This is a genomic window from Ruegeria sp. AB5 (assembly GCF_056542645.1).
Map to the genome: position 1 here is coordinate 1 of NZ_JBQGAE010000010.1, position 57,671 is coordinate 57,671.

General features: G+C 57.0%; 47 protein-coding genes and 3 pseudogenes (1 of these 50 running past the window's edge). 17 read left to right on the forward strand and 33 right to left on the reverse strand.

Annotated features, from left to right (window positions below):
* A pseudogene (locus ACR0L4_RS16115) lies at positions 1-187 on the reverse strand (glutamate synthase-related protein); the annotation flags it as partial.
* On the opposite strand from ACR0L4_RS16115, the pseudogene ACR0L4_RS16120 reads away from it, so the two are divergent.
* Positions 185-442 (forward strand): annotated as a pseudogene (locus ACR0L4_RS16120) (IS3 family transposase); the annotation flags it as partial. The pseudogenes ACR0L4_RS16115 and ACR0L4_RS16120 sit on opposite strands and share 3 nt — an antisense overlap.
* Before the next feature lie 162 nt (positions 443-604).
* On the opposite strand, the gene ACR0L4_RS16125 reads toward ACR0L4_RS16120, so the two are convergent.
* The 7 genes from ACR0L4_RS16125 to ACR0L4_RS16155 all read right to left on the reverse strand — a co-directional run bounded on the left by ACR0L4_RS16125 (position 605) and on the right by ACR0L4_RS16155 (position 8,710).
* A complete protein-coding gene (locus ACR0L4_RS16125; protein ID WP_480514176.1) occupies positions 605-2,053 on the reverse strand; it encodes an NAD-dependent succinate-semialdehyde dehydrogenase in 1,449 nt (482 codons plus the stop codon).
* A gap of 68 nt (positions 2,054-2,121) precedes the next feature.
* A complete protein-coding gene (locus ACR0L4_RS16130; protein WP_480514177.1) occupies positions 2,122-3,789 on the reverse strand; it encodes a BCCT family transporter in 1,668 nt (555 codons plus the stop codon).
* Positions 3,790-3,855: 66 nt separating this feature from the next.
* Positions 3,856-5,319, reverse strand: coding sequence for an aldehyde dehydrogenase (locus ACR0L4_RS16135; RefSeq protein WP_480514178.1), 1,464 nt, complete (start codon positions 5,317-5,319; stop codon positions 3,856-3,858).
* A gap of 13 nt (positions 5,320-5,332) precedes the next feature.
* Complete coding sequence (locus tag ACR0L4_RS16140; RefSeq protein ID WP_480514179.1) at positions 5,333-6,370, reverse strand: LLM class flavin-dependent oxidoreductase; 1,038 nt, start codon at positions 6,368-6,370, stop codon at positions 5,333-5,335.
* Between the two features lie 6 nt (positions 6,371-6,376).
* Positions 6,377-7,312, reverse strand: a complete 936-nt coding sequence (locus tag ACR0L4_RS16145) for a flavin reductase family protein (protein WP_480514180.1) — start codon at positions 7,310-7,312, stop codon at positions 6,377-6,379.
* Positions 7,309-8,136 (reverse strand): alpha/beta fold hydrolase, encoded by an 828-nt coding sequence (locus ACR0L4_RS16150; protein ID WP_480514181.1) that lies wholly within the window; start codon positions 8,134-8,136, stop codon positions 7,309-7,311. The genes ACR0L4_RS16145 and ACR0L4_RS16150 overlap by 4 nt, the downstream gene beginning before the upstream one ends.
* Positions 8,108-8,710: an amino acid synthesis family protein gene (locus ACR0L4_RS16155; protein ID WP_480514182.1), complete on the reverse strand. Its 603-nt coding sequence runs from the start codon at positions 8,708-8,710 to the stop codon at positions 8,108-8,110. The genes ACR0L4_RS16150 and ACR0L4_RS16155 overlap by 29 nt, the downstream gene beginning before the upstream one ends.
* Positions 8,711-8,812: 102 nt before the next feature.
* On the opposite strand from ACR0L4_RS16155, the gene ACR0L4_RS16160 reads away from it, so the two are divergent.
* Together ACR0L4_RS16160 and ACR0L4_RS16165 are read left to right on the forward strand one after the other, a co-directional pair.
* Entirely contained in the window at positions 8,813-9,505 is a 693-nt protein-coding gene (locus ACR0L4_RS16160; protein WP_480514183.1) for a GntR family transcriptional regulator, read from the forward strand.
* Positions 9,498-9,791 carry a DUF1330 domain-containing protein gene (locus tag ACR0L4_RS16165; RefSeq protein WP_480514184.1) on the forward strand — a complete coding sequence of 98 codons (294 nt, stop codon included), beginning with the start codon at positions 9,498-9,500 and terminating at the stop codon, positions 9,789-9,791. The genes ACR0L4_RS16160 and ACR0L4_RS16165 overlap by 8 nt, the downstream gene beginning before the upstream one ends.
* Positions 9,792-9,886: 95 nt before the next feature.
* Here ACR0L4_RS16165 and ACR0L4_RS16170 read toward each other — a convergent pair whose 3' ends face one another.
* The 5 genes from ACR0L4_RS16170 to ACR0L4_RS16190 all read right to left on the reverse strand — a co-directional run bounded on the left by ACR0L4_RS16170 (position 9,887) and on the right by ACR0L4_RS16190 (position 15,120).
* Complete coding sequence (locus tag ACR0L4_RS16170) at positions 9,887-10,903, reverse strand: endonuclease/exonuclease/phosphatase family protein (protein ID WP_480514185.1); 1,017 nt, start codon at positions 10,901-10,903, stop codon at positions 9,887-9,889.
* A complete protein-coding gene (locus ACR0L4_RS16175) occupies positions 10,900-11,946 on the reverse strand; it encodes an ABC transporter ATP-binding protein (RefSeq protein WP_480514186.1) in 1,047 nt (348 codons plus the stop codon). The genes ACR0L4_RS16170 and ACR0L4_RS16175 overlap by 4 nt, the downstream gene beginning before the upstream one ends.
* Positions 11,947-11,957: 11 nt before the next feature.
* On the reverse strand, positions 11,958-12,851 hold the full coding sequence (locus ACR0L4_RS16180; protein WP_480514187.1) for an ABC transporter permease subunit: 894 nt from the start codon (positions 12,849-12,851) through the stop codon (positions 11,958-11,960).
* 11 nt (positions 12,852-12,862) lie between these two features.
* On the reverse strand, positions 12,863-13,744 hold the full coding sequence (locus ACR0L4_RS16185) for an ABC transporter permease subunit (RefSeq protein ID WP_170754181.1): 882 nt from the start codon (positions 13,742-13,744) through the stop codon (positions 12,863-12,865).
* Positions 13,745-13,815: 71 nt separating this feature from the next.
* Positions 13,816-15,120, reverse strand: coding sequence for an extracellular solute-binding protein (locus ACR0L4_RS16190; protein ID WP_170754183.1), 1,305 nt, complete (start codon positions 15,118-15,120; stop codon positions 13,816-13,818).
* A 255-nt stretch (positions 15,121-15,375) separates the two neighbouring features.
* Between ACR0L4_RS16190 and ACR0L4_RS16195 the strand changes: the two genes are divergently transcribed.
* Positions 15,376-16,365, forward strand: a complete 990-nt coding sequence (locus ACR0L4_RS16195) for a LacI family DNA-binding transcriptional regulator (RefSeq protein WP_480514188.1) — start codon at positions 15,376-15,378, stop codon at positions 16,363-16,365.
* A 179-nt stretch (positions 16,366-16,544) separates the two neighbouring features.
* Here ACR0L4_RS16195 and ACR0L4_RS16200 read toward each other — a convergent pair whose 3' ends face one another.
* Positions 16,545-17,360: an IclR family transcriptional regulator gene (locus tag ACR0L4_RS16200; RefSeq protein ID WP_170754187.1), complete on the reverse strand. Its 816-nt coding sequence runs from the start codon at positions 17,358-17,360 to the stop codon at positions 16,545-16,547.
* Positions 17,361-17,570: 210 nt separating this feature from the next.
* On the opposite strand from ACR0L4_RS16200, the gene bhcA reads away from it, so the two are divergent.
* The 9 genes from bhcA (at position 17,571) to ACR0L4_RS16245 (ending at position 29,267) form a co-directional block, all read left to right on the forward strand.
* Positions 17,571-18,761, forward strand: a complete 1,191-nt coding sequence (bhcA, locus tag ACR0L4_RS16205) for an L-aspartate--glyoxylate aminotransferase BhcA (RefSeq protein WP_170754189.1) — start codon at positions 17,571-17,573, stop codon at positions 18,759-18,761.
* Positions 18,762-18,771: 10 nt separating this feature from the next.
* Entirely contained in the window at positions 18,772-19,746 is a 975-nt protein-coding gene (gene bhcB / locus ACR0L4_RS16210) for a beta-hydroxyaspartate dehydratase BhcB (protein ID WP_480514189.1), read from the forward strand.
* Between the two features lie 11 nt (positions 19,747-19,757).
* Positions 19,758-20,921, forward strand: coding sequence for a 3-hydroxy-D-aspartate aldolase BhcC (gene bhcC, locus ACR0L4_RS16215; RefSeq protein WP_480514190.1), 1,164 nt, complete (start codon positions 19,758-19,760; stop codon positions 20,919-20,921).
* A gap of 80 nt (positions 20,922-21,001) precedes the next feature.
* Entirely contained in the window at positions 21,002-21,991 is a 990-nt protein-coding gene (gene bhcD, locus ACR0L4_RS16220; protein WP_170754195.1) for an iminosuccinate reductase BhcD, read from the forward strand.
* A gap of 31 nt (positions 21,992-22,022) precedes the next feature.
* Positions 22,023-23,462, forward strand: a complete 1,440-nt coding sequence (locus ACR0L4_RS16225) for an FAD-linked oxidase C-terminal domain-containing protein (protein ID WP_480514262.1) — start codon at positions 22,023-22,025, stop codon at positions 23,460-23,462.
* Positions 23,463-23,511: 49 nt separating this feature from the next.
* Positions 23,512-24,663 carry a glycolate oxidase subunit GlcE gene (gene glcE, locus ACR0L4_RS16230; RefSeq protein ID WP_480514191.1) on the forward strand — a complete coding sequence of 384 codons (1,152 nt, stop codon included), beginning with the start codon at positions 23,512-23,514 and terminating at the stop codon, positions 24,661-24,663.
* Positions 24,664-24,676: 13 nt separating this feature from the next.
* The gene (gene glcF / locus ACR0L4_RS16235) at positions 24,677-26,038 is read left to right on the forward strand and encodes a glycolate oxidase subunit GlcF (RefSeq protein ID WP_480514192.1); all 1,362 of its coding nucleotides are present in this window, start codon (positions 24,677-24,679) and stop codon (positions 26,036-26,038) included.
* A 30-nt stretch (positions 26,039-26,068) separates the two neighbouring features.
* Positions 26,069-27,115, forward strand: a complete 1,047-nt coding sequence (locus ACR0L4_RS16240) for a TRAP transporter substrate-binding protein (RefSeq protein ID WP_170754200.1) — start codon at positions 26,069-26,071, stop codon at positions 27,113-27,115.
* 82 nt (positions 27,116-27,197) lie between these two features.
* Entirely contained in the window at positions 27,198-29,267 is a 2,070-nt protein-coding gene (locus ACR0L4_RS16245) for a TRAP transporter large permease subunit (protein WP_480514193.1), read from the forward strand.
* 127 nt (positions 29,268-29,394) lie between these two features.
* On the opposite strand, the gene ACR0L4_RS16250 is transcribed toward ACR0L4_RS16245, so the two are convergent.
* From ACR0L4_RS16250 to ACR0L4_RS16280, 7 genes are all read right to left on the reverse strand, one after another.
* On the reverse strand, positions 29,395-30,084 hold the full coding sequence (locus tag ACR0L4_RS16250; protein WP_480514194.1) for a class II aldolase/adducin family protein: 690 nt from the start codon (positions 30,082-30,084) through the stop codon (positions 29,395-29,397).
* Between the two features lie 231 nt (positions 30,085-30,315).
* Positions 30,316-31,371: an ABC transporter ATP-binding protein gene (locus ACR0L4_RS16255; protein WP_480514195.1), complete on the reverse strand. Its 1,056-nt coding sequence runs from the start codon at positions 31,369-31,371 to the stop codon at positions 30,316-30,318.
* Positions 31,371-32,618: an MGH1-like glycoside hydrolase domain-containing protein gene (locus ACR0L4_RS16260; RefSeq protein ID WP_480514196.1), complete on the reverse strand. Its 1,248-nt coding sequence runs from the start codon at positions 32,616-32,618 to the stop codon at positions 31,371-31,373. Before ACR0L4_RS16260 ends, ACR0L4_RS16255 begins: the two co-directional genes overlap by 1 nt.
* Positions 32,619-32,623: 5 nt before the next feature.
* On the reverse strand, positions 32,624-33,832 hold the full coding sequence (locus ACR0L4_RS16265) for a carbohydrate ABC transporter permease (RefSeq protein ID WP_170754208.1): 1,209 nt from the start codon (positions 33,830-33,832) through the stop codon (positions 32,624-32,626).
* Positions 33,832-35,064, reverse strand: coding sequence for a carbohydrate ABC transporter permease (locus ACR0L4_RS16270; protein WP_480514197.1), 1,233 nt, complete (start codon positions 35,062-35,064; stop codon positions 33,832-33,834). Before ACR0L4_RS16270 ends, ACR0L4_RS16265 begins: the two co-directional genes overlap by 1 nt.
* A 65-nt stretch (positions 35,065-35,129) precedes the next feature.
* A complete protein-coding gene (locus tag ACR0L4_RS16275; protein ID WP_480514198.1) occupies positions 35,130-36,485 on the reverse strand; it encodes an ABC transporter substrate-binding protein in 1,356 nt (451 codons plus the stop codon).
* Between the two features lie 27 nt (positions 36,486-36,512).
* Positions 36,513-37,643, reverse strand: coding sequence for a LacI family DNA-binding transcriptional regulator (locus ACR0L4_RS16280; RefSeq protein WP_480514199.1), 1,131 nt, complete (start codon positions 37,641-37,643; stop codon positions 36,513-36,515).
* Between the two features lie 104 nt (positions 37,644-37,747).
* Between ACR0L4_RS16280 and ACR0L4_RS16285 the strand changes: the two genes are divergently transcribed.
* Both ACR0L4_RS16285 and speB read left to right on the forward strand, forming a co-directional pair.
* The gene (locus tag ACR0L4_RS16285) at positions 37,748-37,969 is read left to right on the forward strand and encodes a hypothetical protein (protein WP_480514200.1); all 222 of its coding nucleotides are present in this window, start codon (positions 37,748-37,750) and stop codon (positions 37,967-37,969) included.
* Between the two features lie 579 nt (positions 37,970-38,548).
* Complete coding sequence (gene speB, locus ACR0L4_RS16290) at positions 38,549-39,523, forward strand: agmatinase (protein WP_170754258.1); 975 nt, start codon at positions 38,549-38,551, stop codon at positions 39,521-39,523.
* Between the two features lie 36 nt (positions 39,524-39,559).
* On the opposite strand, the gene ACR0L4_RS16295 is transcribed toward speB, so the two are convergent.
* The 6 genes from ACR0L4_RS16295 to ACR0L4_RS16320 all read right to left on the reverse strand — a co-directional run bounded on the left by ACR0L4_RS16295 (position 39,560) and on the right by ACR0L4_RS16320 (position 47,321).
* Positions 39,560-40,777 (reverse strand): aminopeptidase P family protein, encoded by a 1,218-nt coding sequence (locus ACR0L4_RS16295; RefSeq protein WP_480514201.1) that lies wholly within the window; start codon positions 40,775-40,777, stop codon positions 39,560-39,562.
* Positions 40,778-40,938: 161 nt separating this feature from the next.
* Positions 40,939-42,150 (reverse strand): ABC transporter permease, encoded by a 1,212-nt coding sequence (locus tag ACR0L4_RS16300; protein WP_480514202.1) that lies wholly within the window; start codon positions 42,148-42,150, stop codon positions 40,939-40,941.
* Positions 42,151-42,155: 5 nt separating this feature from the next.
* A complete protein-coding gene (locus tag ACR0L4_RS16305; protein WP_480514203.1) occupies positions 42,156-43,430 on the reverse strand; it encodes an ABC transporter permease in 1,275 nt (424 codons plus the stop codon).
* A 72-nt stretch (positions 43,431-43,502) separates the two neighbouring features.
* Positions 43,503-44,594, reverse strand: a complete 1,092-nt coding sequence (locus tag ACR0L4_RS16310; RefSeq protein WP_170754221.1) for an extracellular solute-binding protein — start codon at positions 44,592-44,594, stop codon at positions 43,503-43,505.
* Between the two features lie 102 nt (positions 44,595-44,696).
* On the reverse strand, positions 44,697-45,797 hold the full coding sequence (locus tag ACR0L4_RS16315) for an ABC transporter ATP-binding protein (RefSeq protein WP_170754223.1): 1,101 nt from the start codon (positions 45,795-45,797) through the stop codon (positions 44,697-44,699).
* 480 nt (positions 45,798-46,277) lie between these two features.
* The gene (locus ACR0L4_RS16320) at positions 46,278-47,321 is read right to left on the reverse strand and encodes a pyridoxal-phosphate dependent enzyme (protein WP_480514204.1); all 1,044 of its coding nucleotides are present in this window, start codon (positions 47,319-47,321) and stop codon (positions 46,278-46,280) included.
* An 83-nt stretch (positions 47,322-47,404) separates the two neighbouring features.
* Here ACR0L4_RS16320 and ACR0L4_RS16325 point away from each other — a divergent pair, with 83 nt between their 5' ends.
* Positions 47,405-48,589, forward strand: coding sequence for a M24 family metallopeptidase (locus ACR0L4_RS16325; protein WP_480514205.1), 1,185 nt, complete (start codon positions 47,405-47,407; stop codon positions 48,587-48,589).
* Between the two features lie 49 nt (positions 48,590-48,638).
* On the opposite strand, the pseudogene ACR0L4_RS16330 reads toward ACR0L4_RS16325, so the two are convergent.
* The 3 genes and pseudogenes from ACR0L4_RS16330 to ACR0L4_RS16340 all read right to left on the reverse strand — a co-directional run.
* Positions 48,639-48,778: pseudogene (locus ACR0L4_RS16330) on the reverse strand (IS481 family transposase); the annotation flags it as partial.
* Positions 48,779-50,194: 1,416 nt separating this feature from the next.
* Entirely contained in the window at positions 50,195-51,739 is a 1,545-nt protein-coding gene (locus ACR0L4_RS16335; protein ID WP_480514206.1) for a ShlB/FhaC/HecB family hemolysin secretion/activation protein, read from the reverse strand.
* 219 nt (positions 51,740-51,958) lie between these two features.
* Positions 51,959-52,876, reverse strand: coding sequence for an SdiA-regulated domain-containing protein (locus tag ACR0L4_RS16340; protein ID WP_480514207.1), 918 nt, complete (start codon positions 52,874-52,876; stop codon positions 51,959-51,961).
* Positions 52,877-53,132: 256 nt separating this feature from the next.
* Between ACR0L4_RS16340 and ACR0L4_RS16345 the strand changes: the two genes are divergently transcribed.
* A complete protein-coding gene (locus ACR0L4_RS16345) occupies positions 53,133-53,828 on the forward strand; it encodes a DUF4956 domain-containing protein (RefSeq protein WP_480514208.1) in 696 nt (231 codons plus the stop codon).
* Positions 53,829-55,071: 1,243 nt separating this feature from the next.
* On the opposite strand, the gene ACR0L4_RS16350 is transcribed toward ACR0L4_RS16345, so the two are convergent.
* From ACR0L4_RS16350 to ACR0L4_RS16360, 3 genes are all read right to left on the reverse strand, one after another.
* A complete protein-coding gene (locus ACR0L4_RS16350) occupies positions 55,072-55,596 on the reverse strand; it encodes a hypothetical protein (protein WP_480514209.1) in 525 nt (174 codons plus the stop codon).
* 221 nt (positions 55,597-55,817) lie between these two features.
* A complete protein-coding gene (locus tag ACR0L4_RS16355) occupies positions 55,818-56,564 on the reverse strand; it encodes a hypothetical protein (protein WP_170754237.1) in 747 nt (248 codons plus the stop codon).
* Positions 56,565-56,630: 66 nt separating this feature from the next.
* Positions 56,631-57,671, reverse strand: partial view of a sulfatase-like hydrolase/transferase gene (locus ACR0L4_RS16360; RefSeq protein WP_480514210.1) — the 3' portion only. 600 nt of this gene lie beyond the right edge of the window; only the last 1,041 of its 1,641 coding nucleotides appear in the window; its start codon lies off the right edge, out of view; the stop codon is at positions 56,631-56,633.

Below are 57,671 nucleotides of genomic sequence, written 5' to 3' on the forward strand. Positions count from 1 at the left end.
CCTTGCGCAGGTCATTGGGGTTCATCCCATAGCGCGACGGCAGGTACTGATAGACCAGTTTGGAGGAATGGCCGCGTTCCTCGGGCGTCATCCCGCCATCCCCGGTCGTGGTGGATGTCCCGGCCATCGAGGCACCGCGCCCCAGCGCTTCTTTCGCGGGGCCCGACAAAGCGCCGAAACTCATGCCCGGCATGGCATCGAATGCAGCATGAGTGCGGCAGCGAATTGCTATGACAACGCCGTCGTCGAAAGCTCCTTCGGCGTTCTCAAACGCGAACGTGTAAACCGCGTACGCTACAGCACAAGAGATGAAGCACGTGCCGACCTGTTCGAGTATATTGAAGTGTTCTACAATCGAAAGCGTCGCCATGGATATCTTGGCAACGTAAGTCCAGCTGACTTCGAAGATCGGTCAGCCGGGTCCTTTCAAACCGTCCACTGAAACGGGGCAAGACGAACTTGCTACCGTAGCGTCCCTTTCCGTATGTCGGATGGCATGGGTCACGTCGGTGATCGAACCACCAGGTGCGGCCGTTTCACGTGCGATGCTTGATATGAAACGGCCCTGAACACAGCTGGGGTTCGGGGCCGAAAAAGTAGATCTTCAAAGACCCAAACAACAGTATTTTAACTCGAGATAGTCCTCGATCCCATACTTGGACCCTTCACGCCCCTGGCCGCTTTCCTTGATCCCACCAAACGGGGCCACTTCGGTCGAGATATGGCCGGTATTGATGCCAACCATTCCGTATTCCAGTTCTTCCATGAAACGCCACACCTGTGACAGGTTCCGAGTGTAGACATAAGAGGCCAGGCCAAACTCGGTATCATTCGCTGCCGCAATTGCCTCTGATACGTCCGAAAAGCGAAACACCGGAGCCAATGGCCCAAAGGTCTCTTCGCGCGAAACCGCCATATCCGAGGTCGCGCCGGTGATGACCGTCGGTTGAAAGAATGTCCCTCCCAACTCGTGATCCGTGCCACCGGCAACCACCTTGCCGCCCTTGGCGATGGCATCCTCAATATGCTCACGCACTTTTGAAACCGCAGCAGAAGTTATCAAAGGCCCGATCGCTGAGCCTTCTGCAAACCCATCGCCCACGGGCAGCAAAGACACAGCGGCGCTGAATCGTTCGACAAACGCATCATGTACGCCGTCCTGCACGTATAGCCGGTTGGTACACACGCAGGTCTGGCCCGCATTTCTGAATTTCGAGAGGATCGCCCCTTCAACCGCCTTGTCCAGATCAGCATCGTCACACACGATGAAGGGCGCGTTGCCCCCCAGCTCCAGCGAGAGTTTTTTAATTTGCGCCGCCCCCTGCTCCATCAGGATCTTGCCCACGTGGGTCGATCCCGTGAAGCTGATCTTGCGCATGATCGGGTTCTCGCAAAAGACTTTGCCGATCCCCACCCCGTCCGTGGACGTGACCACGGACAACACTCCGGGTGGGATACCTGCCTCTTCCCCCAGTCGCGCCATGGCCAGCGCGGACAGAGGTGTTTCAGCGGCGGGTTTGACCACCATGGCGCACCCCGCAGCCAATGCCGGGGCGACTTTGCGGGCAATCATTGCGTTGGGGAAATTCCAAGGTGTGATCGCCCCGACCACCCCAACGGGTTGCTTGATGACCACAATGCGTTTGTCACGCTGGTGGCCTGGTATGGTATCGCCGTAGACGCGCTTAGCCTCTTCGCCGAACCATTCAACAAAACTGGCCCCGTAAAGGATTTCGCCCTTGGCTTCGGCCAACGGTTTGCCCATCTCTGCCGTCAGGATCGCTGCCAGATCGTCAACATGAGCGACCATCAGATCGAACCATTTGCGCAGGATCGCTGCCCGTTCTTTACCAGTGCGCCGCGCCCAGTCCTTTTGCGCCTGTTCAGCCGCTTCGATCGCCGCGTGCGCATCGGTTGCGGAACAATCCGCAACCCACGCCAAGACCTGACCGGTCGAGGGATTGGTCACGTCAAAGCGGGTGTCGCGCTGAACCCAGTTTCCGTTTAGATAGGCGGCGTCGATCAAAAGGTCGGATCGGTTCAAAGGCAGCATCGGTGTCTCCGGTCAGAATGAAAACGGGCGAGACTGGTCTCGCCCGTATGTCTTGGTTTGGATGGGGGTTAGGCGTGCAGATCACCGTCGATTGCGGTGCCATCCGGCGCCGCAGCGGGCGTCGGTGCCGCTGAACTGTCCTCGATCAGTGACTTGATCACACCCCAGGCCATCAGAACGACAAGGACCGAGATCGGCAACGCCGCCGCGATGGCTGCGGTCTGCAACGCCGCCAGACCGCCCGCAATCAGAAGAACTGCGGCCACCAGACCCTGCGCAGCACCCCAGATGACGCGATGCAGCTTGGGCGGGTGCGCGTTGCCCATGGACAGGATCGTGGTCACGACCAGCGTGCCTGAATCCGAGCTGGTAATGAACCACGTGGCCAGCAAGAACGTGGCCAGCGCCGAGACTATCCACGACAGTGTGCCATTGACCGCCAGCATTTCGATGGTGCCGTACAGCGTACCTCCCAGGTTCCAGCCATTAACCATTTCAATCAGTCCCGCAGTGCCGACACCGCCTGCGGCGTTCAGTTCGATGAACAGAGCGTTGCCACCAAAGATCGAAATCCAGATGAAGGCCATCGTGGTGGGAACAAACATCGCGCCCAGCATGAATTCACGGATGGTCCGGCCTTTCGATATGCGCGCCACGAACATGCCGACAAAAGGCGCCCAGCTCAGCCACCAGCCCCAGTAGAAGATGGTCCAGCCACCCTGCCACGCAACGTCACCAGGCTCGGACGCCGTCCAGAAACCCATCGACCACAGGCCGGTTGCATAATCGCCTACTGCATTCATGAAGAAGCCGATCAGCCACTGCGTCGGACCTGCGAACAGAAAAAACAAAACCAGAAGGATCGACAGGATGATGTTCCACTCCGACAAGATGCGGATGCCTTTGCCAATGCCCGAAACAGCAGACAGCGTGGCGACAATCGAAATCCCGATGACAAGCGCGACCTTCAGCGTCGTACCCGTTCCGGTATTGAACAGCACATTCAGCCCCTCGGCCATCTGCGTCACACCCAAACCCATCGACGTCGCGATTCCAAACACCGTTCCGAACACAGCCAGCAGGTCTACCGCATGACCCGCCGGGCCATAGATGCGGTCTCCCAGGATCGGATACAGCGCCGACCGGAAGGTCAGAGGCAGCTTTTTGCGGAATGCGAAATACCCCAAGGCCAGACCGGTCATGGTGTAGATCGCCCAGCCATGCAGACCCCAATGGAAATTCGTGACCACGACCGCATCCACCGCACGTTGCACGTTCATATCGGTGTGTCCGGCCGAGTCCGCGAACGGGTTGTTAGGATACCCCCAGCCTGCCGAATTGTCGAAGTAGAACAATGGCTCGGCGATCCCGAAGAACAGGATGCCGATCGACACCCCCGCCGAAAACAACATTGCAAACCATGAGAAGTTGCTGAATTCCGGACGACTGTCATCATCCCCCAACCGGAGCGAGCCAAACCGGCTGAACATCAGGAACAGGCAGACGAAGAACAGGATGACGACCGAACTGATATAGTACCAGCTCAGCGCCCCCTCGACCCACGAACGCACGCCACGATAGACGCTGCTGGCAAAGTCGACATTGAGAATCGTAAAGAGGACAAAGGCCGCAACCATCGCTTTGGACGCGATGCTCATCCCATTGTGCAGCCCTTTGAAAACCCCCTTTTCCGACACCATGTGGCCACCATTTTTAGGGGCCTGTATTCCAGCCATGTTCGTTTTCCTCCCATTGATAGACGAACGCGCTGCGTATCCTTGCACGCAGCCAGAAAGCTTGCGTCAGCGCATGACGAACGGATCCGGGATCGGATCGTCGCTTGTACGCAGCCAGACCGATTTGATCTTGGTGTAGTCAAGAGCCGCTTGCAGGCCGCCTTCACGACCATGACCCGACAAACCGTGGCCTCCAAACGGTGCGATGGGGCTGACGGCACGGTAGGTATTGACCCAAACGATCCCCGCGCGAATGGCGCGGATCATGCGATGGGCCCGCGTCAGGTTCTGCGTGAACAAGCCCGAGGCCAACCCAAACTGCGTGTTGTTTGCGATGGCAATGGCCTGGGCTTCAGTTTCGAACGAGACAACCGACAGGACCGGGCCGAAGAACTCGTTGGTCAGGCTGTCCGCATCAGGCGCGTCGGAACAATCCAGAATGGTCGGCGGAAAGTAGAACCCGTCGCCGTCAATCGGTCGCCCACCGGTTATCAGCTTGGCCCCTTGCGCCACAGAACGCGTGATCAGGTCCACCGCGAGGTCCCGCTGGCGTTGCGTACAAAGCGGGCCAACCTCGGTTGCCATGTCGTCGGGGGTGCCGATCACGACCGCCTCGGCTTTCTCCTTCAGACGGACAAGGAATTCGTCCTTTATCGAGGCATGCACCACGAGGCGCGACCCGGCCACACAGCTTTGACCTGTGGCTGCGAAAATCCCCGAAACCTGCGCGTTCACGGCACTTTCGATATCGGCGTCTTCGAACACGATAAACGGAGACTTACCACCCAGCTCCAAAGAGGTCGAGGCCAGGTTCTCGGCCGAGTTGCGCACGATGTGGCGCGCTGTTTCGGGCCCGCCGGTAAAGGCGACATGCGCGACTTTTGGATGACTGGTCAGCGTTGCTCCGGCAACCGGCCCGCCAGTGATGATGTTCAGCACGCCTTTGGGGAACCCGGCCTGATCGAAGATGCGGGCAAATTCCAGCATCGGTGCCGGCCCCTCTTCCGAGGCTTTTAGCACGACCGTGCAGCCTGCGGCCAATGCAGGGCCGATTTTGACCGCCGACAGGAACAGTTGCGAGTTCCACGGCACAACCGCCGCCACAACACCGATGGGGTCCCGGCGCAACCAGACCTCCATATCCGGTTTGTCGATGGGCAGATGGGCACCTTCGATCTTGTCCGCCAAACCGGCGTAGTAACGGTAATATTCGGCCACATACGCGATCTGAGCCGAGGTCTCACGAATGATCTTGCCGGTATCGCGGGTCTCAAGCTCGGCCAGACGTGGCGCATTCTCGGACACAAGATCTGCCAGTCTGGACAACAGCTTGCCCCGCGCTGTTGCGGTCATTTGCGCCCATTCGGGCGAGAAAAACGCACGTTCTGCTGCGTCAACAGCCTGATTTACGTCGTCCCCGCTTGCATCGGGCATCTTTGCCCAAGCCGCACCCGTGGCCGGGTTCAGGCTGTGGAACTGCGCCGCGCCGTCCGAGAACGCACCATCGATATACTGTTGAAACTGCTGCATTTTACGGCACCCTTTATTGAAACGCCGGCATGACATCTTTGATGAACCGCTCAAGCGAGGCTTTCTTGCGCTCGAAGGGCATGCTGGAGTCGATCCAGAACGAATATTCATCATAGCCGAGCGCCTCGTAGCCGCGCAGGCGGTCGATCACGGTATTGGCCGTTCCGATGACCAGATCACGTTCCATGTTGTCCGGCGTATAGAACGGATGCGCGGCGATATCTTCGTCACTCAGCGGTTCGATCAGGCCTTGCGTAATCTCGCGCTTGTTCATGAACCAGGCGCCGAAATAGTTGTAGAACCGGTTCAGCTCGACCGCGGCCTGTTTTACATCTGCATCGTCCGAGGCAACATACGTGTGCATCAGCAACATGATCTTGGGTCGCGACACGTTGGGAAACTTGGCACAGGCGTCGTTGAACTTGGTGATAAGACTTTTGACTTCATCATCGCCGTTCCACAGCGGTGTTACCTGGACGTGGCACCCGTTCGACACCGCAAATTCGTGGCTGTTGGGATCCCGCGCCGCCACCCAGATGGGGGGACCCTCTTTCTGAGCGGGTTGCGGGGCCGACGTGGTTTTGGGGAACTGGTAAAACTCGCCTTCGTGCGCATAGTCACCTTCCCACAGGTTTTGAACGGCGGGGATCAGTTCACGCATCCGCTGGCCTGCTTCCCACGCGTCCATGCCGGGCATGATGCGTTCGTACTCAAAACTGTAGGCGCCACGTGCAATACCCAGATCCAGACGGCCCTCGGTAATGATATCGGTCATCGCCGCCTCGCCCGCCAGCCGGATCGGATGCCAGAACGGCGCGATGACCGTCCCTGTGCCCAGGCGCACGTTCTTGGTGTGACGCGCCACATCGACAAGGTTCAGGAACGGGTTCGGCGCGATGGTGAAGTTCATCCCGTGATGTTCGCCGGTCCAGACCGAATGCATCCCGCCATCGTCGGCAATTTTGCACAGTTGGATGAACTCGTCATACAACTGCTTCTGATCCTGATCTTCCGAGATCCGTTCCATGTGCGCAAAGAGTGAGAATTTCATAACCTGTTAGCTCCCCACGGTGAGCGGTTTGACATGACCACTCACCTCATTGCCGTAGTACACCCCAAAGTTCCCGATCTGGCTTTCCGCCGCAAACCGTTCCAGCATCGTGCAGATCGCCGGATCCGAGACATCCATCAATGTGGATGGCGTGATCTCGGTAAAAACCCCGTTTGCTGGCGCACCGCTATCGGCCTGACACAGGAATGAGATGTGTTGTTGCTTGCGCGCTTCATCTTGAAAAACAGAGTATATGAACCCGGGCTCGGCATTGATGCCGGTGTCACTGATGAGCTGAGTCAGCGCTGCATTTGCGCCGCCCGAGACGTCTTCTGTTTTTGGAATGGTCAGATGGCCGTTGCCATCGTCATGCAACAGGATCTTGCCATCCCGCTCGATCAGAGCAGAGACCACCAACTCGGACCGTTTGCTAAGCGCATCGGCTTCAGCCGCCGGGGTCACATAAGCGCCACGGGCATAGCCCAGGCCCGGCGCAATATCCTGATTGAAGGCCTTGACCTCACCGATCAGGATCAGGTGATCGCCGGCATCGACGGTCTTATGCATGGCACAGTCGAACCACGCGGACACACCCTCTAGAATGGGTGAACCATGCGGTCCGGTCTGCCAGTCAACGGTTGCAAAGCGATCCTCAACCGGGCGGGCGAAAGTATTGGATACCTCGATCTGTGCCTCGGACAGAATATTGATGGCGAATTTCGGGGTTTTGGCGAAGATCTCGTAGTTGCTGGACGTATTGGCCAGACAAACCAGAACCAAGGGCGGCTCGAGCGAGACCGATGTGAAAGAGTTCGCGGTGAAACCCAGAGGTTCGCCCGCCGCGTCATGAGACGTTACTACGGTCACGCCAGTCATGAAGGATCCAAAGGCGTTGCGCAGTGCGCGCGGATTGCTGAGTGTGTTTGGGTCAAATTCAATCATGTCAGTTCGCCCTGTTCAGATGGCGTGTGCAACCAGTCCGTCAACGCGGCGTTGACCGCGTCCGGTGCTGTCAGGTTTACCATATGCCGGTGGTTCTTGATGATGACGGCCTGTCCAAGCGGTGCGGCGTCCGCCATCGCCTGCGACATCGCCGGTGTCGAGTTCGGGTCGCCGTCTCCTGTCAGTGCCAACAATGGGCATTTGATCTTGTCAAACCCATCAGAATATAGCGCATCGCCACGTGCAAAGGCTCCGTAGGCCGTTGCATAGCCTTCGATATCAACTTGCGACAGCCAACCGGCAACGTCGTCGCGGGCCGCTTGTTCAATCGGGCTGTCACCGAACCAGCGGCGCAGAGGCGTTTCCAGATCAAAAGACCCGGTGCCGATCAGTTCAGCCCGCTCGATCACGGATTGTCTGGCGATCTGATCACGGCAGAACACACCGTTCAACAATGCCACGCGCTCGACGCGGTGCGGGCAGCAGACGGCGAAACCGCCCGCAATCAATGCACCCATGGAGTGGCCCGCAAGGCAGACGCGCTCAAGGTCAAGCGCGTCCAGAACTGCCAGCAACCAGTCCAGAAAATCAGGCAGGTCCGAGCCGAGCGGAATCCGGTCGCTCTTGCCGTGCCCCGGCATATCCAGCGCGATCACGTGATGCGTTTTCGAAAGGTCATCGATCTGCGGACCCCAGGCGGCCGATTGCATGCCGACCCCGTGGATCAACACTACCGGCGCGGCCTTGCCAACATGGGACAGCCCGGCCTCGCAATACGAAACCTGCCCAAAAGGCTCAGACAGCTGCAGGGTTGTCGACGTCATGACCCAGTTCCTTGAGATCCTGATACCGATCACCGATACGGTGATGCGGGCGACCACCAATGGATGCCCCCAGCGCAATTGCGATCTCATCCGGCGCAGGCGCATCTGCCACTTGCAACTGAATGGTCAGATAGTGGCTGCGGCGCCCCCCGTCGTTCTTGTCCATCAGCGGGATTTGCATGGACGCATTCGCCGGGCCGCGCGTGTTGGTGAAAGCCAAATAGGACTTTGCGCCCACGGCCTCACGGTAGAAATTGCCGAAACGCAGAGTGTGGATCAGGGCCGAGCCATGTTCGACCTCGCCATTCACCCCAACTATCGCCGCTTTGCCGTAGCCTTCGACTTTGTCGCCACCCCCTGCGGCCTCCAGCACCATGTCAGTCAGCATCTTGCCCAGACCCGGCGCACAATCGTGAATCCCGGGCTTAAGATCTTCTACGAAACCACGTCCGGCCCAAGGGTTTCTGATGACCGCAACAGCAGCGATCATCTTCAGCGGCGTTTCTGCGACCTTACCCCCTTCGATCAGGGTGTTTTCCACATGCAGCAGGGTTTTCCGGATTTCAGCGGGCATGATTCTTTCCTTGCGATTCGACAATCGGGAATATGGTATACCATCATACTACATGTCAATCATACCTTGTAGAAAACCACCTGACCCGATAACTAGACCCGCATGAGCGCACCAAAATTGACAAAGATCGATCACCCGCCCGCGACCCTGCGAGACATGGTTCAGGAGCGCATGCGAGAGGCAATTATCGAAGGTGTTTTCCAGCCAGGCCAAAGGCTTGTGGAACGTCCACTTTGCGATCAGCTGGGCGTCAGCAGAACCGTGATCCGCGAGACGATCCGCTATCTGGAAGCCGAGGGGCTGGTTGAAATCCTACCCGGTCGGGGCCCGATTGTTGCCGTCATGAGTTGGGACGACGCCCGCCAAATCTACGATATTCGTCGTATGCTCGAGACGGCAGCAGCCGAAAACTGCGCGCGCAATATTACACCTGACCGGGCGCGGGACATACGCAAGGCACTGGAAACCCTGCGACGTGGGTTCTCGGACAAAACGCCCGGCGCGTTGTTTCGCGCCACATCCGACTTCTATTCCGAGATTTTTAGCGGCGCCGGACACTATATTGCATGGGACGTGGTTCAGCGACTGAATGGGCGGATCAGCCGTCTGCGCATGATAACCTTGTCCTCCACCGACCGAGAACGCCCCGGAATTGCCCATATGGAAGATATCTGCGAGGCGATCACATCCGGCGACCCCGCGGCTGCGCGCGCCGCAGTCGAACGCCACCTGAGGGACACCACTGCAATCGCCGAACGTCTGTTTGCCGCAGAAGAAAGCAACAAAGATGACTGAGCCACGCAAAGGTTACTGGATCGCAAATGTCACGATCACCGATCCGGACGCCTATCAGGGGTATCAGGCCCTCGCTCCCGAAGCCTTCCAAAAATTCGGCGCCCGCTTTCTGGCACGGGGTCAGGCGGAAACCCTTGAAGGCACAAATTGGCAGCGACGTGTGATCATTGAATTTGACAGCCTTGCAGCCGCCCAAGCGTGCTATGCCTCTGACGAGTATCGCGCCGCACGGGCGAAACGCGAAAACGCATGCACGGCTGACATTGCATTGATCGAAGGACTGTAAGGTCCACCCTCACGCCCGGAAAAGCCCTGCCCGGTGCCGCAGATGATAAGCGCAGCGCGTTCTTCCCCGCGCACATTTTTTCGCAAAGCCGCCACCTAGGCGCAACTGTCGGGAACCCCAAGGGTGCTCCAGACGCAGTCATGATCAGAGAGAGGCGTACCGGAATCTGAAATTGAGGTCAGAATCCCTGTGTCGATCGGTACGAGATTTCGACCAGCCAACCAATCCAGTTTCATTTTTCGATCGGGATGAGGTGTGATCAAACTTGGCCGAGTTGTGTACCCCGGGGCGGTAAATTCCCAGGAATAACCGTGCTCTTCCGCTAATCCGAACAGGGTTTCGTCTTGCCAGTCGAAATCAGGTGGGATGTGGTTTCCTGTATTCAGGTCGCCCCCGATAAGGATCGGCATTTCGGGCGCAAACGCGTCAACGGCTTGAAGAAGAACCTGAAATTGACTGTGCCTGTGTTCCGCGTCAGCGTTGCTTTCAAGATGTGTGGACACCACGCAAACTGGACCGTTTTGTGTCGGAACAACTGCAGCAATGGCCATCCGGCCACCGACGCGTGGCTGCTGGGGATCAGTCGCACCGCTATCTGGCGTAAACCAATGGCCGTGATCATCCAGACGAATTAACGCGGTGCGTTCAAAGGGTGCCGCGGACAGGATCGCATTGCCATGCCAGCCACATGCGTTGAACTTGCTGGTGCAGAACGCCCGTTCCGTAGGCCCTCCCAGATCGAGTTCGTGAAACTCGACCCCAAAGGCGTAGGACATATCCAATACGCGGGCCATCTCTTCGGTTGTGTGCCGTTGGGACGTTCTGGCCATCCCGTGATCGACCTCGGACAGCAAAACAACCTGGGGTGCGATCTGGTTCAGGTGGGCCGCAGTATCTTCTGGAAACAGACACCGTTCGACATTCCAGGCGGCAACAGTGAACTGGGCAGGCAATTGTTTTGAATTGCCCTGACCGCCCAGTTGCAGCGCGTTCATGGCCGGAAGTGCGGACAATAAAGCACGATGCGTCTCAGAGGTACGGGGCGCGCTCAGAATCTCCTGCCGCTGGTCCCGGGTCACAGCGGGTAGCGCATCTACGACGTCTGTAATCAAATGACTTTTCCTGTTTCCGCATCGAACAGACGCAGAGCCTCAGGTTTAAGAGCGACGCGCGTGTCACCGGTTTGGGCCGGGTGATCCTTGCCGACCATCACCGTAAATGTCTGATCCCCGATTGTACCGTGCAACAAGCGATGGGCGCCCAGTTCTTCAAGAATATCGACCCGGAACGTGACCGATCCGTTTTCGTCCAGTTCAACATCTTCGGGGCGCACCCCCAGCGTGACCCGTCCGCTGGCGGCCCGCGGCGCGGGCATCAGCCCGTCATAACCGTTGAGACGAACTTGGCCGTCTGCGGCCTCGGCGTCGATCAGATTCATTGGTGGTGCCCCCATGAACGAGGCGACAAAAGTTGAAGCGGGATTGTGATAGATTTCGGACGGCGTACCAATCTGTTCGATCTTGCCCGCGTTCAGCACGATGATGCGGTCGGCCATCGTCATCGCTTCGACCTGATCATGGGTCACGTAGACCGCCGTGGTCCCGAGGCGGCGTTGCAAAGCCTTGATTTCAATCCGCATCTGGTTTCGCAGCTTGGCATCAAGGTTCGACAAAGGCTCATCGAACAAAAACAATGCAGGATCGCGCACGACTGCTCGGCCCATGGCCACGCGCTGACGCTGGCCGCCGGACAGTTGCGCTGGCTTGCGGTCCAGATATTCCGACAGGTTAAGCATCTTGGCGGCGTCTTCGACTTTTGCTGCGATCTCAGCCGCCGGGGTACCCCGGTTTTTCAGCCCATACCCAATGTTTTTGCGAACGGTCATATGCGGATAAAGCGCATAGTTCTGGAACACCATCGCAATGTCGCGATCCGCCGGGTCCACGTCATTCACCACCCGGTCACCGATTTTAAGAATACCTTCGGTGATATCCTCAAGCCCCGCAATCATCCGCAGCAAGGTAGATTTGCCACAGCCCGAAGGACCGACCAGAACAACGAACTCGCCGTCCTGAATGGTGAAACTGGTTGTCTCGACAGCCTGAAACCCGTTGGGGTAGACCTTGCGGATGCCCTCCAATGAAACCTGAGCCATGCGCGTTTTCCTTATTTATCGGATTCTGTGAGGCCCTTGACGAACCAGTTCTGGAAGAAGATGACGATCGCCACCGGCGGGATCATGGCAACGATTGCCAGGGCCAGCGCTTGTCCGTGTTCGGGGATCTGGCTGTCGGTATAGGTCAGCACGATCTGCTTGATGCCGCGCACCAGCGTGAAGAAGCTTTCATCCGTTGTGATCAGCGTCGGCCACAAATACTGGTTCCAGCCAAAGACAAACATGATGATGAAAATCGCTGCAATCATCGTCCGGCTGAGCGGCACGAGGATATCGATGAAAAACTTCCACGGCCCCGCCCCGTCGATCCGGGCTGCTTCGGCCAATTCCTCGGGAACGGACATGAAAAACTGACGGAAAAAGAACGTCCCGGTCGCCGAGGCAATCAGCGGCACGATCAGACCCGTATACGTGTTGGTCAGGCCCATTTTCTGGATCGCTTCGTAGGATGGCAGAATACGGACCTCAAGCGGCAAAAGCAGGGTGGTGAAAATCATCCAGAAGGCCAGCGTTGCAAAGCGCAGCCGGAAATAGACGATGGCATAGGCCGCCATCATCGAGATGATGATCTTGCCGACCGCAAACCCAATGCCCAGGATGAACGAGTTCATCAGCATCAGCGTTCCGTCGACCGTCTGGGTGAACCCTCCTTTCTCGAACATTGCGGCGTGAAAGTTTTTACCAAGATCATCACCGAGGCCCAGCTGAATGCCCTGGCGATGGATCGTCACCGCATCGTGGCTGGCGGTCGTCAGCGCCAGCAGCGGCGGCAGCATCATCAGCAGCGAACCCAGTATCAGGACCGTATGGTCACCAATCACGCTCCACTTGATCTTGCGGGGGCGGCGGGCGACCTCGGGTGTTTCAAGAGTAGTGTCAGCCATCTTTCGTCCCCTCAGGTATAGTGGATCCGGCGTTCAACCAGCCGGAACTGAAAGACAGTCAGGATCAGGACCAGAACCATCAGGACAACGGACTGCGCTGACGACCCGCCCAGGTCATTGCCCCGGAAGCCGTCCAGGAAGACCTTGTAGACCAGAGTCATCGGGTTGTTCCCCGGCTCGCCTTTCATCAACGCATCAATGATGCCGAACGTATCGAACAGCGCGTAGGTGATATTTATGATCAGCAGGAAAAACGCCGTTGGCGCCAGCAAGGGAAAAGTCACCTGCCAAAAGCGCCCCGTCGCCGAGCGGTTGTCGATCATCGCAGCCTCGCGGACTGACCGCGGGATCGATTGCAGGCCCGACAGGAAAAAGATGAAGTTCACCGGGATCTGTTTCCACACAGCCACGATGATCATGGCCGTTGCAGTCGCATTGTAATCCACGCCCAGCTTGAAATCCCATCCGAACATCTGGAAGAACTTTGTCATCGGGCCGGTGCTCTGATCAAAGAACAGGATGCCCAGAAACCCGGCAACTGGCGGCGCAATGGCATAAACCCACATCAGAAGCGTACGATAGGATTTGGCCCCCCGGATCACCTTGTCTGCCTTGACCGCCAGCAAAAGGGCAATGGCGAGTGAGAAGAAGGTCACGAGGACGGAAAAGACAATCGTGAACCATGCGATGCGCTTGTACTGATCATTGCCCAGAAGCGACGTATAGTTGTCCGCCCCCACAAAGGTCGACCCAAAGCCAAATGGGTCCTGCAGGAAGAACGAAGATTGCAGCGCCCATCCTGCGGGCCAGTAAAAGAAGATTGCGATGATCATCAACTGTGGCAGCAACAATGCCACAGGAAGCCAGATTGTGTCGAAGCCCGCGCGTTTCATGACCCGTCCAGTTGAAAAATGGGGATGGCCGCACCCGAAGGCGCGACCATCTTGGGGGTGATCCCAGAACCTTAGCCCTGAGTCTTGGCGAAGCGCGCCAGCAATTCGTTGGCTTCGGCTTCAATGTTTTGGAAGGCGCTTTCCACGTCGGTCTCACCAGTCAGGATACGGCCATATTCGCGGTTCATGATGTCGCGGATCTGAACGTAGAAGCCCATGCGGTAGCCCTTGGTGTTGTCACCTGCTTTCGCCTGCAACTGGTTCACACCAACCTGAGCCGCCGGGTAGCGGTCATAGTGGCCATCTTTTTTGGCCGTTTCATAGGCTGCCTCGGTGATCGGCACATAGCCGGTTTCCTGATGCCAGAAATACTGGGTTTCGGGTGCGGTCAGGAAGCGGAAGAATTCGGCTGTTGCCTTGTTTTCTTCGTCCGACTTGCCCGACATCGCAAAAAGGGCTGCGCCACCGATGAAGGTTTGGGTTGGCTCAGCGGTGACGGCTTCCCAATAGGGCAGCTCGACCGCGCTGAATTCAAAGCCCAGGTCTTTCTGCAGCAGGCCGCCGAAGGAACCGGACGAACCCAGCCACATGGCAACCTTGCCTTCTTCGAACGGTTTTGCGTTGTCACCCCAGCCGGTGCCATACCATTCGAACAGGCCGTTGTCTTTCCACTCGGTCACGGCGGTGAAATGCGCCTTGATCGCGTCGTTGTTGACCAGGATTTCGGTATCCATGCCGTCGTAGCCGTTGTTGTTGGTCGCAAACGGTAGGTTGTGGCGCGACATGAAGTTCTCGGTGAAGATCCAGGGCAGGTGCGACTGGCTGAGCGGGATATAGCCCGCCTCTTTCAGCGCCGGAGCGGTGGTCGACTGGAACTCTTCCCACGTTTTCGGTGGGGTCACGCCTGCCGCGTCCAGAGCGTCGACATTGTAATACAGGATCGGGGTCGAAGAGTTGAACGGCATCCCGATCATTTTGCCATCGCTATCGGCATAGAAATAACGCACACCGGCGATGTAGTCGTTGATGTCGAAATCGACGCCGTTGTCAGCCAGCAGGTCCTGAACCGGAACGGTCGCGCCCTTGGCCGCGATCACGGTGGCGGCGCCTGCGTCAAACACCTGCATGATGTTGGGCTGCTCACCGGCACGGAATGCCGCGATACCTGCGGTCAGCGTTTCTTCGTAGCTGCCCTTGTAGATCGGAGTGATTGTGTATTCGTCCTGCGACTCGTTAAATTTCTCGGCAACCTTGTTGACGGTTTCTCCCAATTGCCCGCCATGGGCATGCCACCAGGTGATTTCGGTTTCTGCAAAGGCCGTGGTCGCGGTGAACGCGAGCGCAGCAGCCGTTGCGCAAAACTTCAGTTTGGTCATGTCTTCCTCCGGTTCGGTGTCGGCCCCTTGCAGCAAAGAGACCCGCGGCATTTTTTGCCAGTTTGCTATGCAGGATCCCCCTGCGGCGTTTCTCGCGCGCAGCCTCCGACCTGCATCGTGAGACATGTCAGGATTCTGCACACGTGCTCACATACTGTTAACGTATGACAGTTCGATGAAAGATTTCTAGCAATATTGACAAATTCCACCGAAAAGATGGACAGCTTGGATGTGGTTGAGAAGAGCGATAAATCCATGGACAGACCGCGCCGTGTAACGGCGCAGGCCCTTGCTGACGCGGCTGGCGTGTCAAGGTCGGCCGTGTCGCGCGCCTTTACACCCGGCGCATATCTGGACGACGAGAAACGCAAGAAAATACATAAGATGGCTGAACTTATGGGCTATCAACCCAACGCTTTGGCGGCGGGCCTCAAAGGGGGTCGTTCGCATCTGGTTGCGGTCTTTGTCGGGAACATGCGCAGCACCTACGACTCGGAATTTGTGAACCGGTTGGTGGGGCGTCTGAACGCGTTGAACAAATGGCCGATTCTGATCGATGGGGGGGACGAACGCGCGGAAGCGGCCATGGATCAGGTCTTGCGCTACCCATTGGACGCGATGATTCTGCGGGGTGGCAGCATGCCCCAAGCCCTTGTGACGCAATGTAGCAAATTCGGAGTACCGATGATCTCGTCTGGTCGCATCGTCGATGCGCCAGGGATCGACAACGTGTGTTGCAACAACGCTGGTGGAATGCGGATAGCCACCCAGGTTCTGCTTGACCGTGGACGCACAAGATTCGGGTTTGTCTCGGGCGCGGCAAGTTTTGCCTCCTCTGCAGATCGCAGGGCGGGCGTGATCAACACACTTGGGCAGGCGGGTTTGACGCTTGTTGCAGAAGAGGCCGGAGAGTTCACGGTCGAGGCCGGGTACGCAGCGTCGATGAAGCTGTTGCAGGCCCACAGTCTTGACGCCCTGATCTGCGCCAATGATGCCAGCGCATTGGGCGCCCTGACGGCATCGCGCGAACTGGGACTGGATGTGCCGGGCGCACTGTCGATTGTCGGCTTTGACGATATCGAAATGGCGGGATGGCCGACATTCAGTCTAAGTACGGTCAACAACCCCATTGATCTATCGGTCGAGCATGTCATCACATTGCTCGAACGTCGTTTGGCCGAACCGGCCAAAGACAGTGAAACACTTTTGATCGAGCCGTTTTTTGTTCCCCGCAGCACGCATTGACCCATCCATCAGCGGTTTTTCATGAGTTTTAATGCGTATCTCGTAGGCCGCCGCGTCCTTCAATGGAAAGCAATTGTTGTTCACCGCACACCAATGCCCTCCAGGACCTGCTGTCGATAGCGGCTTCTTGTGCAACCTGACAGCTTGCCAGTCACATGGTACACGCAATCCAGTCTGCGCTAGCGGGCATCCCCACCGATTGCCCTGGTCACTTCTTTTGCGGCTTCCAGGACCATCTCTCCAAATTTCTGTGAATTCTTCGTGTTGATCCGGGACGTTGGACCGGACACTGAAATCCCCGCGCAAGGCACACCGTTCTCATTGTAGATCACCGCACCCGTGCAGGACATTCCGGAATAGCGTTCCTCATCATCAAAAGACCAACCACGCTGGCGGATGCCCTCCAGATCGGACAGCAACGCCTCGGCAGTTTTGTGGGTCCGTTCTGTAAACTCTTCGAATGTTGTCTTAGACAAGACTGCAGCCAACGCATTCGGGTTCATGGCTGCCAATAGCGCCTTACCCGTGCCCGAGGCATACATCGGCGTTCGTGAGCCCGGTGGAAAGAACGCTCGGATCGGGTTGCTGGTTTCGATCTGGCTGACAAACACCACGCTCTCACCATCTGGCATGGCCATATTCGCCGTCTCACCCGTCTCACGCATCAACCGGCTCATGATTGGGCGGCCAAGTTCCACAACGTTGTTGCGTTTCAGATAGGACGCGCCGGTGCGATAGGCTTCGATGCCGATCATCCACTCCTGCCGGTGCTCGTCAAAGGTGACGAAACCACGATTAGACAAGGTCGTCAGAATGCGATGCGTGGTCGCCGTGGGCACTCCGGTCTCGCGGCTGAGATCGCTTAGTGTAGAACGTTCGAACTTGGCAACAGCGCTGAGCGTACCAAGCGCGCGATCCAGCGATTGCAGTGTTCCGGCCGAGCTTTCCTTGAAAAGCGATTTCGGCCGACCGCGTGGTCTTTTGTGATTCTCCAAACCGGTTTGCTCCGTTGATTTTCGTGTGAAACACTAACGCTGTGAGATATTTTTTCAATTTCCAAAAAAACCATGGTAAAAATGAAAAAATACAAATGTCATGATTTACAGGGCATTGAGCACATTTTTTACTCAGTGAAAAACATTTTCAAGAAAATTGCGAAATTCCATGACTGGTAAGATAATTTTACCAAATCGGAGGAAGAGACGATGTCAAACCAAAACCCGGTCTTTATTCCAGGCCCCACCAATATTCCTGACCGCCTGCGTCTGGCCATGCACGTTCAAACCCAGGACCACCGTGCGCCGGACTTTGTCGAGACCTTCGCACCGGTTCTGGAAGATACCAAGAAAGTATTTGCCACCACATCTGGCCAGATCATCACGTTTCCCGCCAGCGGAACCGGAGGTTGGGAAGCAGCCGTTACCAACACGCTCAGCCCTGGGGACACGGTTCTGGTAGCGCGTTATGGCATGTTCAGTCACCGCTGGATCGACCTGTGTCAGCGCCATGGTTTGGACGTTCGCATCATCGAATGCCCCTGGGGCAGCGGCGCACCTGCTGATCAATTTGCCGAAACTCTGGCGGCTGACACATCCCATCAGATCAAGGCCGTTCTGGTCACCCACAATGAAACAGCCACCGGAGTTCGCTCGGACATTGCAGCGGTTCGCAAGGCCATCGACTCTGGCAATCACCCCGCCATGCTGTTCGTGGATTGCGTCAGTTCTCTGGCATCGATGCCGTTCGAATTCGACGGCTGGGGCGTTGATATAGCGGTGTCCGGCTCGCAGAAGGGATTTATGCTGGCCACCGGCATGGCGATCCTGTGTGTCAGCCCAAAGGCGCTGGCTGCTATGGAAACGGCGAAATTGCCTCGCACCTTCTTCGACTTTCGCGACATGATGAATGCCAACGCGTCCGGTGGCTTCCCCTACACCCCGCCACTTCAGCTTATCTATGGCATGCGCGAGAGCCTGCAGATGCTGTTCGAGGAAGGTCTGGACAACGTCTATGCGCGCCACTTCCGTCTGGCGGAAGGTGTGCGCAAGGCCACCGAAGCATGGGGCCTGAAACTGGTGGCGCAGTCGCCCGACCTCTACTCGGACACGGTCAGCGCGATCTATGTGCCTGACGGCTTCGACAGCAATGCGCTGACCGATCATGCGTTCAGTACTTATGGTGTCAGCTTTGGCATCGGTCTGGGCGAAATGAACGGCAAAGCTTTCCGGATCGGGCATTTGGGCAGTCTGACGGACGTGATGGTTCTGTCTGGGCTGGCGACCATCGAAATGGCCATGGCTGACCTGGACTACCCGATCGAACTGGGCAGCGGTGTTGCGGCGGCGCAGGACTACTATCGGGCAGGCCACGCAAACCCCATGAAATCCGCAGCTTGAGGAGAGAGAGATGCTTGACTCAACAACCACGGCGGACCGCCTGACCCTCGCCGATATGCGCGAAGCGCACACGCGGATCAAACCTCATATCAACCGCACACCCGTGCTCCGCTCGAACTATCTGGACGAACTGACCGGTGCACAGCTGTTCTTCAAATGCGAGAATTTTCAAGAGGCCGGCGCCTTCAAGGTGCGCGGCGCTTGCAACGCGGTGTTCGGCCTCAGTGACGAGGCCGCGCAACGCGGGGTCTGCACGCATTCCTCGGGCAACCATGCGCTCAGCCTGTCTTATGCCGCCGGTCGGCGCGGCATCCCCTGCAACGTCGTGATGCCGCGCACCGCCCCGCAGGCCAAGAAGGATGCAGTGCGCCGCTATGGCGGGATCATCACCGAATGTGAGCCTTCGACAACCTCGCGCGAGGCGGTATTCACCGACGTGCAGGACCGCACGGGTGGTGAATTTGTGCACCCGTACAATGACCCGCGCGTGATCGCCGGACAAGCCACCTGCTCGGCAGAGCTGTTGGAACAGACCGACGGCTTGGATGCCGTGGTTGCGCCCATCGGCGGCGGCGGCATGATTTCGGGCACCTGTCTGACCCTGTCGAACCTTGCGCCCGAAGTGCAAATCTATGCCTCGGAGCCGGAACAGGCCGATGACGCCTATCGCAGCTTCAAGGCTGGTCACATCATCGCCGATGACGCGCCTGTCACCATCGCCGACGGGCTCAAGGTGCCCCTGAAGGAAAACACCTGGCACTTTGTGTCCAACTTCGTGAGCGACATCCACACCGCAAGCGAAGACGAGATCATCGCGGCGATGAAAACCACTTGGAAACATCTGCGCATCGTGATGGAGCCCAGCTGTGCGGTCCCACTGGCGACCATCCTGAAACATCCCGAAGCCTTCAGCGGCAAGCGCGTCGGCGTCATCATCACCGGCGGCAACGTGGATCTGGATAAACTGCCCTGGATTCAGGGCTGAGGAGGAAGAAAATGAACAAGCCTGTAAACATCGATCAGCTTGAAGTCGGGTTCGACATCCCTGCCGCCATCGACATGGATGAGGCCGACATCCAGACACCGTCGCTGGTGCTGGACCTCGACGCGCTTGAGCGCAACATCAAGAAGATGGGCGACTACGCCAAGGCCCATGGCATGCGCCACAGGGTGCATGGCAAGATGCACAAATCGGTCGACGTGGCCCGTCTGCAGGTTGAACTGGGTGGCGCATGTGGCGTCTGCTGTCAAAAGGTCTCGGAGGCCGAAGTGTTCGCCCGTGGCGGGATCAAGGATGTTCTGGTGTCAAATCAGGTCCGCGACCCGGCCAAGATTGACCGTCTGGCGCGGATGCCCAAGCTCGGCGCGCGCGCGATCTGCTGCGTCGACGACATCGACAACGTCGCCGACCTGTCCGAGGCGGCCGAGCGTCATAGCACGCAGATCGAATGTCTTGTCGAGATCGACTGCGGCGCAGGGCGCTGCGGTGTGACCACCACGCCCGAGGTGATCTCGATCGCCAAGGCCATCGACGCCGCGCCGGGGCTGAAATTTGCGGGTATCCAGGCCTATCAGGGCGCGATGCAGCACATGGACCTGTACGAAGATCGCAAAGCCAAGATCGACGTCGCCGTGGCACAAGTGAAAGACGCCGTGGACGGGTTGAAGGCCGAAGGACTGGAGTGCGACATCGTTGGCGGTGGCGGCACCGGTTCCTACTACTTCGAGAGCACTTCAGGCGTTTACAACGAACTGCAATGCGGCTCGTACGCCTTCATGGATGCCGACTATGGCCGCATTCTCGATCAGGATGGGAACCGCATCGACCGCGGAGAGTGGGAGAACGCCTTTTTCATCCTCACCAGCGTCATGAGCCACGCCAAGGCCGACAAGGCCATCGTCGACGCAGGCCTCAAGGCGCAGTCGGTAGACAGCGGCTTGCCGGTGATCTTCGGACGCACGGATGTGGAATACATCAAGTGCTCGGACGAGCACGGCGTCGTCGCCGACCCCGATGGCGTTTTGAAGGTCAATGACAAGCTACGCCTTGTCCCCGGCCACTGCGACCCAACCGCAAATGTACATGATTGGTACGTGGGCGTGCGGGCTGGCAAGGTCGAAACTCTTTGGCCCGTATCCGCTCGCGGCAAGGCGTATTAAGCCGAACCGCACCTGTGTCCGGGCGGCAGTTACCCCTTCCCCTGCCGCCCGGACCTGCCCCAAAAGCTGAGGAAAAGGTCATGAAAGATATGTCAGACAAACCCCTGTTGATCGTCGGAGAAGACCTCTGCCAGAAACTGGTCGGCCGCATCGAGGCGTTCGACGCGGTTCAGGACGTCTTTGCCGCCATGGCGCGGGGAGACGCCTATAACTTCCCCGTCATTCGCGAGGCCATCGGCTACGCCGATGCGCTTTATGGTTTCAAATCCGGCTTTGACCGCGCCGGTCAGGTGTTGGGTGTTAAATCCGGTGGGTACTGGCCCGGAAACATGGAAAAAGGGCTGACTAATCATCAGTCTACCGTTTTCCTGTTCGACCCCGACACCGGGCGGCTGTCAGCGCTTGTAGGCGGCAACTACCTGACCGCCGTGCGCACCGCTGCATCTTCGGCAGTGTCTATCGCACATCTGGCGCGCAGCGACGCCAAGGTGTTGGGCATGGTCGGCGCAGGCCACCAGTCCACCTTCCAACTGCGTGCCGCCGCCGAACAGCGCGATTTCGAAAAGGTCGTCGCCTGGAACCCTCATCCCGACATGTTGCCCCGCCTGGGCGAGGTTGCACACGAAGTCGGACTGGATTTCGAAGCGGTGACCCAAGAGGAACTTGGCGCACAAGCGGATGTCATCATCACGATCACCTCGGCTTTTGAACCGCTGCTGATGAAAGGCTGGATCAAGCCCGGCACCCACCTGGCCTGCATGGGCACGGACACCAAGGGCAAGCAAGAGGTCGATGCCGCTCTCGTCGCCCATGCCACCGTCTTTACAGATGAGGTTGCCCAATCCATCACCATCGGTGAGGCGCAACATGCAATCGCAGACGGGTCATTGACCGAAGGTCAGATCACGCCCATCGGCGCTGTTATCAATGGCGATCACCCGGGGCGTGGGTCGGACGACGAAATCACCCTTTTCGATGGCACCGGAGTGGGCCTGCAAGACCTTGCCGTCGCCTCGGTCGCCGCACAGCTGGCCAAAGAAAGCGGTCAGGCCGAACGGGCCTCTCTGTGATCATCCAAGACCGGAGCACACTATGTCCACCATCGCCATGCCCTCACCCGACCAGTCGGTTCTGGACCGCAAATCGGCCATCGTGTCGGCGCTGGAACAGGTGCTGCCGTCTGACAGCGTGATCAGCGACGCGCATGAAACCCGCGCCTATGAATGTGATGCGCTGACAGCCTATCGCTGTCCGCCATTGGCGGTCGTGCTGCCACGCACGACCGAGGAATGCGCCGCCGCTATGAAGACCTGCTATGACCTTGGCGTTGCCGTCGTCCCGCGCGGAGCAGGCACATCCTTGGCCGGGGGCTCTCTGCCCACTGCAGACAGCGTCATTCTGGGCACGGCGCGGCTGAAGGATGTACTGGACATCGACTATGACAACCGCTTCATCCGTGTACAGACAGGTGTGACGAACCTATCGGTGACGGGGCAAGTGGAGGATGACGGGTTTTTCTACGCTCCTGATCCTTCCTCCCAGTTGGCCTGCGCGATTGCCGGGAATATCGCAATGAACTCTGGCGGTGCGCATTGCCTGAAATACGGCGTGACCACCAACAATCTGCTGGGCGTCCGCATGGTGATGACAGATGGCGAGATTGTCGAGATCGGCGGCCCGGCGATGGATGCCCCCGGCCTTGATCTTTTGGGCCTGATCTGTGGATCGGAAGGCCAGCTTGGAATTGTGACCGAAGCCACCTTGCGCATCCTGCCCAAACCTGAAGGTGCACGCCCGATCCTGATCGGTTTTGACAGCGCTGAAACTGCGGGCGAATGCGTCGGCAACATCATCAAGGCAGGCGTTCTGCCTGTCGCCATCGAATACATGGACCGCCCCTGCATTCGTGTGGTCGAGAATTTCGCCAAGGCGGGCTATCCGATGTGCGAAGCTCTTTTGATCGTCGAAGTCGAAGGCTCGGAGGATGAGATTGACGACCAGCTGTCCAGGATCAGGGCCATAGCACAGCCGTTGAATCCGGTCGAATTGCGCACCAGCCAAAGCAGCGAGGAAAGCGCCCTGATCTGGAAGGGTCGGAAATCCGCCTTTGGTGCGATGGGCCAGATCAACGATTACATGTGCCTTGACGGCACCGTGCCGGTTTCGGCGCTGCCCGAGACACTGCAGCGGATCAGTGAGCTAAGCGAGATACACGGGCTGGAGGTCGCCAACGTCTTTCACGCAGGCGACGGCAACATGCACCCGCTGATCCTGTTCGATGCAAACAAACCCGGCGATCTTGAAAGGGCCGAGGCGTTTGGCTTCGACATCCTGCGCACCTGTGTCGATGTGGGGGGCTGCCTGACCGGCGAGCATGGCGTGGGCATCGAGAAACGGGATCTGATGACCTATCAGTTCAGCAACACCGACTTGGAAGCCCAGATGCAGGTCAAGGATGTGTTTGACCCTGAATGGCTGCTGAACCCGACAAAAGTATTCCCATTGGAGTTGAGCGCGGATCGGAGGAGCCGAGCCACCTGACGGGGTAAGGAACCGCTCTTTCACGACGAAGAGCAGGAGGAGGAAAGACATGACCGCTTGTGCAACGCCGACCAGCGAGTCGGCGCTCAGAGAAGCTGTGCTTGAAGCAAAGGCTTCCAACACGCGCCTGCGCATTGTTGCGGGTGGTACGCGCAGCCAGATCGGCAATCCCGGCACGGTTGCTCAGGCCCTCGATACTTCGGGCCTCGCCGGAATCACGCGGTACGAACCCGGCTCACTGACGCTGGAAGCCAAGGCTGGAACCCCGTTGCAAGAGATTGAGGCCGCATTGGCCGTCGAGGGGCAGATGCTGGCCTTTGAACCGATGGATCATCGGCCCCTGCTGGGCACCAGCGGCGAACCGACGATTGGTGGTGTCGTCGCATGCAACGTCTCGGGGCCGCGTCGGTTCATTGCCGGGGCATGCCGTGACTTTATTCTGGGTGTCCGCTATGTCGATGGACAGGGCCGTCTGATCGCAAATGGCGGTCGGGTGATGAAGAATGTCACCGGGCTGGACCTGACCAAACTGGCCTGCGGGGCCTATGGCACGTTGGGCGTTCTCTCGGAAATCGCGCTTAAGGTACTGCCGCGACCGGAACGTGCCGCAACACTGCAATTCACCGATGTCACCGAAGCAGAGGCTGTAGGTCTCTTCTGCCGCGCCACTACAACGCCGTATGAAGTTTCGGGTGCGGCCTGGCAAAATGGCACGGCGATGGTGCGGGTTGAAGGATTGTCGGCGCAGGTCGACTACCGGCTGTCCAAACTACGTGATTTGCTTGGCGGTGGATCGGTACTTGAAGGCGATCTCAACGGCACAATCTGGACCGGCATTCGAGATGTTCACGTGTTCTCGGGCACGCGCGATACGATTTGGAAACTCTCCCTGAAGCCGACAGATGCGCCACAGGTGATCGAAGCGGCGCGGCATAAGCTAGAGGCGCGCGCGGTTTTGGATCAAGGCGGTGCGCTGATCTGGCTGGCCGTACCGTCAGATGCGCCCGACCAAGCCGAGACGATCCGGGGTCTGATTCCTCAAGGCGCGGGTCATGCGACTCTGATCAGAGGCAGCACTGAACTGCGGCGGACGGTTCCAGTGTTTCACCCTCAGCACCCACGACTCCAGCAGATCTCGGATCAGTTGCGCGCGCAGTTCGATCCGGACGGCTTGCTGAATCCGAACCTGATGGCAGCCTGAGCGGGAGGGCGAGATGCAAACGAATTTCACCCCGGTCCAACTCGAAGACCGCGACACGAAGCGATCGAACGACATCCTGCGATCCTGCGTGCATTGCGGGTTCTGCACCGCCACCTGCCCAACCTTCCAGGTGCTGGGCGATGAGCTCGACAGTCCACGAGGGCGTATCTATCTGATCAAGGACATGCTGGAAAACGAGCGCGTGCCGGATGAGAAAACCGTCACGCATATCGATCGCTGCCTGTCTTGTCTGGCCTGTATGACCACCTGCCCGTCAGGTGTGCACTACATGCATCTGGTTGATCATGCCCGCGCCTATATCGAGCAGAATTACACGCGCAGTTGGGATGATCGATTTCTGCGCTGGATACTGGCGCGCATCCTGCCTTATCCGACACGGTTTCGTTTGGCTCTGCTGGGGGCCAAGATGGCCTATCCCTTCCGGAAATGGGTGCCAGACGCCCGCTTGCGCGCGATGCTGGACATGGCCCCCAAGGTCATTCCTCCGGTCAGCCGAAACGATGATCCACAGACCTTCCAGACAAGCGGCCCGCGCCGCAAGCGCGTCGCGCTGATGACCGGTTGCGCGCAGAAGGCCCTGAACACAGACATCAATGACGCCACAATCCGGCTTTTGACCCGGCATGGGTGTGACGTGGTGATTGCCGAGGGCGCGGGTTGCTGCGGGGCACTGACCCATCACATGGGCAAAACCGAAGAAAGCCACGCCACGGCTGCCAGAAACATCCGCGCCTGGGCAACCGAGATGGATGCGGGCGGGTTGGATGCCATTGTCATCAACACCAGTGGGTGCGGCACCACTTTGAAGGACTATGGTCACATGTTCGCCGGGACCGAGTTGGAAGATGACGCCATCCGCGTGGCCGCTATCACCAAGGACATATCCGAGGTGATGACCGATCTGGAGCTGAAAGAGCCTGACAAGGCCGACACCCTGCGTGTCGCCTATCACGCGGCCTGCTCTTTGCAGCACGGCCAGCAAATCAAGACCGCGCCCAAAACACTGTTGAAAACCGCGGGGTTCGAAGTGTCCGAGCCGCGCGACAGCCATCTGTGCTGTGGCTCGGCGGGAACATACAACCTGATGCAGCCTGAGATTTCCGCCGAGCTCAAGACCCGCAAGGTGCAAACACTTGAGGCGCAAAACCCGGACGTCATCGTGGCCGGAAACATCGGCTGCATGATGCAGATTGGATCGGCCACTGGCCTTCCCATCGTTCACACAGCTGAAATGCTGGATTGGGCCACAGGCGGGCCAAAGCCCCGCGCCCTGACCGACCCGACCCCCCGTGTTCAAACCGGCTTCAAACTGCCGGACACTCCGCCGCCGGTGATCGCAAAAACCGGCAGCTGAATACCACATGTCCAATAGGAGGAACCAGACATGAAGACCTTTGCAACCCTGACCGCCGCCATGGCTCTGGCCGCAGCGCCTGCGTTGGCCGCCGACAAAATCCTGCTGAAAACGCCTGTTGCGTTCTCGACCGAACTACCGGGACTTGGCACGCCCATTGTGCGCGTGTCCGAGGATCTGGACGCCATTTCCGGCGGGTCCATCAAAATGAGGGTCTATGAGCCCGGAAAACTGGTTCCGGCCTTCGAGATTTTGGATGCCGTGTCGACCGGCAAGATCAATTCGGGCTTTGCGACAGCCGGATACTGGGCGGGCAAGATCCCTGCGGCTCCCCTGTTCTCGGCGGTTCCCTTTGGTCCGGAGGCGGGCGAATACATGGCCTGGATGTACTATGGCGACGGGCTGGACCTGTATCAGGAAATGTATGATCAGGCCGGCTACAACGTTAAAGTCTTCCCCTGCACGATCATCGCCCCCGAAACCTCGGGATGGTTCGCTGAAGAGATCACCTCGGTCGAGCAACTGGACGGTTTGAAGATGCGGTTCTTCGGCCTCGGCGGCAAAGTCATGCAGAAACTGGGTGTCGCCACGTCGCTGCTGCCGGGTGGTGAGATTTTCCCGGCACTGGAAAAAGGCGCGATCGACGCAACCGAGTTCTCGATGCCTGCCATCGATCAACGACTGGGTTTCGACAAGCTGGTCAAGTACAACTACTTCCCCGGCTGGCACCAGCAGGCCACGATCTTTGAGTTGCTGATCAACAAGGACGAGTGGAACGAGCTGAACCCGCAGTTGCAGGCGCAGATCGAACTGACATGCCGCGCGCAGATGACCGAGAGTTTTGCCGAAGGCGAAGCGATCCAGTTCGCTGCCATGCAACGCAATGTCGAGGAAAACGGCGTGACCATCGTCGACTGGACTCCGGAAATGCTGGATATCTTCCGCACGACCTGGGAAGAGGTCGCCGCTGAAGAAGCCGCAAATGACGCGTTCTTCAACAAGGTTTATTCGAACCTGACCGAGTTCAGCGATGGCTATGCGCTTTGGAAAACGCACGCGTTCCTGCCCCGGCAGTAATCGACATGTGGGGTCCGGGCGATACTGCCCGGATCCCTCTATTGCCCCGTAGATAGGGGCCCCAGCTCCGGGGGGGAATAAGATGGTGAGCGAGAGTTTCGAAAACAAACTGAACAAACATGTCGACCCGCATTGGGACGAAGTGGAGGGTGACGATCGCCGCCGCCCGAAACTGTCGGCCCGGTTGGACGATATCGTTTCCGGCGTTGGTCACGTTGTCATGTGGGCCAATGTTGCACTGGTTCTCGCCATCGTGTCGCAGGTCAGCATGCGGTACGCCCTGGACTGGAACTTTCCGAAGCTGGATGAGCTGCAGTGGCATCTTTACGCTCTGACGACCATGATCGGGATGTCTTATGCGTTGACGCATGATGCACATGTGCGCGTCGACATTCTGCGTCTCGGCTTCTCGTCCCGCGCGAAACGCGTGGTGGAGATGTCGGGCATCGTGATCCTGCTGTTGCCGTTTTGCTGGCTGATGATCGATCAGGGCTATGACTACTTCCATGACAGTTACCGGGTGAACGAACGTTCGGACAGCCCGACCGGTCTGCCCGCGCGTTGGGCGTTGAAGTCCGTGATTGCAATCAGCTTTGTACTGGTGGCAACGGGTGCCATAGCGCGGCTGATCCACGACGGATACATGCTGCTGACCAACGCAGATGACCGCTCCGCAACCTCTGGACTGGTCAAGCTTTTCATGATGTGGGCGATGTTTTTGACCGTCACCATCGGGTTGATCCAACTGGTCGATACTCCGGAAGACACGCTGGTCATCATCATGTTCATGACCTTTGTCGCACTGTTGTTCTCGGGCTTTCCGGTGGCCTGGGTGCTGGCGGGCGTCGGCGTTCTGTTTACCGGCGTGGCCTATATGGGCGACAACGATATGCTGCTGTGGACGGGGATGGAGTCCACGTTTACCGGACTGGACTATCTGACGTTGGGCGCGGTGGTGAACCGTGTCTATGCGACCATGTCAAACGCGGTTCTGGTGGCCCTTCCGATGTTTATCTTCATGGGGCTGATGCTGGATGAATCCGGTGTGGCCCAGCGCCTGATGATCTCTATGCAGCGCCTGTTTGGCACGATGCGCGGTGGTCTTGCCATTACCGTGACGGCAATTGGGATCATCCTGGCCGCGTCAACCGGTATCGTCGGGGCGTCCGTCGTTCTGCTGGGCCTGCTGTCGATGCCGGCGATGATGAAGCAGAACTATTCCAAGACACTGGCTGCGGGGGTCATCGCCTCTTCGGGAACGCTGGGCATCCTGATCCCACCATCCATCATGCTGGTGATCATGGCCGACCAGATGGCGTTGTCGGTTGGCGATCTGTTCATGGCCGCCTTGTTCCCAGGGCTGATCATCGGCGGTCTGTACATCCTGTACATCGTGATCATCGCGACAGTGAACCGGGACGTTGCGCCGTTGCCTGAAGGCGCGAAACGGGTCGATTGGGCTGCAATCTGGGACGTGTTCAAAGCGGTCCTGCCACCAGTCGGTCTGATCTTTGCCGTGCTTGGTTCGATCTTTGCAGGGATCGCAACACCAACCGAAGCATCCGGCGTTGGCGCGGCTGGGGCCACCTTGATGGCGCTGGCCTATGGCAAGCTCAACTGGCGCAACCTGTTCGAAGTGACGCGGAACACGTTCAAGACCACGGCCTATATCTTTGCGATCTTCCTGGGGGCCACCTGCTTTGCTTTCGTCCTGCGTGAGCTGGGAGGAGATGAGCTGATCACCAAGACCATTCAAGGCATGGGCCTGAGCGAGATGGGCACCATCCTGTTCATCCTGCTGATCGTGTTCCTGCTGGGTTTTGTTCTGGACTGGATCGAAATCACGCTGATCATCCTGCCGTTGGTCGCACCCATCATCGTGGCGATGCAGATGACAGTTCCAGGCTATGGGCTAGATAACCCCGAGCTGATCTGGTTCGTCATTCTGGTGGCTGTGACACTGCAAACCAGCTTCCTGTCCCCTCCGGTTGGCTTCTCGCTGTTTTACCTGAAAGGTGTTTGCCCGCCGGAAATCCGGTTGCAGGATATCTACAAGGGTGTTGTACCGTTCATCCTGTTGCAACTGACCGGATTGGCATTGGTGATCCTGTTCCCGCAGATCGCGACCTGGTTGCCGTCCGTCGCCTACTGATGGGTTCTGGCGGCACGTGTTCAGAGTGCCGCCAGAACAAACGCTCGTCGTCATTCAAGCCTGATTGGCGATAGAAAACGAACGAAGCCTCGCACACAGATTTCAAATAGCATCAAAGCGTCTTGCCCTATGGCAAAACAGAGGTTTTGGGGCGCTCTGGACTGTGATCTTCAGATGCCTCGGATTGACCGTAGCCCTGCCCGTTCATTTTTTCGATCACGATGGCCATTTCGCTGTCTGACAGAACTGGAGGCTCACCCAAAGCCAAGGCATTTATGTAAATTCGCGCAAGGGTCTCGACCTCGGTGGCAAGCCACAAAGCCGCAGCCAGGTTTTCACCGATTGCGATTTGGCCATGTTGTCCCAGAAGGCAGGCGCGCCGCCCGTCAAGTGCCCCAAGCGCCTCATCCGAAAGCGCCTGCGTTCCAAAGGTGGCATAGCCCGCACATTTTATGTCAGTGCCCCCGGCTACAGCGGTCATGTAGTGAAAACTTGGAATAGATTTGTGATGACAGGCCAGCGCTGTCGCATGGACCGAGTGGCAATGAACCACAGCGTTGGCATCGCTTCGCGCCATCAGGATATCTCGGTGAAAGCGCCACTCGGATGATGGCCGCGGACCAATATAGGTGCCGTCGAAGTCCATGAAAACGATGTCTTCCGGTGTCATCGTGTCATAGGACATCCCGGACGGCGTGATCAGAAGACCATCCCCCGAACGCACAGACACGTTGCCCGACGTCCCCTGATTTATGCCGCTTGCGTTCATGGCGCGGCAGGTTTCAATCAGCGCGGTGCGCGTCTCCAGGTTTTCCATCTCAGAACTCCCTGCGATCTTGGTGTGCCACGTCATCAAGGCAAATCGCACAACCTTTCTAGTGCCACTAAGACCGGGCGACCAGTCGTGTCATGAATTGATCTAACATGTTTTGCACGCACCACCAGTCCCATGCATGCAGCTGCAGAGACAGTCGCTTTTTGCGACAAACCCCTGCAGCCATTTGGGAATATGGACGGTGGATTTTCCAGAACAGTCCTGCTGATGCGTCTATTCCAAACCCAGCGCCATCCCTTCTCCATCGAAGAAATGCAGCTTGTCAGCCGGGAAATGCAAGCCGATCCTGGTTCCTGGCTTGAGGTCGGTATCTCCGTTTAGTCGAACAGTTACTTTGTCTTCCGCTCCACAATCGATGATCAGGAATGTGTCTGCACCAAGGTACTCGATCACCTCGACAAGACCGTCACATTGACCTTCGCCGGCTGCAACCACTTCTATGTGTTCGGGCCGAATACCAAGCTTGTCTGCAACACCGGACAAGGGAAACTCACCACCCCCGCCATGCTCCAGAGTGTAGCGCCCAGCCTGTGTAGAACACGGCAGAATATTCATCTTGGGGCTGCCGATAAACTGCGCGACGAACAGGTTTGCCGGTCGTTCGTAGAGTGCGCGCGGCGTGCCGACCTGAGCGATCTTGCCGTATTCCAGAACCACGATCCGATCCGCCAGTGTCATGGCTTCGACCTGATCATGGGTTACATAGATCATCGTCCGCTTGAGGTTCTGGTGGAGCTTCGCGATCTCGTACCGCATCTCGACCCGCAGTGCTGCATCAAGGTTCGACAGGGGCTCATCAAACAGAAACGCCGTGGGATCCCGGACGATCGAGCGCCCGATGGCCACACGCTGCCTTTGTCCACCCGACAGATCCTTTGGACGGCGTTCCAGAAACGGGTCAAGCTTCAGAACTTCGGCGGCTTTTCCGACCTGTTCTGCAATCTCGGCCTTGGGCACCCCGGCCACCTTGAGCGAAAAGCCCATGTTCTCGCCCACTGTCAGGTGCGGATACAACGCATAGGATTGGAACACCATGGTCAGCCCGCGCTTTGACGGCGGATGATCTGTCACGTCATTGCCGTTTATCAGCAAGGCCCCGCGCGAGATATCTTCCAACCCGCCAATCATACGCAACAACGTAGACTTGCCGCAGCCCGAGGGGCCAACGAAGACAACGAACTCACCTTCTTCGATTTTGAGGTCAACGCCCTTGATAACCTGCGCAGACCCAAACCATTTCTCAACAGCGTTGAGTTCAATACTACCCATCAGACCCTCCCTGCCCAGTGTAGCCAGACAGCGGCAGTCCAGGTGAAGGCTTTGCCGCCCGCAGGACTGCCGGTCATCGGATCGAAATACTCGGCAAATCCGTAGCTTGTAATCAGATCAGCCGTTTTGCGACGCAATTGATCTGCTTCATGTGAATGGCCCATATCTTCCAGACCAAATCCGATCATCATATTCATGATCGCCCAGGTTGGTCCCCGCCAGTATCGGCGCGCATCAAAACCCGGCATGCCGGGATCATAGCTGGGGATTGGATGGGGCACGTTGGCCAAAACCTTTTGGACACGCTCCAGCATGCGATCCGATTCAACACCGGCATACCAGCACATATACGATGCGTTCGACACGGTGCTGGACCATTCGCCCGTATGGGCGTCCCGCGAGTCGAAGCTTCCCAGATCATCGTTCCACAACGATTTCGCCCCTGCATTCAGGCGGGAAATGTCCGCCTCCAGCCCTTCTGCCTCAAGGCCAAGCGCGGTGCTGATCGCCAACAGGTCTCTGGCTGCGCGCAGGGTTGTAAAGGTCATGGTCGGGTCAGCCACGCGGAAGGGGTTCGCGGTCAGCAGGACTTGCTGATCCCAACTCGCATCGCGCCCGATCTGGACCAGTTTGATATAGCGGTCGTAATCGAACTTTGTCGGCCGGTCCTCGCTGTTCACATGGGTCGTATCGCGGCGCTGGTAATCTCCTACATCCGAGGCATCAACGCGCAACATCGTCTGATCCCAGTCTGGCGCATTGTCGCGACCCGCTTCCCATGGATGCGTCGTGCAAACGGCATCGTGATCGTCAAGGCGCCATTTCATGATCCAGCGATGCCAGGCGAGCAATCCAGGAAACAAATTCCGCATACGTGCATCACCCGCCTCGGGATCCTTTTCCCAGATCTTGCACGCCATGGTCGCGGCAATCGGCGGCTGCATAATGCCCGAAGACGGGATCGGACCGTTGCAGCCCCATATTTCGGGACCGGGGAAGTAGCCGTCATCCTGTTGATGAAACAGGATGTGAGGCACCATACCGTCTTTCCATTGTCCCGAGAGCAGGGTCTCGATCTCAGTCCAGGCGCGGTCGATATCGAACTCGGCAAATCCAAGTGCTGCAATCGCGCTGTCCCAGTTCCACTGATAGGGATACAGACCCTCGGTCGGGATCGTATAACCTCCGCGATCATTGGCGATCAGAATATTACGCGCCTCGCGGTCGGGGTTCGTATGTTGGTTCATCTGTGTCATCCTTTGACGGACCCTGCGGTCAGTCCCTTGGTCATGAAACGTTCAAGCCCCAGAAACAGCGCCATGATCGGAACGGTGGCTATCACCGCACCGGCCATCAGGTGCTGACGGGGAATTTCCGATGAGTTCAGCATGGTCACCCCTCGGGTCAGGGTGAATTTCGACGGATCGTCCAGCAACATGAAGGCCAACAGGAATTCATTCCAGGCGATCATGAAGACATAGAGCGACACCGATGCCAGCGCCGGCAGGCTGAGCGGCAGCGTGATCTTCCAGATCACCGCCAGACGTGAGAGGCCATCCATCAGACCTGCCTCTTCCACCTCGGACGGCAGACCTCGGAAGTATCCTTGCAGCATGTAAAGCGCGACCGGGATCGTGGTGACCGGGTAGATCATCACGATCCCAAGGATCGAGTTGCGCAGGCCGGTCAGCGAGAACGCGATGTAGATTGGCAGCGCCAGAACGATCATCGGCACCATGTAGATCAGCAGGATCGAGCGCGAGAACGCCTTTTGTCCTTTGAACCGGAACCGCGCAACCGCATAGGCGCCTGGAATGCTGAAAGCCAGCGTGATGAAAACGGTCAGCACCGAGACATAAAAGGACGTCCACAGGTAGGTTCCGAAATTGAAGTCGCGAAACAGTTCAGTGTAGCTGCGGAACAGGTTCCAGCCTTGGCTCAGGTCGACCGAGAAATCCAGCGGGTTCTGCAGCAAGGCTTGCTGCGATTTCAGGCTGGTCATGACCATCACGTAGAAGGGGATGATGACAATCGCGGTGAAGAAGATATAGCCGAACCCGGTGCAGAACCGGATCACCGCCTCTTCGTATTCATGGCGGGTCAATTCCGCAAAAGGCAGGTCCTTGAGGATTTCGGCCAGCGAAACATGCATCACGATGGTCACCGAGATTGCGGTAATCAAAACCGCCTGCAATGTGGTGTCCGACCCAATCAGAACCGGACCGAAGCCCGTCAGGCAGGACAAGCCCAGCAGCGCGGCCATGCCCAGCCGAACCGGGGCATGGCGGGCCGGAAAACGGGCGTAGACAAGCCCGGCCAAACCGCCCCAGATCAGTCCCAGCAGGACTTGCGGACGGAATGCCGATCCGGTGGCGAAGGACATGGTGATCGCGATAGTCGTGGCGATGACGACCATCCACAGCGCCCCTAGAACCGGAGCAGTGATGTACCCTTTGCGCATCACAAACCCTCCTCACGGCTGATGAAACGGAAAAAGAGGAAGCTGAAAGCGATCAGACACATCAGGATCACCACGGCTACAGCCGCCCCTGCCCCGATGTTGGATACCGCAAAGGCCTGTTCGTAGACGTTCACAGTCAGCGTGCGGGTACCCGCATTGCCGCCCGTCAGCAGGAAGATGTCGTCAAACTTGTTGAACGTCCAGATGAAGCGCAACAGGAACAGCACCGACAGGATACCCAGCAATTGCGGGATACTCAGCAACCAGAACTTCTGGAACGGTGATGCGCCATCCATATCTGCCGCCTCGTACATGCTGGAGTCGATGGATTGCATCCGTGCGAGTATGAACAGGAAAGACAGCGGGAAATAGCGCCAGATCTCGAACACCGTGACCATAATCAGCGCCAAAGGCCTTTCACCGAAAAAGTTTATCGGGTCACTGCTTAGCCCCATCTGGACCAGCAACGCATTGGCCGAGCCCGAGAACGGGTCGAACAGCGTGACCCAGGTGAAGGCAACGGCAATCACCGGAGCGACATAAGGGAACAAATAAAGGCCGCGAATAACGCCTTGCCCCCTGAAGCTTTTGTTCAGCAGCAAGGCGGCAAACAGCCCCATGACCAAGGCGCCGATCGTGCCGAAGACAGTGTAAAACAACGTGATCCAGAGCACCCCCCAGAATTCGTCCCCATCAAAGACACGGGCGAAGTTCACGAGACTGAACTCGAAATTGGTAAGGATACTTGACCCGCTGCCTGTAACACGCGGCTCGGAGGCTTCGACTACGTCCTCGAACGCGTCAATGTCGCCGTCAACCGTGACAGGAATGCGGATACGCTCGCGCTGACCGCCTTCCAATATGCCAAAATCGCAGAACAGCTCTTGGCCGTTCAGCACACATGGCGGGGTGATTTCACCGGTTACAACACCGTCGGGCAGCACATCGCTGAAGGTCACGCCTTCAATGGCGATCTCCTGGCTGGAGTTGCGCAGCCGGTATTCGATCCGCAGATCGTCACCCGATCCACGCAGGCTTTCTCGGACAACCGGCGCCGGTGGACGCAGGTCAGACAGGGTGAAGGGCTTGAAACTGATCCAAAAGATCGCCAGCAGCGGCAGGATCACAACAAGCGACACACTGATGATTGTCGGAGCCAGCAGCGTCCAGGCCAGACGCGCCTCGCGTTTGGCTAACGCCCCGGTTCCGGTCGGTGGGGTGGCCGAAGTCATGGGATACCTCGAAGGATTGGGTGCAGCGGCACGCATGCCGCTGCAGGTGCCACACAGAGGTGGCGTTACTGAACCTTGGCGAGTTCTTCGTTCATCGCCGCAACCGCAGATGCGGCGTCAATTTCGTCGTCGATATACTGACGGACCACGCGGTTGATGGCTTGCGAGTTGATCATTTTCGACGCCAGCGCCAACTGACCGTCTGCCACACCCCAGCGCTGCGCCACATCCAGGCCGCCAACAATCTCGTCAATCATCGCCTGTTCGTACAACTCACCCAGCGGCGCTTTGCGATCGACACCTACGGGCAACTCTGCCCAAGCCTCAGAAAAAGCGGACGGGTTATCGGCATTGCCGCGACGGACCGGGAATTTGCCTTCGGGTGCGATTGCCAGTGTCTGGGTATAGCCCTGATCCATTGCGTATTTCACGAACTCCATTGCCGCATCGGTATCTGCGTCATTGGTGATGCCAAAGTATCGAACGTCACCCCAGGCCGCGCCTTCTGGGTTCGATGGACCCGACAGCTTGGTTACGATCCCGGTTTTGCTGGCCAGATCGCGCGAAGTGGGATCATCATTGATGGTCGGCGGGGCGCTGTCGCGCAGACCGGCCAATTCATCAAGAATGAACGGCGACCAGATGATCATTGCGGCCTTACCGTCAAAATACAGTTCGCGCGATTGCTTCCAGAAAAGCTCACCCGGAGGCGATGCCTTGGAGATTGCTTTGTAGAAATCCAGAACTTCGGTGGTCTTGGCTTCGTCCAGCGGCTGGAACCCATCGGGGCCGACCGGGCTGACGCCGTTGGCAAGAAAAACATGCTCCAGCACCTGGCTCATGAAATTCTCGTCGACTTTGGTCGCAGAGACAAAGCCATACATTTCTGGCGGGTTGTGCAGTGCTTCCAGCGCGGCCTCAATGTCCTCAAAGCTATCGGGGGCTTGCAGACCGGCCTCTTCGAACAGATCCTTGCGGTAGACAACCATCTGGGTCCAGCCATCTACCGGGACCGAGGCTGTTTCGTCATTGAAAGCTGCCATCGCCAATGCACCTGGGGCAAAGGTGTCTGCCCCCAGTTCCTCGATCACTTCCGTGGCGGCTTCGGTGTCCAGAATACCGGCTTCGGCCCAGGGCAAAGCATATTGCAATGTGTGATAGACGACGTCCGGCAAATCCCCGGCGGCAAATGCAGCTGTAGCCCGGGTCCCCAGATCACTTTCGGTGACCGGGATCACTTCGACCGTGGTCCCGGTTTCGGCTTTGAACTGGTCGGCCATTTCCTGCTGCTTGGCCAGTCGCTCGGGCTGTTCTTCGGTGGTCCAGAACCGGATCGTATCCGCCTGGGCCGACAACGCCGTCAACGCCAATGCCAGCGATGTCCCCAGCATGAGCCGTGACGCCTTGGGTGTAAGTTTCATTTTTGGGCTCCTCCCCGATTGTGTTCACTATGGTGTTCCAATTTGAAGCGCCAAATCCTGTGGCGTTCTTAATCGTGGACCGTCCGAACCGCCTTCGATAAGGCGAGCTTCGGCCAGTTCACGCAAACCTGTCCGGTCTTCGCTTCTGATCTGTTGGATAAGCAATGTCGCCAATCTGCGACCAGCTCGGCGCGAGTCCACGGCAAAGGTTGTCAAAGCGGGGCGGACATACTGGCATTCGGGTATTCCGTCATACCCGATGACGGACACGTCCCGTCCAATTTCCAAACCCATATCCTGCGCCACGGAATAAAACCCAAGCGCGGCCAGATCGGTTGCGAAAACGATCGCGGTGGGTGGATGTTCAAGGTGCATGAGGGCCGAGGCTTGTGCAGCTCCTTCATTGCGCGTTCGGGCGCCATCACGGATCAGATCGGAGTCGACCGGCAGGCCGACACTGTCGAGGCCCTCAAGATACCCGTCTCTGCGCAGGTGGCTGTAGTTGAACTTCAAATCGCTGCCGACGTAGCCGATCCGGGAATGTCCAAATTCGGCCAACCGTTGCACCGCCTTGCGCATCGCGGTTTCACCGGAGATATCGAACCAAGAGGTATCGTCGGGCACGCTTGCGTCGCCATAACCGGTGCGCCCGTAGAGAATATGGGGGACCCCCAATTTGCGCAGCAAGTCTACGCGGGCATCTCTTACCAAGGTACGCGGCAGGATAAATCCATCGGCCTTGCGTTCTTCATACAGACGGTTGAGGACATTCAATATGTCCCGGTCCGAAATTGCGGTCGATATCGTCATGGTCCAATCAGAGGCACTGGCTGCTTCGCACGCCCCGGCAAGGAAATCCTGAAGAAACGGATTGTGACCGTCAGGTTCTTCGCTGTTCAGAACCAGAGCAATGGCGCGTACCTTCCCAGTACGGATCGCTTGCGCATGGCTGAGCGGCCGATATCCCATCTTGCGCGCGGTCACTTCGACCCGCTTTCTCGTGGACTCAGAAATGTCTGGATATCCGTTTAACGCGCGAGAAACGGTGCTTTTCGAAAGGCCGAGATGTTGCGCCAATTCATCCAACTTGACCCGGCCTGGCGCTGGGTGAGTATGGACTGTGGTTCCGCGTGTTTGATCTTTGGGAATCGACATCATTTGTCCATTAAGTTGTTCCGAAACCGGTTTCGGCAACAAGAAAATGTCTCTGACGTGCCTGGGGCGAGACCTTGTGTGAACAAGATGGCCGGACTTTGGTCAACATGCTTGTCGAGAAAACTGAGTTTGCGGATGTGATTGTCTCGAACAAAGCGGACGGTACGGGCCCCAAACGCAACGAAGCAGCACGTATAGTTTTTCCCAGCCTGAATGCCGGCGTGCGCGTCATTGAAACCTACAACTGCGATGTTACCGCCGAGGCGATCCTGGATACCGGCCTTTTCGACCTTGAACAGGCGCATGAGCACCCGATGCGGGTAAAATAGCTTTGTGGTTTCGTCGACCATGTGCCAGAAACCGAAGCATACGGCGTTGCCAGCACTATCTAGCGCGCACGACAACCGTTTAAGCGTGAGAAAATATTGAAGGTCTCGAATGACGAATTGCCAAGTGCGATCCGTACAAAAGGGCATTTCTAGCTGAAAATTCGCCCCAATTGGGTGGCCGAGTTCTCCTTGGCCGGTGCCTTGTCTTCCATCATTTCCCTAGACACAGAATCCCCAGCCAATAGGTGACGAGAGCTGCGAATGCGATTGGTGACGAACGGACCATCGGGCTTCAAATACAGCGTAGCGACACGCTGCTAGTCCGTTAGCCTGCCAAACAGGATCGCGATCCGGTTGGGACGGTGTTTCACGCCAAGGGTCGAAAACCTATGGGACGTGAGCCTAGGGCGGTAGCGCCGTCAAAAGTGTGTCTTTGTCACACTCGTGAATGGCAGGCACCACCCTTGATGTCGGGCCCCTGAATACCCAACACAGTTGGCGAAAAGAATTCGGTTTCAATGAAAGGCCTTGTCATGTTCACATTCACTTAGCTCTACAATGCCAATGAAAGGATTGAACGTGCAGGATCACGGGTACGCGTCAGGACGGCTGAATTTGCCGTTCGTTGGAATCTCAACGTTCGGCAAATCCCCCTATATCGAAAACTGGGACAATATCGATGCCGATGTTTGCGTACTCGGTGCGCCATTCGACTTTGGAACGCAGTGGCGCGCGGGGGCGCGGTTTGGCCCCCGGGCCGTGCGCGACGCTTCGACCTTGTTCAGTTTCGGGCACGCAGGTGCTTATGACCATGAAGATGACGCAACATATCTTGATAGCTCGGTCCGGATCGTAGATTTGGGAGACGCGGATATCGTCCATACAAAGACCGAGGCGAGCCACGACAACATTGCTTACGGCGTTCGCAAGATTTTGGCCGCTGACGCGTTGCCTCTGGTGATCGGCGGCGATCATTCCATAAACATTCCATGCATTTCAGCATTCGAAGAAGACTGCGCAAAGAACGGCCCCATCCATGTGGTTCAAATCGATGCGCATCTGGACTTTGTTGACGAACGTCATGGGGTCACCAATGGTCATGGCAATCCCATGCGACGCGCAATCGAAAAGGATTATGTCTCCGGGATGACGCAGTTGGGCATTCGGAACGTATCCTCAACTGCAAGGGAGGGGTACGAGGATGCGCGAGCCCGCGGATCGGACATTCTGTCTGTGCGTCAGGTTCGGAAACTGGGAACAGAAGCTGTTCTCGAACGTATTCCGGCAGGATCGCGCTATTACGTCACAATCGATATCGACGCTTTCTGCCCCTCGATCGCGGCAGGAACCGGAACCCCCAGTCACGGAGGGTTCCAATACTATGACGTTCTGGAAATTCTTCAGGGTCTCGCCCAGCGGGGCAACGTCGTAGGCGTGGATCTTGTCGAGGTGGCCCCTGCTTACGACCCGACCGAAAGCACGCAGATACTGGCAGCGCAGCTTCTGTTGAATTTCCTCGGGTTTATTTTTCACCAACGCGCGCAACGGGCCTGAAAGAAACGGGTGGAGCACAGGCTCCACCCGCTGCCGTCAATCTTCGATGATGTTATGGCCCGGCCCGTACGGGAAGCCGGTGATGTTCTCAGCGCCGTCTTCACCGACCACCAGAATGTCGTGTTCACGGTATCCACCCGCACCGGGTTGCCCCTCGGGTATCCACAGCATCGGCTCGATCGAGACGACCATGCCCGGCTCCAGCACGGTATCGATGTCTTCACGCAGTTCCAGCCCGGCTTCACGCCCGTAATAGTGGCTGAGGATGCCGAAGGAATGCCCGTACCCGAACGAGCGGTATTGCAGCAGGCCTTCATCAGCGAAGAAACGGTTGATCTCGGCGGTGATGCCCGAGCAGGTCGCGCCGGGTTTGATCAGGCTGAGGCCCAGTTCATGTGCGGCAACGTTGGCCTCCCACAGACGCAGGCTGTCAGCATCAGGCTCGCCAAGGAACAGGGTCCGTTCCAGTGCCGTGTAGTAGCCCGAGATCATCGGGAACGTGTTCAGCGACAGGATATCGCCCTTTTGCAAGGCTCGTTTGGTGACCGGGTTATGGGCACCATCGGTGTTGAGGCCGGACTGGAACCAAACCCAGGTGTCGCGGTATTCCGCATTCGGATAGGCGCGCGCAATTTCCGCTTCCATTGCGTCACGGCCTGCCATGGCGATCTCGATCTCGGTTGCGCCTTCGCGGATGGCGGCGTGAATCGCTGCTCCGCCTACGTCTGCTGTCCGCGCGCCGCCTTTGATCAACTCGATTTCTTCTGAGGATTTCACCATGCGGGCGGCCATGGTATCTGTAGCGATGTCGACCAGTTCGGGCTGACCCAGCATGGCCAGCGCCGTGTCGCGTGCGGCCAGTGTCATGTGATCGCCTTCGACACCGATCCGTTTAGCCCCACCGATCAGGTTGGCCACGGCACGCCAGTAATTGTCGCGCTTCCAATCGGTGTAGATCACATTATCCTCAACCGACCGGCGCCACGGTTGGCCTGCGTCGATATTGGCAGACACGGTGGTGCAGGCATCTTGCGTGACCACGCAGCCATAGGGGCGACCGAAGGCGCAGTAGAGAAAGCCGGAGTAATACGCGATGTTCTGCATCGATGTCAGCAGAACCACGGGGATATCCCGTGCGGCCATTATGGCGCGCAATTTGCCAAGGCGGCGGTCATATTCGCTCTTGCTGAACGGCAGAGGGGCTTTGTCGCCATTGTGGCAGGTAAAGAATTCTGGGCGTTTTGTGTCAGTCATAACAGGTCTCTCATCTATGCCGGGCGGCAATACCCGGCCACTTGTCCCGGCGTTCAGGACAGGCGGTCTCGGGGTCCGAGAGCCGAACACCCCCGATGATGCCGCGACGCCATCGCGGCTGGGGTGAACGGGTGAATCGTTAGATCAGACCTGTGCCTGCGTCAAGCGGGAGATAGCCCTCGCAGACGTTCCGAGCGACGGCGCAGCAACTCGACCGTGGTCAGCAAGGCAATCGACAAGACCACCAGAATCGTGGCGACCGCCAGAATGGTCGGGCTGATCTGTTCGCGCAGTCCGGTGAACATCTGCCACGGCAGGGTCTTTTGGCTGGCAGAGCCCACGAACAGCACCACAACCACTTCGTCGAATGACGTGATGAAGGCAAACAGACCACCCGAGATGACACCCGGCAGGATCAGAGGCATCTGGATTTTGAAGAAGGTCCGCACAGGACCTGCACCCATGTTCGCTGCCGCACGGGTCAGCGATCGGTCGAACCCAACCAGTGTTGCTGTTACCGTGATGATCACAAAGGGAATGCCAAGAACCGCATGGGCCAGAATGACCTTCAGGTACCCCACGAAGTTCTTGTTCATACCCAGCGTTCCTTCCATGAAGCGACCAATATCGCTGTAGAAGAAGAACATGCCCGTTGCCGAGATGATCAGCGGCACAATCATGGGCGAAATCAGGATACCCATGATGGCGCGGCGGCCGGGAACGTGGCTCTGACTGAGGCCGATGGCGGCCAGCGTACCCAGCGAGACCGAGATAATCGTCGCAATCGGGGCGATGATCAGCGAGTTTTTGAAGCTGCGCTGCCATTCATTGTTGGTGAAGAAATCGCGGTAATGTTTCAGCGAATACCCCTCGGGGTCCAGACGCAGCATTTCAGGCGTGAAGGTAAAGAAATCTTCCGCGTTGAACGACAACGGCAGCACCACAAGGATCGGAGTGATCAGGAAGACAAAAATCGCGCCGCATATCACGCGGAACAGGTAATGATAGAACACCTGTTTCGGGGTCAGATACGGCAACAGCTTCTGGCGGTACCGGCCTTCGTAAAGCCAGTAGATGAACCAGACGAAGAACCACCCGCCCAACAGGCCCAGAACACCGCCCATCGCTCCTGCGACCAGGAAACCTACGACCCCGAACCCGAGGATGTTGATCCAGCGGGCCAGTTTCTCGTTCTTGACAAATGTGATGTAGGCCCAGGCCAGGGCCGCAATCAGGACGGCTCCGCCAAGGATGCCCAGAAAGATCGAGCCGTTGCCCGCGCCGACGAAGATACCGGCGAAGGCACCCGCCAGCGCGACGCTGGGCAGGACCATCGACATGGGTTTGCGGGATATCGGAGTAAGTGCAGCCATATCGATTATCCCAGCTTGACGTTATCGATGCCCACGATCTTGTCGTAGCACCAGTAGAGCAACAGCACGACACCCAGCAGGATCGTCCCCAATGCCGCCGCCAGCCCCCAATTCAATGAAGACGAGATGTGATAGGCGATCCGGTTCGAGATGAAGACACCCTTGGTGCCGCCCACGATCTCGGGTGTGATGTAGTAGCCGATGGCCAGAATAAACACGAGGATCGAACCTGCGCCGATACCCGGAATGGATTGCGGGAAATAAATGCGCCAGAAAGTCGTCCAGTTGGTCGCCCCCATCGATTTGGCAGCGCGCGTGTAGGAATCGGGGATTGTCTGCATCACCGAGTACATGGGCAGGATCATAAAGGGCAGCAGGATATGCGTCATTGCGATGATCGTACCGATCTGGTTGTTGATGATGATCAGCCTTGCGTCATCTGCCACCAGCCCCAGCCAAACAAGCGTGTCGTTGATCACGCCTTGTTGCTGCAGCATCACTTTCCAAGCAGACGTCCTGACTAGAAGGGACGTCCAGAATGGCAGAAGAACAAGTATCATCAAAAGGTTCGACATGCGCATCGGCAGCGTCGCCAGCAGATAGCTGACGGGATATGCCAGCAGGATGCAGGACGCGGTTATGACCAGAGACATGAACAACGTGCGCCCGAACAGTTTGATCAGAATCTGTTTGTCTTCCGGCTGCGATTGCGCGCCGTCGGGTGTGCGGCGCATATCGACCGCATTCAGGAAATAGCCGTTGGTTACAGCAGGAGAGTGGGTCTTGATGACGGCCCACGTGTTGGGCTCACCCCACCCATCGTGAACCTCGATCACCTGATCCTTGAATGGCCCATCGGTTTCGGGGTCCAGTTTTCCCAAACTCCGGCCTGAACGTCGAAACATCGAAGACATGCCTGTTTCTTCGTAGTTCAGGCGCGAACCCAAACGGGTGTGCGTCTTGTTGTCGACCGCAATGACCATATCGCGGACAAAGGCATCATAGACAGCCTCATCCGGCAATTCGCCGCTGGTTTCATCCCAGTTCTGCAGGGCTTCGACCGTCAGGGGTAGCGTCTCTTGAACGATACTGTTTTCTACTGACCGAAACAGCATCGAAGCAATCGGAACAATGAATGAGAACAGAACAAACAGAAGAAGTGGGGCAATCAGCAACAGCGCCCGAAGTTTCTGTCTCCGCAGTGAGCGCGCCAAGGATTGCTTTAGCGGCGTTCCATCCGCTGCCAGCATGGGTCCAGCGTTTTGGGTTGCGTCAGTCATCATGGCCCCTTGGGTCGTTCCGGGTCGGGGGCAGCACGCCGCCCCCGACAGGATTTTGGTTACACCAGACGCTTATTGCGCCAGCCACGCCTGGAATTTGGCGTCGATATCGTCGCGGTAGTCCGCCCAGAACTCGTAGTTATACAGGAACGTGTTCTTGGCGTTTTCCGGATCGGTCGGCATGTGCGGCGCCATTTCGATACCCAGTTCGGCATGTTGACCCACCAGCGGAGCCGACGAGGCACGGGCCGGACCATAAGAGATCCACTTGGCCTGATCCGCCAGACGCTGGGTGTCGGTTGCGAACATGATGTAGTCCAGCGCCTGCTGCTGACGCTCTTCGCTCAGACCAGCCGGAATGATCCAGCCGTCCAGATCGAACACCTGCGCATCCCACAACATTGCGACGGGCTGGTTCTGCTCTTCGATCACGCTGAACAGACGGCCATTGTAGGTAGAGCCCATGATGACTTCGCCATCGGCCAGCAGCTGGGGGGTATCAGCGCCCGCTGACCACCAGACAACACTGTCCTTGATGGTGCCGAGCTTGGCCAGGGCCTGATCCTGACCTTCAGGGGTGGCCAGCACGTCATAGACGTCATCCTTGGCAACGCCATCACACAGCAGCGCCCATTCCATGTTGTTGATCGGACGTTTTTCCAGCGAACGCTTGCCGGGATAGGTTTCCAGATCGAACACCGCGCAGACATCGGTCGGCGGCGTGTCACCGACCAGATCGGTACGGTAGCCGAACGTGGTCGAATAGACGATTTGCGGAATGAAACAGTCGCTGACCAGCAGGTCGCCAAAGTCTTCTGTGGCGGACGTGCCATCCGGTGCCGGGGCCAGCTGAGTGTCAAAGTCGATTTCCATCGCCAGACCTTCGTCGCACAGGCGGATCGCGTCGGCGGCAACCACGTCCACGACATCCCATGTGATGTTGCCCGCTTCGTTCATTGCGCGCAGTTTGGCGACCGCTTCGGCCGAGCTGTCATCATTCAGGATGGTGACGCCGGTCTTTTCGGAATAGGGCTCGTGATACGCTTTGAGCTGTGATTTGGAATAGGCGCCGCCCCACGACACGATGGTCATCTCTTGGGCGGATACGCCACCGGCCGCTGTTGCCAAGGCCGCTGCGGTCAGCAGAGTCTTTGTTGGTTTCATGTGTTACTCCCAGTACATCCCGTTTGTTCTATGGTCAGCCGGCGCACGGGTTTTCGCCGGCCGGTCCCTCAGTGAAGCCGCGCTTGTGCCACGCGGCTTGGTCTATGCGTCAAGCGCACGACAATCCTTGGCCAGCCAGCCAATGTCGATCTCCTGGCCGGGCTGCAAACGAACAGCATCCGGGGCGTTGCGTGTTTTGACAATGAACTCGTCATTGCCTGCCACCGACATGCGGAAACGGAACACGTCGCCCATATAGATGAACTCTTTGACCGTCGCCCTCAGCGTATGTGCATCCGCGTGCAGACGGTCCTTGTTGAACTCAACCCGTTCGGGTCGGATCGACACTTTGGTGCGTTCGCCCGGGTTGTGCACATTGATCGGGACAGCATCGATTTCCGAGCCATCGTCCAGTTGAACAAGGCAGGTGGCACCGTCGATCGATTTAACGACACCTTCCAACGTGTTGTTCTCACCGATGAACTGCGCAACAAAGCTGTTCTCGGGCTCTTCGTATAGCTGGTCTGGCGGCGCAAGCTGCTGGATACGGCCATCATCAAACACAGCAACGCGATCCGACATGGTCAACGCCTCGGTCTGGTCGTGGGTCACGTACACAGTCGTGATGCCCAATTCATGGGCAAGTCGCGTGATTTCAAACTGCATATGCTCACGCAGTTGCTTGTCCAATGCGCCCAAAGGTTCGTCCATCAACACCAGTTCCGGCTCGAACACCAAGGCACGCGCCAATGCGATCCTTTGTTGTTGACCACCAGACAACTGGGCTGGGCGTCGACCACCGAACTGACCCATCTGGACCATATCCAACGCTCGCTTGACCTTGGCCTCGCGGGTGGACTTGTCCAGCTTTCGGACTTCCAGCGGGAACGAGAGGTTCTCGGCCACGGTCATGTGCGGAAACAAAGCGTAGTTCTGGAACACCATGCCAATACCCCGCTTGTGCGGCGGTATGTTGTTGATTGGCTTGCCATCCAGAAGGATTTCACCATGCGTGGCAGTTTCAAACCCGGCGAGCATCATAAGACACGTTGTCTTACCGGACCCTGACGGCCCTAGCATCGTCAGGAATTCACCTTTGGGCATTGATAGGTTAAGATCTTTGACGACAAGGTTCTCGCCATCATAAGATTTCTGGACGCGTTGAAATTCAACAAACGCGGCGTCGATATTTGTGTCGGTCACAAGACCCCCTGTTGCGCCAAATGATTATCCGGTTGGTCCGAATTTCACTGATCTTCTCGTGCATTGAAGCCGAGGCTAACAAATGGTTGCAAGCCCGTAAAGCGATTGGGCGCGCAGTAACGTCGCTTTTGCCTAATTTTGCGACATGTTCAGATTTTTCATATGTCGGGTGAAACCGTGATTTCTGGACAGCACGCGCTTGTTGAAATGAGGCTGAATCATAGACAGCGCAGCAATCGTGCGCAGTTTGATGCAGTTCAGAAACAATCGAGTTACACTTCGAAAGTGATCCCAATCGGACGCCCGCCGACCGATTGAAGTCGTCAAAAATGCATGCAGCCAACGCTTTTGCCGAGCATCAGATAGTTCCAAGACATCAGTCAATTTCCGTTGTCTGCAAAAGCGTCGAAAGGCCCGCCACTTCCATCAGGTCCTGCGCCCGTTTGGTCCTTGTTTCAAATACGGCCTGGTCGACCCCCCTCACTCGGCAGTCTCGGATAGGAAGCATAACACGCGTGAGTTCTCATCGATTTCCATCGCCGTGCGTGCTGCGTCATTCAGCACCGCAGCCAATCCTGCCCCGCCGGACGCCGTGGTTTCCAGACCGGCCGCCGCCATGGCACTAAGTTTCTCGGTGACTTCCTCATCCGTCAGGGTCAGAAACAGGTCTGCATCTCTGGCCAATCCGTTCAGCGCAATCAGCGACGGTTCTTTGCAGTCCAGACGCCCCATGATGCTGTCCGGTCCATCGGCAAACACGCATTCTCCTGCCGCAATACTTGCCTGTAAAGCAGGCGCTGCTTCGGGTTCGACGACAATGATTTTCGGCCCATCGCCCCACGTTTTGCGCGCGTAGGCAGCAACGGCACAGGCCAATCCGCCTACTCCTGCTTGCAAAAGGATATGTGTTGGCACCTCGGGACATTGCTCTGCAGCCTCGGCTGCCATTTGCAGATATCCCTCCATCAGCGTCCAGGGCAGATCGAAGTACCCGTCCCACGAACTGTCCGACAGCAATATCCAGCCGTTTTCTTCAGCCGCCGCGCTTGCGGCTTCCATGCTTGCTGCATAATCGGCGCCACTTCGAACAACTTCCGCATTCTGAGCCTTCAACCGCTGGGCAAAACCTTCGGGTACGGTTTCAGCGATGTAGACGACGGCCGTCGCGCCGAACACTCTTGCGCCTGCCGCGACGCTCATACCATGGTTCCCGGCGCTGGCCGTCACATAGGTCACACCGTTCAATGTCTGTGCGTCAGGATCATCCGACCTCTCAGCGGCGTGACGCGCGATCACATAGGCCGCGCCAAGTGCCTTGAACGAACCAAGATTCATGCGCGAACGCTCATCCTTGACCCAGATTTGGGCCACAGGGGCCAGTGCCCCGGCCTCGACAAGAGGTGTCCCATTAGAAGCGGGGCACCTGGAAAGCAAAGCCGCAACACGCGCTGCATCCGTCGACGGATAAGGCGCGGTGGGCGCCAGTTTTGGGCCCGACCGGTATGGATTGGATACGATCTGCATGGTTCCCCCGAGTTTTAGTCTGTTGACGTGAACCGATCGCTGGAGTTCTGTCAACGATAGTCTGTTGAGAACCGGAGAGGCCAATGCCGCATTCTGATCCAGCCTTCAGTCAGGCAGAATATGATCGCCGCCTTGCCAAGACGCGGGCTGCAATGGACGCACAGGGACTTGACTGTCTGTTTGTCGAAGACCCGTCGAATATCGGATGGCTTACTGGCTATGAAGGCTGGTCATTTTACGTTCACCAAGGTGCTCTTGTCTTTCTGGACGCAGACCCGATTTGGTGGGGACGTCAGCAGGACACGAATGGTGCGCTTCGCACGGTCTGGATGAGTGCCGACCGGGTCTTTGGATACGCAGATCATTTTGTGCAGTCGACCACGCGGCACCCGATGCAGGATCTGGCAGACCTGATTTCCAACTGCGGGCACGGTCACAGCCGCATTGGGGTAGAGTTCGACAACTATTACTATTCGGCCAAAGCCCATCAGACATTGGTCGATGGCCTGCCCAACGCGACGCTACTTGATGCAACGGCTTTGGTGAATTGGCAACGCACCGTCAAATCCCAAGAAGAAATCGCCCTGATGCGCAAGGCGGCCCGTATTTCAGAGCATATCGTGGACGGGGTTCTGGAACGCGTTGAGCCTGGGTTGCGCAAGAATGAATTGGTCGCGCAGATTTACCGTGACGCGATTACGGGCGTCGGTGATGATTGGGGGGACTACGCGGCCATTGTACCGCTTCTGCCGTCAGGTTCAGACGCAGCCGCGCCGCATCTGACCTGGAACGGTGACAGGTTCAAACCCGGCGAATGCACGTTTTTCGAGTTGTCTGGCTGCTATCGCCGCTATCATGCTCCGTTTTGCAGATCGGTGTTCCTGGGTCGTCCCCCTGATCACCTGAAAAGGGCCGAGGCCGCTTTGGTCGAAGGGCTCGAGGCCGGGTTGGAGGCGGCGAAACCCGGCAACCGTGCCAAAGATATCGCAATGGCTCTGGCTGCGCCACTTGAGCGCGCGGGGATCGAACGCGGTGCGCGTTGTGGCTATCCCATCGGCCTGAGCTATCCGCCAGATTGGGGCGAACGCACGATTTCATTGCGGGAAGAAGATGAAACCGTCCTGGAATCCGGTATGACTTTTCATTTCATGCCCGGGCTGTGGATGAGCGACTGGGGCCTTGAAATAACCGAGTCTATCCTTGTCAAAGACACCGGACCAGCAGAGTGCTTGTGCAATCGGCCTCGCAGAGTGTTCGTGAAGCCATAGTGGTTTGCGCAATCCGGCCTGGACGGATCACAGCACATCAAACCGAGCAAGATCGCGTCAGATGCGGAAACGTTGGCTGTAAAGCGTAAAGGCAGTCATCCAGTGGTAGGATCCTGTGCCGCCTGAAAGCAATGATATGGCCTCCTATTCTTCACTCAGAACGGTTGAACGACACTCTTTGGGACCGGTCAAGCCAACTGCATAGGCTGGTGAGAACAAATGATACAGTAAGGCTGATTATGGTTTCGGAGCTCATAGCGGTGTCGTTTCACTTCGTGGTCTTGGTGTCAGTTAGATGAATGCCGCACAAATCCATCGTGATTTCCTGAGGGCTGTTTTTTCGTTCAAAAGGACCTGCCACGGAGTTGTAGCCCCTGCCGATGGGGTAAAACTCTGCAATCTATCGTAGGTGCGCGAGCGAACAGCTGTAGGCGTGCCAATTGTTGTGCGCGTACCTAAAATCTACCAAGCTGGTTTCACGGCTGCTTCCGTTTGACCGAAATAATGCAGCCAGAGTGTTTTGGATGTCGTGCCGGTACATCGCGTGCCATTGCGTCCACGTTTCCGAGGTGCCGCAACGCTCCGTTGTTCAGCAAAACGCCTCGCCCAGCATCATACCGGCGCTGTCCGAAACCGCTGGCAACACATTCCCAGTTTTCCTTGGCCGCCGCGTTGCGGAATCTCGGTAGGTCGTGCGGGTCATGCCGTCCAGGTATTGCTGCGACGTGATCGTGTTTCTTTGAATTGCTTTGGTGATTTAGATGGTGGGTCACTTGTGTTGTGCCAGGTTGCTGGACAGTACCGGTTGTCGGCCTCGGCTTGGGGCGCATGATTGTCACGACGCCTTGAGGTTTCGGATGTCCTGGGACGGCCACGTGAGTTGCCGTAGGTTTTGGTGTCAACTGTGGAACCTGGCCAGGAACCGCCGTGGGAACCTGATTGGGGGTTGCGGTTGGGACAAGCAGTGGCGTCGCCGTAGTACCGCTGGGTTGCGGAACACGGCCGGGCACTGCGACCGGAATCTGGTTTGGTGTTGCAGTCGGGACGAGCGGTGGCACAGCATTTTGACCGGTAGGCTGAGGCGGGACCTGACCCGGAACTGCGACTGGTTTTTGGTTGGGTGTCGCGGTGGGCACAAGTGGCGGCACCGCGGTAGGCCCGGTAACCAATGGCGGAACCTGATTTGGAACGGCTGTCGGAACCCGGTTTGGAGTCGCATTTGGTGCCAAAGGCGGAGCTAGTGTCGGCGCTACTACCGGCGTGGGAACCTGACCAGGAACCGCTATTGGTGTCGCGATAGGAACCTGATTGGGAATTGCATTCGGGACTGCGCCAGGCGCAAGGACTGGAACAGTAACGGACGTGGGTGTTTGCTGCGTTCCCTTAGGCGGCAACTGATTGGCCACCGGCTGCGTTGGGCCAGTAATTTGATTGCCTACCCCTTGCCCACCGGCCTGCCCGCATCCTTGGCTCGACTGGTGCGGATTCCCCACGCCACGGCACCACCCGTAATGATTTCCGCCGGCAACGACTTGCGTAGCGGCCAGTTCTGCAATCAGACAAGTTGCGGTAAGTACAGCAATGCGGTTCAGTTTCATAACATCCTCACCAACTTGTTGTTAGAGCAAGATACGCGCCAGGATCGCCAGAGTCGGTCAAAGGGCCGTCTCTCAAAGGGACACCGACATATCCGGACAGGAATAGGTTTCGCTTAAACTCAATGTCCAAACCCAGACCTGTCGAGGCCAGTGTAGCATTATCAACTTCAAAACTCGCAGGGTCATTGTTCCAGATGTAACCCACGTCGAAAAAGGCAAAGGGCGTTAGCCGATGAATGCTCTGAGAGCTGGGGAAGTAGGAGTGCGATATTTCGAATATCGCAGAAATCCCGGAATCACCGTCTACTTCGTCAAATCGATATCCGCGCAAAGCATAACGATCACCAAGGAAGTACTCTTCGACAGAGGGCAGCCGGTCTGTTGTGTACTGCCCCCATATTTCTGTCCGCCACGCAGTGTTGGGCGATAAGGCTGTTAATGGGCTTTCGTATCCGACGCCGCCTCGAAGATGCCAGAACGAAGAGTCCCCGTCGTCAAAGCTTGCGTCTGTGGTGTCGTTTTCATTATCGCCAAAAGACAGCGTTAACCCTGCTTCCAGAGCTTGTCCTTTTGGATAGTTTTGCCCGTAAAGATATGTAAGGCCAACGACACTCGCGTCACTAGACAATGGAACGCCGCCACTGACTGAGTCCGCTTCGGAAAGGCGATAATCCAGCAGCAGATAGCCATAGCGGGCCACATCCCGGATCACGGGGTAACCCAACGCGACGGTGAAGTTCTCGCCGTCAATATCTGTTCTCGCAAAGTCCCCCGAGAGGTCACGTTTTGCGTTTATGTTCCCGTAGAAGACCTCACCGTACAGACCATTGCTGTTCAGCGGCGTGCGATAGGTAACAGCGCCCCACAAAGAGTGTTCATCGTCTTTGTCCCAATTGTAGTTGCCTGACCCTTCAAAGCGCAGCATATCCCCGACGGTCAGCGTCGAATAAAACTCTTGTACGATATAGAAACTGAGCGCTTCTCCAAGTTCACGCGGAGGGTTGTCGAGTGTCGCGCTACCTGCTTGTTTTCGCAAAGGCTCTCCCAATACTCTCAGCCGCGCACCGCCCTGATCCGGGTAATCAAGTTCGGTCGACACGTCCAAGTCGGGTATGTCCTCGGCCAGCATAACCGCCCGCTCAAATCGTTTGAGAGTTATTGGATATGCGGTGGTGAGGGGGCGAAAGATCTTTTCCAAGGTTTGGAACGTGCGCGTATCTACACCTTCAATTTCGATGGTTTGAATACGCCCTTCATCAACAACTATGCTCTGCCCATCGGGACCAGGCCAGGCCTCAGCCAAGAAATAACCGTCTTCTCGGTAGATTTGCGTGATCGTTGTTGCGACATCCGCCGCTGTGATGCGCCCCGACCGATCAAAGGCCAATTGACCGGCAAAAGTTAACAGCTCATCTGTATCATACACCGTTACGCCGCTGACCGAGTGCTGGGATGCAATGTCCCAGGTTTGGGCAATGCTACTTCTTGGAACTGATGCAGTGGCCACAAGTGTGCAAATGATCGCAAAAACAATCGAGCTGAATACGCGCATTTTTGACAACCCTAAGGTGGCTGAGCATGTTGAAGTCCAATGTTATTACGTGGTTCGTATGTGTGAACCTGACGCTATTCGATTGTATTGATGGGTGATGTTTTTAAGAAACACAGTGAACAGAGCACAGATCTACCTATTACGACGCACATACGACGGCGCTCAATTATACAACCCCGCCTTCCAACCAGTTAGAGTACAGAACTAGTAGGACAGTCCCTACATCTCCGGTTGCTCAAAAACATAAAGCCGCGATTTCTTGGCATCGTCTGTCAGGATATAGAGAAGCCCCCTGGTCTCATCGAGAGCGATCCCTTCAGGGTGTTTAACTTCCTTTTGTTTTCCATCTTCTGTGAACGTCAAACTTAGGGACTTTACTGACTTGGATTCTGGATTGTAGACGAAGATCTGACGACCTTTGTCACTCACAATCCAAAGAGAACGTGAGGACCGGGACCATGCCAGGCCGCTCAAATCCAGTTCATCATCATCTACACGCTCGGAGATAAAACCTGCATCGCGAGTTAAAGGAATGATCTCGACAATTTCGTCTAGCTCTGGTGATACAATCAGTAACAACCTTGGTTGTCCCTCAATGCCAACGAAGACCCGCCCGGATTCCGGTTCAACGGCGATGCCTTCGGGTCCCTTGTTCAAAGGATTGCCGACGAGTAGTGCAGCGGCGGTCGGGTAACCTTTAAGAGATGCGAGAGGTATTGTCGTCAGTTGAATGGGGTCAGTTGGGTGAACGACTAGGATTGATCGGTCAGTTTCTTGAAGCACCAAAACAGACCCATCCTTTCGAGGTGCAACACCCTCCAAATCTGATACTGCCAATGCTGGCAACTTGAAAGAGTTTCCTAATACCCTGTCGACTCCGAGTAGGTGCAGTCTAGGTTCGGCATCACTTACAGACCACAAAAAGCCTTCAGCGTTAGACATTGCCAAACCGGAAGGCTCTGAAAATCCCTCTGATTTGTCTGCCACCTTGAATTTATCGACCAGAACCAAACCAGCACTTTCGGCGTAAGCAAAATCGGTCCAAGGCAAGAAGGCTGCCGCAACCAAGCTGGCCGCAAAAGCGAGTCGTCCGAATTTGCAGAAACACCGTGAAATTTCAGGTCTTGTCGAAAACACTTTGTTTTCTGCCCTTCAGTTTTCTCGCGCGTGCAACACATCCCTTTATCGCGTTCATAACACAATTCGGCAGTGATGTCGGAAGAATGCTCTTTGAACTCTTTACCCGATCCCGTTTCTTGCGATTGAATTGAACGGGGCACATTGAGCCTGTGGTGAAGCGTAAACCCTTGGCGTGAGCAGGAGGGAAGATAAGTTTAATACGACTTTCCCGTTTAAGACCGTGTTGTTGATGCTTCTATTGCCAGGCGCTGCGGTGTCACAAGCCGACCCTGCTACGATGCTGGCCAGGGCTTCGGAATCGGAAATTCTCATCGAACGACGATGGACGCAGTTTCGTGGCAAACAGGAACTTTTTATTAATCTCGATGTGGTAGTCACGATCATTCCGGCTGGCTTGATCGTCTATCATCCGGTGAGACATAAAGCCCGTACATGCGTCGGCGACATAGTTATGCCAAGGCTTTTCTTTCTTTATGCGCTTATCGGTATGGCGGTTGAATTCTTGGTAGTCCAGCACGGGTCAATGATTGGATTCGTTATCTTCGGCATTGGAGCTTTGTTGAGATTCCGCTCCAATCTGGATGATCCGGTCGATACAGTCGAAATGATAGTCGTAACTGTTCTCGGTCTTGCAGTCGGCTTAGGTTTGCCGCTGATGGCCAGATTGGTCGCGGTTGTTTGTTGGTGTTTCATTTGGCTAGGTGGACGCAACAAGGGTGTTGAAATTTCGCTCAAAGCTTCGAACGAAGAGCACTCATTGAAAGTCAGCGGAGCCATTGACGCTATGGCCGCAGGCGCCGGCTGGAAGCTGGTCAGAAAACACCACGTTCCCGGAAAAACTCGCGTTTCATTGCTTTTCATCACCTCGGGAGGGCTTTCAGAAGCCCGGATAGAAGAGATGATAAACGATCTGGTCCCTGATAAAATTGAGCTGAAACTCAACCTCTAATCATTTCACAAGGTCTAATCGTTTCAACACCGCATTCGGGGATCTGATCTCTTTCGGGAGCGACTTGAAGTTTACCGACCTTTCGAAATCAGGGCCTCGAAATACCGCTATCCCAAACTCTCCGTTCGACTGGAACGCAACATGAGTGAAGCTGTGAGGCAATCGGGCGCTATCGCCAATAATCCGCCGTGGGCCGCCTCCCAAACAAGCTGGAGAGACATAAGCCACACTGTCTTTCCAACCGGGGTAGAAGGCATGATGGTGACCTGATAGATGCAGAACGACACTGCTTTCCAGGTAGATCTTCTCAAGTGTTGGGTCACCGATGATTTCGCGTTCGCGTTGGATCGCGAAGAGCCAAAGTGGGAGGTGACTGAAAGTGAAAATCCGGTCTCCATTTGCTCAGACTGGAAATATGCCACTCGAACTTCACTGTACGAACCGCCACACGACGGATCAACTCATGTGCGCCTTGCCAATGCCTAGTTTTTTCTTTGAAGCCCGGATGGGATCCTCAGCTGTCACAGGGTATTGGTCCAAGAGAAACCGCATGTCTTGGGACATGTCGTCTTGGCGGATTGTGCATGTATTGAGCATCGATTGTCTCCTTTCAGAGCACAGGTGGGAGGCCGGATAAGCTCCAACAGTAGCGCAATACGCACAGTCGCTATGCGTCAACGAACTCTTGGGAAGTGGATGCTGCTCAGGTCAGCGACCCCGCTTTTCCCGGCCGCGACGAAGCCTTGGGTGAATCCGGGCAGGCTGACATGACCACAGGCGTGGGCGAGAACTCGCATGAGTTCAACGCTGGCCGCATAACATAGCGCGAGCTTTTCTGCGCCGGGCTGCACATCTAGGCGCCCGCGCAGTTCGAAGAAGCAGCATGGTTCAACTGGTGGTTTTGACTGAACTAGACGTGTGGTGTCCGTCAGCGCTTCGCTGCAATGGAGGACATTGGAGCGCAGCACAGCATGAGGCAGTCGGGCTCTCCAGCTGTTCCATGCAGTAACTGGTCGCAGTCCACAGGAGACATTGAATAAGTACCCTACATTCTGCGGTCGCAGTATGCTTTGTGGTCTTTCGCTGCGAGTGCAAAGTTGCGTGTGCGCCAGAGGCCTGGAACGCAATAAAGCTGCCCTTCCAATATCTACGTTCAATGACCGAAACCCTGACCTCTAGAAGAAATACTTGATGCCAAAGCAAGGCCCGTATTGATCGACGTCATAGGCGAATTCTCCGGAATTCAGCTATCGCTATAGTCGACGCTGAAGTGCCGATATCCGAGTGTGAGGGTAGTTTTCTCCCAGGGTCGGAAATCAAATCCAACATTCGCCCCGATCTGAATGTCATTTCCACCAGCGCCGAAACCACCAAGTTCCAGAGAGGCAATCCCAGTCCAGTCCTCGTTCAATCGCCACATTCCGCGTGCGCCGATTACGGGTTCGATCCAATCCTGATCGGCACCCAATACAGGCGCACTACTGGGCCCCTGAGTGGTGATGTCTATTTCCTGACGGATGGAGTTGTACCTCAGCCCGCCCTGAAGATCGATGGCATAGCGTTGGTCATTGGCACCGTATGTGCCATCCGCAATGCGATAGGTCCCCGGCACGCCAAACCATTTTTGACGCACGTCGACCTTGAGGTCGGCACCCAACGGGCCGGGTAATGTGGTTTCTTTTTCGATACCCACATAGTTAGCATCAAAAACTATTCCAAAACTTCCATTCCACGCCTCATACCGGCCGGCGGCAGCAAGATCGAGCACGTCGCCAAGATCCAGATCAGCGGATTGACCGGCCGTGATCGATGTCCCGTTGGCACTTAGCGGAGTGAACAGATAGAACGAGACCCCATGACGCCAGCCGGCCTCGTCCTGACCTGGCGCGGGTAGTGATTGAGCGGATGCAAGTCAGGAATGCTGCCGAAAGCGTCATGGTACTGAGTGACAGAGGATGTCGCATGGCCGTGTCCTTGAGTTAACAAAACTTAGTAGTTGAATCTCAGGCCGATCCCGGCGCCTTGGTCATAAGGGCGATCAGCGCCGATCCCGATCAACACATCTGCATAAAGCGCAATTCCGGGGCTGAGGTTTTTGCCAATCTGAAACTCAGCGGTTACAGGCCATGCGTCGTTTTCCCAATCATAGGGCGCTTTGATATCTGCTTTGGCCCAATACCCATCACCGAAAGGCTGAAGCGCAATCAGGCGCATTGCAGTTTGGCTGACATCGGTCGGGCCATTATACGATGCGAAATGCTGGACCAAGGGGATCAGCGTCAGCCCGGTGTTTGTGTTGGCAAAGGCAAAGCCACCAAACGGGGCGATCTGATCCGACCCGGTGCCGATACCTTCCTCGGGGTCGCCAAAGTCAAGGATCCACTCCAGCCCAAACGCGGATTTGACCGTCCAAGTGTCATTCAGGGGTTTTTGTGACGGGAAATAGATCAGCTTGAAGCTGGTCTTTTCAAACCCGTTGAACCTCTCCCCGGTCGCATTTGTCGAATTGTAGTGGAGTTCATATTTCAGTTTCAGATCAGGTCGCAGCATGTATGCACCATCAATGAATGCATCCTGACGGTCTGCCCCGCCCTCCAGATCAAAATACTGATAGCGAATGTCCGTGTTGTTGACTGCAGCCAACGGGTTTGACGCGTTTTCCTCTGCTCCGGCAGCGCTACCCGCCATCAGCATCGCGGGGGTAAGGATTGACTGAATGAATAAACGGCGGGCCATCGTGTACCTAGTGAGACTTCGTGCGATTGGTGAGACGGCGGTGGAAACTCCGCCGTCTCAATTTCGTCATTGCCAGCTGGAAAAGACTTCCCGGGTTAGTTCGCTCTCAGGGCGAAGGTTCTCGATCCCCTCATAAGGAACACCTTTTCCAAGGGGCAAATGGGGGTGTTTGGCGATGGTTTTCTGATGGCGCTTGACCATGTCTTGAAAAGACGCCCCGGACCATAGGGAGTACCCGATAAGCGGATGTTCCTCGCGTGGATCACGGTAGACATTGAACACAGGAGCTGCTGCGCCCGGCTGGCCGGGGGCCGGCAGGTGCATTTTGAACTCCTGCTTGACCACCGAACGCAAGACCGGTCCTTCATAAACGTAAACATAGTCGCGGCGCGAGTTACCTTCGCCTTCAAGCAGCAGTGCTGTCTGGTCGATCCCGTCAATTACACGGTCGCGCGGGATGCGGTCGGTTGCCCCTGCGATCCGGGCAAAGGTGGTGAACAGGTCTGAGACGTGCACGATGTCACCCGCCGCGCTGCCGGGCTCGATTGCGCCGGGCCACCGGATGAAGGCATCTGTACGCACACCACCTTCAAGATGCTGGGTCTTGCCGCCGCGGTAAATCAGCTGGTTCAAGCCAGACGTCCCCTCGTAGTGATACATCAAGCCATTGTCAGCCATGATCATGACGATGGTGTTGTCTGCCTTGCCGGTTTCATCCAGCTTGGCCAGAACTTCGCCGATCCAACCGTCCAGAACCTGCAGCTTGTCGGCATGGAAGCCGCCGTTGCGGGAAACGGCCTCATCAGGATAGGCAAAGTTCAGCGGGTAAAGCGGCCAGTATTGTATGAAAAACGGGTCGTCCTGCGAAGCCAGCTGCTCCAGCTGTTCCAATGCCTGACGCTGATAGCGCAGGTTCATTTCTTCGTATTTCGCCTGCGTCCATTCCTCGCCCGGTGCCATATCGACTTCGCGGGCAAGTCCTCCTGCCTCACCTTCTACGCCGGTTACCAGACCATAGGGTTTGAACCGCTGGTCCAGCTGAAACTGGTTGGATTGGCCCGACGCATGGTATCCAAGCATGTTGTTGGCAACCATGGCGTCCCGTAT

Bases quoted from the DNA above. Each gene is read 5' to 3' on its own strand.
- ACR0L4_RS16320 (WP_480514204.1), bottom strand. From the start codon at position 47,321: ATGCAGATCGTATCCAATCCATACCGGTCGGGCCCAAAACTGGCGCCC.
- ACR0L4_RS16195 (WP_480514188.1), top strand. From the start codon at position 15,376: ATGGACAGACCGCGCCGTGTAACGGCGCAGGCCCTTGCTGACGCGGCT.
- ACR0L4_RS16260 (WP_480514196.1), bottom strand. From the start codon at position 32,618: ATGAACCAACATACGAACCCCGACCGCGAGGCGCGTAATATTCTGATC.
- ACR0L4_RS16180 (WP_480514187.1), bottom strand. From the start codon at position 12,851: ATGGCTGACACTACTCTTGAAACACCCGAGGTCGCCCGCCGCCCCCGC.
- glcE (WP_480514191.1), top strand. From the start codon at position 23,512: ATGACCGCTTGTGCAACGCCGACCAGCGAGTCGGCGCTCAGAGAAGCT.
- ACR0L4_RS16325 (WP_480514205.1), top strand. From the start codon at position 47,405: ATGCCGCATTCTGATCCAGCCTTCAGTCAGGCAGAATATGATCGCCGC.
- ACR0L4_RS16280 (WP_480514199.1), bottom strand. From the start codon at position 37,643: ATGATGTCGATTCCCAAAGATCAAACACGCGGAACCACAGTCCATACT.
- bhcD (WP_170754195.1), top strand. From the start codon at position 21,002: ATGAAAGATATGTCAGACAAACCCCTGTTGATCGTCGGAGAAGACCTC.
- ACR0L4_RS16310 (WP_170754221.1), bottom strand. From the start codon at position 44,594: ATGAAACCAACAAAGACTCTGCTGACCGCAGCGGCCTTGGCAACAGCG.
- ACR0L4_RS16265 (WP_170754208.1), bottom strand. From the start codon at position 33,832: ATGCGCAAAGGGTACATCACTGCTCCGGTTCTAGGGGCGCTGTGGATG.
- bhcA (WP_170754189.1), top strand. From the start codon at position 17,571: ATGTCAAACCAAAACCCGGTCTTTATTCCAGGCCCCACCAATATTCCT.
- ACR0L4_RS16155 (WP_480514182.1), bottom strand. From the start codon at position 8,710: ATGCCCGCTGAAATCCGGAAAACCCTGCTGCATGTGGAAAACACCCTG.
- ACR0L4_RS16300 (WP_480514202.1), bottom strand. From the start codon at position 42,150: ATGGCTGCACTTACTCCGATATCCCGCAAACCCATGTCGATGGTCCTG.
- ACR0L4_RS16255 (WP_480514195.1), bottom strand. From the start codon at position 31,371: ATGGGTAGTATTGAACTCAACGCTGTTGAGAAATGGTTTGGGTCTGCG.
- ACR0L4_RS16150 (WP_480514181.1), bottom strand. From the start codon at position 8,136: ATGACGTCGACAACCCTGCAGCTGTCTGAGCCTTTTGGGCAGGTTTCG.
- ACR0L4_RS16190 (WP_170754183.1), bottom strand. From the start codon at position 15,120: ATGACCAAACTGAAGTTTTGCGCAACGGCTGCTGCGCTCGCGTTCACC.
- ACR0L4_RS16240 (WP_170754200.1), top strand. From the start codon at position 26,069: ATGAAGACCTTTGCAACCCTGACCGCCGCCATGGCTCTGGCCGCAGCG.
- ACR0L4_RS16355 (WP_170754237.1), bottom strand. From the start codon at position 56,564: ATGGCCCGCCGTTTATTCATTCAGTCAATCCTTACCCCCGCGATGCTG.
- ACR0L4_RS16165 (WP_480514184.1), top strand. From the start codon at position 9,498: ATGACTGAGCCACGCAAAGGTTACTGGATCGCAAATGTCACGATCACC.
- bhcC (WP_480514190.1), top strand. From the start codon at position 19,758: ATGAACAAGCCTGTAAACATCGATCAGCTTGAAGTCGGGTTCGACATC.
- ACR0L4_RS16175 (WP_480514186.1), bottom strand. From the start codon at position 11,946: ATGGCTCAGGTTTCATTGGAGGGCATCCGCAAGGTCTACCCCAACGGG.
- ACR0L4_RS16285 (WP_480514200.1), top strand. From the start codon at position 37,748: ATGCTTGTCGAGAAAACTGAGTTTGCGGATGTGATTGTCTCGAACAAA.
- ACR0L4_RS16295 (WP_480514201.1), bottom strand. From the start codon at position 40,777: ATGACTGACACAAAACGCCCAGAATTCTTTACCTGCCACAATGGCGAC.
- bhcB (WP_480514189.1), top strand. From the start codon at position 18,772: ATGCTTGACTCAACAACCACGGCGGACCGCCTGACCCTCGCCGATATG.
- ACR0L4_RS16145 (WP_480514180.1), bottom strand. From the start codon at position 7,312: ATGATTGAATTTGACCCAAACACACTCAGCAATCCGCGCGCACTGCGC.
- ACR0L4_RS16270 (WP_480514197.1), bottom strand. From the start codon at position 35,064: ATGACTTCGGCCACCCCACCGACCGGAACCGGGGCGTTAGCCAAACGC.
- ACR0L4_RS16275 (WP_480514198.1), bottom strand. From the start codon at position 36,485: ATGAAACTTACACCCAAGGCGTCACGGCTCATGCTGGGGACATCGCTG.
- ACR0L4_RS16125 (WP_480514176.1), bottom strand. From the start codon at position 2,053: ATGCTGCCTTTGAACCGATCCGACCTTTTGATCGACGCCGCCTATCTA.
- ACR0L4_RS16185 (WP_170754181.1), bottom strand. From the start codon at position 13,744: ATGAAACGCGCGGGCTTCGACACAATCTGGCTTCCTGTGGCATTGTTG.
- ACR0L4_RS16130 (WP_480514177.1), bottom strand. From the start codon at position 3,789: ATGGCTGGAATACAGGCCCCTAAAAATGGTGGCCACATGGTGTCGGAA.
- ACR0L4_RS16160 (WP_480514183.1), top strand. From the start codon at position 8,813: ATGAGCGCACCAAAATTGACAAAGATCGATCACCCGCCCGCGACCCTG.
- ACR0L4_RS16250 (WP_480514194.1), bottom strand. From the start codon at position 30,084: ATGGAAAACCTGGAGACGCGCACCGCGCTGATTGAAACCTGCCGCGCC.
- ACR0L4_RS16135 (WP_480514178.1), bottom strand. From the start codon at position 5,319: ATGCAGCAGTTTCAACAGTATATCGATGGTGCGTTCTCGGACGGCGCG.
- ACR0L4_RS16245 (WP_480514193.1), top strand. From the start codon at position 27,198: ATGGTGAGCGAGAGTTTCGAAAACAAACTGAACAAACATGTCGACCCG.
- ACR0L4_RS16140 (WP_480514179.1), bottom strand. From the start codon at position 6,370: ATGAAATTCTCACTCTTTGCGCACATGGAACGGATCTCGGAAGATCAG.
- ACR0L4_RS16335 (WP_480514206.1), bottom strand. From the start codon at position 51,739: ATGCGCGTATTCAGCTCGATTGTTTTTGCGATCATTTGCACACTTGTG.
- ACR0L4_RS16305 (WP_480514203.1), bottom strand. From the start codon at position 43,430: ATGACTGACGCAACCCAAAACGCTGGACCCATGCTGGCAGCGGATGGA.
- glcF (WP_480514192.1), top strand. From the start codon at position 24,677: ATGCAAACGAATTTCACCCCGGTCCAACTCGAAGACCGCGACACGAAG.